Consider the following 54,802-nt stretch of genomic DNA (forward strand, 5'->3'; position numbering starts at 1 on the left):
CAAGTACAGCTACGATTTTCGCAACTACTCCGGCGCTTCGATCAAGCGCCGGATCCTGCATGCGCTGCGCCAGTTCGAATGCCAGACGGTGTCGGCGCTGCAGGAGCGCGTGCTGCACGACCCTGGCATGTTCATGCAGCTGCTGCAGTACCTGACGATCCCGGTCAGCGAGATGTTCCGCGACCCGGGGCACTTCCTGGCGCTGCGCAACGAAGTGGTGCCGTTATTGCGTACGTGGCCTTCGATCAAGGTCTGGATTGCCGGCTGCAGCACGGGTGAGGAGGTGTACTCGATGGCCATTCTGCTGCGCGAGGAGGGCCTGCTGGAGCGCACCATCATCTACGCCACCGACATCAATCCGCATTCTCTGGACAAGGCCAAGCAGGGTATCTATTCGATGCAGAGCATGCGTGAGTACGCCGAGAACTACCGCATCGCCGGCGGCCGGCGGGACTTTGCCGAGTACTACACGGCGGCCTATGGCAATGCCATCATGGACAGCACGCTGCGCGACAACGTGACCTTCGCCGACCACAGCCTGGCCACTGACAGCGTGTTTTCCGAAACCCAGTTGGTGTCGTGCCGCAACGTCCTGATCTACTTCAACAAGGCGCTGCAGGATCGCGCCTTGGGGCTGTTCCACGAGTCGCTGTGCCACCGCGGCTTCCTGGTGCTGGGCAGCAAGGAGTCAGTGGACTTTTCGGCTTACAGCCAGCACTTCGAGCCGCTGGTCAAGCCTGAACGGATCTACCGCAAATCATGAACGGGGTGCGCGCGGTGGTGATCGGCGCCTCGGCTGGCGGCGTCACGGCGCTGTTCACGGTGCTGGGCGCGTTGCCGCCCGGCTTCACCATCCCGGTGCTGTGCGTGTTGCACCTGCCGGATGACCGCCACAGCCAGCTGGCCGAGGTGCTGCAGCGCCGCCTGCACCGCCCCGTGTGCGAGGCGCGTGACAAGCAACCCTTGCATGCGGGGCAAATCTACGTGGCGGGGCCGGGCTATCACCTGTCGGTGGAGCGTGACTTCACCCTGTCGTTGAGCCAGGAGCCGCCGGTGCATTTTTCCCGGCCGGCCATCGACTACCTGTTCATCTCTGCGGCCGATGCCTATGGCGATGGCCTGCTTGGCGTGCTGCTCACGGGTGCCAACGAAGACGGTGCCCAAGGGCTTGCCTATATCAAGAACAGCGGCGGCCGGACCATTGTCCAGGACCCCCGCGACGCACAGGTGGCGCTGATGCCGGAGGCCGCGCTGGCCCTCCACCAGCCCGACCATATTCTTACTCTGAGTGGTATCGAGCAGTTGCTCGCCGCCTTGGGACCTAGCGCATGCTAAGCCACACCACCGCCAAGCTGCTGATCGTCGACGATCTGCCGGAAAACCTGCTGGCCCTCGCCGCCTTGATCCAGGGCGAAGACCGCGAGGTGCACCAGGCCCAGTCTGCCGAGGCTGCACTGTCGCTGTTGCTGGAACACGAGTTCGCCCTGGCCATTCTCGATGTGCAGATGCCTGGCATGAACGGTTTCGAGCTGGCCGAGCTGATGCGCGGCACGGAAAAGACCCGTAACATTCCCATCGTCTTCGTCACCGCTGCCGGGCGCGAGATGAACTACGCCTTCAAGGGCTATGAAAGTGGTGCCGTGGACTTTCTGCACAAACCGCTCGAGACCATGGCGGTGAAAAGCAAGGTGTCGGTTTTCGTCGACCTTTACCGCCAACGCAAGGTGCTTGACCGCCAGTTGCAGGCACTGGAGCGCAGCCGTCAGGAGCAGGAAGTGCTGTTGGCCCAGTTGCAGGTGGCGCGTGGTGAACTGGAGCACGCGGTGCGGATGCGCGATGATTTCATGTCGATCGTTTCCCACGAAGTGCGTACGCCGCTGAACGGCCTGATTCTGGAAACCCAGCTGCGCAAGCTGCACCTTGCGCGTGGCAACCTGGACGCGTTCAGTGGCGACAAGTTGCAGGCGATGGTCGAGCGCGACGAGCGGCAGATCAACAGCCTGATCCGCCTGATCGAAGACATGCTTGATGTTTCGCGCATTCGTACCGGCAAACTGTCGCTGCGGCCCAAGGCTTTTGACCTGAGCCAGCTGGTACGTGGCTTGGTGGAGAATTTTGCCGCCCAGGCCGCGGCACTGGACACCCATATCGAGTTGCACGGCTGCGCGCCGCTGCAAGGGGAATGGGACGAGTTCCGTATTGAGCAAGTACTGGCGAATTTGTTGTCCAATGCCTTGCGGTACGGTGAGCGCAAGCCCGTTAAGGTGCGTGTGTACGAGGAGGATGGCCTGGCCTGCGTGCAGGTGCAGGATCAAGGTATCGGCATTGGCATGGCCAACCAGCAGCGCATCTTCCAGCAGTTCGAGCGGGTCGCCAGCCAGCATGCCAGTGGTGGCCTGGGGTTGGGGCTGTATATCTCGGAACAGATCGTGCACGCCCATGGCGGGCTCATCCTGGTGGAAAGTGAAGAGGGCAAAGGCGCCACTTTCACCTTGCAACTGCCACTGGCAACATTCGAACAACAAAACGACCAGGCGCGGGCAACCTCTGCGTAAGCCTGGGGTCTGATGGCCAACTGTAAGAATTTCAAGGCGTTAACATGAGTGAAGATGCACAAGACGTGGTGCTGGTGGTCGAGGACGAACCGGCGATCCGCATGATTTTGCGAGATTACCTGGCCGGCGAGGGTTACCACGTGCTGGTGGCCGAGGATGGCGAGCAGGCGTTCGCCATATTGGCGAGCAAGCCGCACCTGGACCTGATGGTCACCGACTTCCGCTTGCCGGGTGGTATTTCAGGGGTGGAAATTGCCGAGCCTGCGGTGAAGCTGCGACCGGACCTGAAGGTAATCTTTATCAGCGGCTACCCGGCGGAGATTCTCGAGTCTGGCAGCCCGATCACCCGCAAGGCACCGATCTTGGCCAAGCCGTTCGACCTGGATACCCTGCACGAGCAGATCCAGTCGCTGCTGCGCTGAAATTTCCGGGTAGCTGGAAGCAACTGTCTTGCTCAAATTCTAGAACCTAGCGTGATCCCTTGTGGGAGCAGGCTTGTCCCGCGAACACCGGCGGAGCCGGTGCCATGCAACGTGTTGGATTCTTCGCGGGACAAGCCCGCTCCCACAGGCACCCCCGCAGGCTTGAGGCTGATGCAGTAGCTGGAGAAACAGCTCAATTTCTGGAATCTGGCGCGATCCCTGTGGTCTTGAGGCTGATGCGGTAGCTGGAGAAACACCTGGCTTGCTCAATTTCTGGAATCTGGCGCGATCCCTGTGGGCTTGAGGCTGATGCAGTCGCTGGAGAAACACCTGGCTTGCTCAATTTCTAGAAGCTGGCGCAATCACTGTGGGAGCGGGCTTGTCCCGCGAACACGGGCGAAGCCCGTGCCATCCATCCGGGTGTCCTCCGCGTCTAGCGCAGGGTCCGCTCCAGCCCGCCCATCAGCATGCTTTCCATCAGCCCCAGCCCCTGTTCTTCGGGTAAGGCCTTCAACAACCCCGGCAACTGGTTCAGCAGTGTCGCTACCACATGCGCCGTGGCCACCAGGGCCTCGCCCTGCAACTTCGCCTGAGGTGCGATCAACCTCAGCAACCCCGCCTCATAGCGCGTGCGCAACGCGGCCAGGCGCGCCTGCTGGTCGTCGTTCAGGCAACACAGATCCCGCTCTGCCAAACGAAACTGCATGGGCCGTTCGGCATGCAACTGCCAGTGCGCGGCAATCAGGCAGCTCAATGCCGAAGCTCCCCGGGCCATGGCCCGCCGCCCCTGGTCCAGGGTGGCCTGCAGCTCCTCGTACAACTCCTCGATCAAGTCGAACAACAGGTCTTGCTTGCTGGGGAAGTGATGGTACAGCGAGCCGGCAGTCAGCCCGACATGGGCTGCAAGCTCGCGCATGCTGACCTGGCCAAAGCCCTTCTCGGCAAACAGCGCCATGGCCCGGTCACGTCGCTCTTCAAAGTTGGCACAGCGCATCGCGGCATTGATCGGGGGCATGGCGCCAGCTCCTCAATAGGTGAAGAAACCGCGGCCGGTCTTGCGCCCCAGCCAGCCGGCCGCGACCATTTCCTTGAGCAGCGGGGCAGGGCGGTACTTGCTGTCGTTGAAGCCTTCATGGAAGGCCTCCATGATCGCCAGCAAGGTGTCCAGGCCAATCAGGTCGGCCAGCGCCAGCGGGCCGATCGGCTGGTTGCAGCCCAGGCGCATGCCGGTGTCGATGTCCTCGGCACTGGCCAGGCCTTCCTGGCGCACGAAGATCGCCTCGTTGATCATCGGCACCAGAATGCGGTTGACCACGAAGCCCGGGCGGTTACCGGCGGTGATCGGGGTCTTGCCCACCTTTTCCGTCACCAGAAGCGCCTGGGCGTAGGTGCTGTCGCTGGTCTGCAGGCCACGAATGATCTCGACCAGCGCCATCATGGGTACCGGGTTGAAGAAGTGCACGCCAATGAAGCGCTCGGGGTGCTCTATGCTGGCGGCCAGCTCGGTGACCGACAGCGACGACGTGTTGGTGGCGATCAGGCAGTCGGCCGTGACGTTGGCCGCTACCTGCTGCAGGATGCGCTGCTTGAGTTGCAGGTTCTCGGTGGCCGCTTCGATCACCAGCTGCGCAGTGTTGAGCTGGCCATAGTCGGTGCTGGTGCGGATACGTGTTTTCGCCGCTGCGGCCTTGTCGCCGTCGAGGGTGCCCTTGCTGACCTGGCGCTCCAGGTTTTTGCCGAGTGTCGCCACGCCGCGCTCCAGTGCCGCGTCGGAGACATCCACCAGCAGCACCTGGAAGCCAGCCACCGCGCACACCTGGGCGATGCCGTTACCCATGGTGCCGGCGCCGATCACGGCAATGTGTTCAATGTTCATGTGTTGCTCCCTCAAACGCGCTCGAAGACGATGGCGATACCCTGGCCGCCACCGATGCACATGGTGGCCAGGGCGTAGCGACCCTGGATGCGCTGTAGTTCATGGATGGCCTTGGTGGCGATGATCGCGCCGGTGGCACCCACTGGGTGACCCAGTGAAATACCGGAGCCGTTGGGGTTGACCTTTTCCGGGTCGAAGCCCAATTCGCGCGCCACGGCGCAGGCCTGGGCGGCGAAGGCCTCGTTGGACTCGATCACGTCCAGGTCCTGCACCTTGAGGCCGGTCTTCTCCAGTACTTTGTGGGTCGCGGGGATTGGCCCCAGGCCCATGAGTTCCGGTTCCACCCCGGCATGCGCGTAGCCGACCAGGCGTGCCAGCGGCTTCAGGCCCAGGCGCCGTACGGCATCCCCGGTTGCCAGCACCAGGCCGGCGGCACCGTCGTTGATGCCGCTGGCGTTGCCGGCGGTGACGGTGCCGTCCTTCTTGAACACCGGCTTCATGCCGGCCAGTTGCTCGGCGGTCACGTCACCGCGCACATGTTCATCGACGCTGAACTGCACGCTGCCTTTGCGGGTTTTCAGTTCCAGCGGCACGATCTGGCTGGCGAAGCGGCCTTCGGCAATGGCGCGGGCGGCGCGGCGCTGGCTGCTCAGGGCCAGTTCGTCCTGCATTTCGCGGGTAATGCCATGTTTGGCCGCCACGTTTTCAGCGGTAATGCCCATGTGGAAGTGCTCGAACGGGTCGTGCAGTACGCCGACGGTATAGTCGATGCCTTGCAGGTCACCCATGCGTGCGCCCCAACGTGCCTGCGGCAGCAGGTAAGGACCACGGCTCATGGATTCGGCACCGGCGGCAATGGCCACGTCGGTGTCGCCCAGCAACAGGCCCTGGGCCGCCGAGACGATGGCCTGCAGGCCAGAGCCGCACAGGCGGTTGACGTTGAAAGCAGGGGTTTCCTTGGGGATGCGGGCATTCATTGCGGCTACCCGCGCCAGGTAGGCGTCGCGGGGTTCGGTAGGGATGACGGTGCCCATTACCAGGTGGCCGACCTGTTCGGCGGCCAGGCCCGACCGCTCGATGGCGGCGCGGGTGATGGCGCTGGCCAGGTCGGCCAGTGGCAGATCCTTGAGGGAACCGCCAAAGCCACCAATGGCTGAACGGACGGCACTGACGACATAGATTTCTGCGCTGCTCATGGAAGCTCCGATTGCGAAGGCATGGCGGGACCGGGCCAGGCTCTGCGAGAATGGCCGGGGAGATCCCGGAGTGGGTCCGAGTCTAGGCAAAGGCTCTGTTGCAGCCTATGCCGGAACTGTTCAAACAACCTGGCACTTTTTGCCACTCAGCATAGACAGCGAAAACCGCCATGCGCGATAGCGATTCGGTCGCCGTGTACTTCCTCAATGCGATGCTCCACGCTTTGCGCGACAGCCCTGTCGAGCGTGATGCGCAGTTGCGCGCGGTGGGCATCGACCCGCAGCTGCTCGATCAGCCCCAGGCGCGGGTGCCGGCCAAGGCCTTCGCCGAGCTGTGGCTGGCGCTGATCCAGCGCCTGGACGATGAGTTCTTTCGCCTCGACAGCCATGGCATGCCGCTGGGCAGTTTCGCCCTGATCTGTCGCGGGCTGATCCTCGAGCCCAACCTGGAAAAGGCCTTGCGCCAGTGCGTGGGCGGCTTCGGCTTGTTTCTGCGCGACTTGCGCGGCAGCCTGACGGTGCGTGGTGGGCGCGCGCTGATCAGTGTGCAATCGACCATCGCCGACCCGTTGACCCGCGTGTATGCCGAAGAAACCTACCTGGTGCTGATGGTCGGCATCCTGTGCTGGCTGGGCGGGCGGCGGATCACCATCGACCGCACCGAGCTGGCGGTGTCGCGCCCGGCCCAGGAAGACGACCTGCTGTTGTGGGGGCCGGACCTGCGCCTGGGCAGTGGGCGTACCGAGGTGGAGTTCGACAGCGCCTGCCTGCGGTTGCCGGTGGTGCAGGATGTGGCAGCGCTGAAGACATTCTTGCGCAGTGCGCCACAGGGGTTGGTGATTCGCTTTCGTAACCAGAACGGCCTGGTGGCCGAGGTTTACCGGCACCTGCGGGCGCGGCGTTATGGGCAGTGGCCGACGTTGGCGGCACTGGCGCAGCAGCAGGGGGTCAGCGCCAGCACCTTCCGCCGACAGCTGGAGCGCGAGGGGCGGTCGTACCAGCAGATCAAGGATGAGGTGCGCCGGGCCATGGCCTTCGAGCGGTTGCGCGAAGGGGTGCTGAGCATTGCAGAAATTGCCGAACAGGCGGGCTTCCAGGAGCCCAGTGCGTTTCACCGGGCGTTCAAGAAATGGACCGGGCAGAGCCCCGGCAGCTACCGGGCTCGCTTGGCCGGGCGGTAGCTGCGACCTGCACTGGCGTCATCGCGGGCTTGTTTGCGAAGAGGCCGGTAAAGGCTGGCAGGCAATGCTCAGGCCGGCACCATGGCAAACCCGACCCCGAACCGGTTCCAGGCATTGATGGTAGCAATCGCCAAGGTCAGGTTGGCCACCTCGGCCGGCTCGAAGTGCTCCCGCAGGGCTTCATACTCCCCCTGCGGCGCGCCTTGTTCAGGCAAGCGGGTCAGGCTTTCGACCCAGGCCAGCGCTGCGTGTTCGCGCGGGGTGAAGTAGGCCGTTTCCTGCCATACGCACAAGGTCTGCAGGCGCGCTTCGGTCTCACCGGCCTTCCGCGCATCGTTGGCGTGCAGGTTGACGCAGTAGGCGCAGCCGTTGATCTGCGAGGCGCGCAAGCGCACCAGTTCCAGCAGCGAGTTTTCCAGGCCGCTGTTGGCCAGGGCCTGTTCGAGGCCGACCATGGCCTTGTAGGCTTCGGGGGCGTGTTTGGCCCATTCGATACGGTTATGCACGGCAGTCTCCAGAAAAGGTGTGGGGTGGCGATGGCGTCACTGTAGCGCCGCACAATGGCTACCCCGATAGCCAATTCCGCCCATAAGCGGGAGGCCAATCGTGCATTCAGCCGGCCACTGACAAGCATCCAATCTCTTCATTTCTGCCAGGCCAGCCAAGCCGGGATAATGGCCAGGTCTTGCCAGAAGAGAACCGATTGACAATGAGAGCTGCACTGAACCTGTTGCTGGTGATCCTGCTGGCGCTGAACCTGCGGCCGATCCTGACCAGTATCGGCCCGTTACTTGAGCCCATGCGCGCCAGCACCGGCCTGGGCTACCAGCAGGCCGCCCTGCTGACCGCGCTGCCGGTGCTGTGCATGGGCCTGGTGCCACTGCTACAGCCGTGGCTGCGGCGCTGGATCAGCGAGCATGGCGGCATGCTTGGCGGGCTGGCGGCGATCGCGTTGGCTTGCCTGTGGCGTCTGCAACTGGACAGTGCCTGGGCGCTGATCGCCAGTGCGGTGCTGGCCGGCCTGGGCGTGGCGTTGGTGCAGGGCATGATGCCGGGGCTGGTCAACCGCTGGTTCCCGGGGCGCCTGGCCGGGGCCATGGGCCTGTATTCGGCGGCGCTGATGACAGGCGGTGGCCTGGCAGCAGTGCTTGGGCCACACATCAGCGGCCACTTCGGCCACTGGCAGGCCGGCCTTGGGCTGTGGGCGATTCCGGCGCTGCTGGCCGTGCTGGCCTGGGTCGTGCTGCGGCCACGCCAGGGCGCGCCAGCGCTGCCAGGGGCTACGGGCGGGCACTGGTTCGGCACCCGCCGGGCCTGGGTGTTGGCCCTGTACTTCGGCCTGATCAATGGCGGTTACACCAGCATGGTGGCCTGGTTGCCGGCCTACCACATGGAACACGGCGGCAGCGCCCAGGGTGGCGCCGACCTGGTGGGGCTGATGACCATCTTCCAGGTGGCCGGCGCGCTGGGCCTGCCGCTGCTGCTGCGGCGCTTGGCAGACCGGCGCCCGGGACTATGGCTGGCGCTGGGGATTCAGCTGGCCGGCTTCCTCGGCCTGCTGCTGGCGCCAACAGTGGCGTCGGGGCTGTGGGTGGCGATGATCGGTTTTGGCCTGGGTGCCTGCTTCAGCCAATGCCTGACGTTGACCCTGGAGCACCTGAAAAACCCGGCCGAGGCTGGCAGCCTGGCGGCGTTCGTGCAGGGCATCGGCTTCATCATCACCGGCATCGTGCCGTACATCACTGGCTGGCTGCGCGATGTCAGTGGCGACTTCCAGGCGTCGTGGACGCTGCTGACCGTGACCGTGCTGGCCATGTTGCTGGTAACCGCGTGCTTCAACCCGCGCGGTTATGCGGCCGTCATCGCCCGCCGGGCAGTGGCGGGCAAGGCTGCACCGGTCAGCTGAGACGCTGCAAGGTATCGCGTACCCGGTCCAGTGCCGGGTCGATATCCAGCAGCTCGATGGCGCCAAAGCCCATCAGCAGCCCCGGGCGTACCGGCGCTTCGCTGAAGAAGGGTGCCAGTGAGTACAGGCCAACCTCCACCTTGCGCGCCAGGTTGGCCAGTAACTCCACATCGACCCCGGGCTTGGCCAAGGCGCTGAGATGGAAGCCGGCGCTGGCGGGGATGGCGCTGAACCACGGTGCCAGATCGCCGCCCAGGCGCGCCAGGATGCGCTCGCGGCGGGCGCTGTAGACCTCGTGACAGCGGCGGATGTGCTTGTTCAGGTGGCCCTCGCCAAGGAAGCGCGCCAGCGCCCATTGCAGCAGGGTCGGGCTGTGCCAGTCGCTGAGGTGCTTGGCCACGCAGGCGGCCTGCAGCACCGCAGGCGGCAACACGGCGTAACCCAGGCGCAGCTCAGGCAGCAAGGTCTTGGAAAATGTCCCGACGTAGGCCACCAGGCCATGCCGGTCGAGACGCTGCAGGGCGTCCGAGGCCGGGCCATGGTAGCGGAACTCGCAATCGTAATCGTCTTCGATGATCAGCGCCCCCAGTTCGGCAGCCCGCGCCAACAGGGCCTGGCGACGCGGCTCGCTCATCGGCATGCCCAGGGGGAACTGGTGCGACGGCGTGACGTAGATCAGTTGGGTGCCATCGGCGATCTGCTCCACGCACAGCCCTTCAGCGTCCACCGGTACCGATTGCAGGCGAGCGCCCAAAGCCAGGAACAGTTGGCGTGCCGGCGGGTAGCCAGGGTCTTCCATGGCCACCCGGCAGCCGGGTTCGACCAGCACCCGGGCGATCAGGTCCAGTGCCTGCTGGGCGCCGTTGCACACCAGCAGGTCGGCGGCGCTGCAATGTACGCCGCGGGCGTAGGCAATGTGGCGGGCGATGGCTTCGCGCAGCTCCGGCAGGCCTTGGGCCGCGAACTGCCGCTCGGGGTGGCGCTGGCTGCGGCGCAAAGCGTAGTTCAGGCAACTGCGCCACTGGTCGAACGGGAACTGTGCCTTGCTCGAGGCACCCCCGATGAAGTCGAAGCGTGACGGGGCCTGCAGCTGGCGTTGGCCAAGCACCGTGGCGCGCTGTTGCCAACGTTCGAGCGATGCGGCGCCAGCGAGGGCGATGGCGGCGGGTTCGCTGCTGCGCAGGGGGTGGCGCGGGGTGACGAAGGTGCCACGGCCGACCACCCCACTGAGTAGGTTGTCATAGGTCAGGCGCGAATAGGCTTCGGCCACGGTCTTGCGCGATACCCCCAGCTGCTCGGCCAGCAGGCGCGTGGGTGGCAGTTGAGTGCCGGCAGCCAGGTGGCCGTTGTCGATACGGGCGCGCAATTGCTGGTAAAGCTGGTCGGCCAGGCCTTTGCGGCCATCCAGCCGAATGTGCAGTTCCATGGGACGGTCCGGAGCGGGGGTGTGCACAGGATAGCGGATTGGCTGGGGAACAGCATGGGGCCGCACAGCGGCCCCATGAATGGCCATCAGAACCGGGCCGTGCTCACTGTGATATAGCCTTTGTCCGCCAGCGCGATGCGTATCACCGTCTCGTCTGCCGGTGCCTTGCGGTTGCGCTTGATGCACACGCCATCCACTGCAGCCGCTCGCATATGCTCGGTGATAACCCGCCCGTTCGGGGCGAAAAACACCTCGCTGGCCAGTAGCTCGATGCGCTCGATCAGCAAGCGGGTCTGTTCATCGGTCGCACAGAAGAACATCACCCCCGACAGGTGCGGGTCTTCATCAGGGTTGCTGATCTCATGGTCCAGCATTTCGCGCAGGCTGTTGCGGAGTTCGGCAATGGAGCGGGCGTACAGGTGCATGCGGCATTTCCCCTGGATGGTCATCCTGTGCAGATCTTGTTTTCTCCAGGCTGAGGCAGCAAGTAGGACGCGTCCGCGCGTGTTGTAGGGAATTTCTGAAGCCGCTCGAATGTGGCGACTCTGGGGTGCCTGCGGCACAATCGTGCTTTTGCGACCTGCCTTGCCGAGGATTGCCATGCACAGCCATTTCCAACCCGTCGACCTGAAAAAGGCCTATCGGCTGCTGAACCACGGCCCGACGGTGCTGGTATCGGCCAGCCACGATGGGGTGGACAACGTAATGGCGGCGGCCTGGGCCTGTGCGCTGGATTTCGACCCGCCAAAGGTGACCGTGGTACTCGACAAGATTGCCCGCACCCGGCAGTTGGTAGAGGGCAGTGGCTACTTCGTGATCCAGGTGCCGACCGCGGCTCAGGCGCAACTGACCCATCAGGTAGGGACGCGCAGCCTGTTCGACCAGCCCGACAAACTGGCCAGCATCGGGGTGCAGCTGGCGCGGGTCGAGGGATACACGGCGCCGTTGGTACAGGGCTGCTCGGCCTGGTTGATGTGCCGGGTGATCGATGAGCCGCACAACCAGCACACCTATGACCTGTTCATTGGCGAGGTTGTGGCGGCCTGGGCCGATAACCGGGTATTCCGCGATGGCCATTGGGCTTATGAGAATGCCGACCCGCAGTGGCGCAGCTTGCACTACGTGGCGGGTGGGCATTTTTATGCGATTGGCGAGGCCGTGGTGGTGGATTCACACGGTTGATGCAGCCTGTGCTGGCGCAATCGCCGGCACCGGGTTCAGAGGGCTGCAGCCCCGGCCTTGGCCACTTGGGCATCCTGTTCGGGCTTGACCCCGGACACGCCAATGGCGCCGACTACCTGGCCTTCCAGCTTCAGGGGCACGCCTCCTTCCAGGCAGGTTAGCAGCGGCGCGGTCACGAACGCGGTGCGCCCGCCGTTGACCATAGCTTCGTAATCCCGCGTTTCCTTGCGCCCCAGCGCCGAGGTACGGGCCTTCTCCAGGGCGATGTAGGCACTGGCTGGCGCACAACCGTCCAGCCGTTCCAGTGCCAGCGGGTGGCCACCGTCATCGACCACGGCGATGGTCACGCTCCAGTTCTGGGTCAGGGCTTCCTGACGGGCGGCGGTCAGTACTCGGTCTACATCGGCCTGGCCGATCACGAACTTGCTATGCATGGGAGGTCTCCGGGTTCAGGGCTGCTTCGACGATTTCGATCCAGTGCCGCACTGGCGTGCGCCCAGCCCCGTCCAGATGGCTCTGGCAGCCGATATTGGCAGTGGCGATGACTTGCGGTTTGCCGCTTTCCAGGGCATTCAGCCGATTGTCGCGCAGTTGCAAAGACAGCTCCGGCTGAGTCAGCGAATAAGTGCCCGCCGAACCACAGCACAGGTGGCCATCGGGCACTGCGGTCAGGCTAAAGCCCAGGCGCGTCAACAATGCTTCCACCGCGCTGCCCAGCTTCAGGGCATGTTGCAAGGTACACGGGCAATGGAACGCCAGGCGCTGTTCGGCGCACAGGCCCAGTTGCTCGACCGGCTCGTCGCGCAGTATTTCGACCAGATCGCGGGACAGGGCGCTGACCCGTGCGGCCTTGGCGGCGTACCGGGGGTCTTTTTCCAGCAGGTGGCCGTAGTCCCGCACGAATGCGCCGCATCCGCTGGCCGTTTGCACAATGGCCTCGGCACCGGCCTCGATGGCCGGCCACCAGGCGTCGATATTGCGCCGGGCCCTTTGCAGGCCTTGCTCCTGAGCGTTGAGATGGTAATCCACTGCGCCACAACAACCCGCCTGCCGGATCGGTTGCACGCTGATCCCCAGACGGTCGAGCAGCCGCGCGGCTGCGGCGTTGGTGTTGGGCGACAGCGCGGGTTGCACGCAGCCCTCGAGCATCAGCACCCGGCGGGCATGGCGCGGCACAGGGCGCTGGCCGGGCGGTGTGATGCGCGCCGGCAGCTTGTGTTTGAGCGTAGCCGGCAGCAGCGGGCGCAGGGCCTGGCCGCTGCGGGTCAGCGCCTTGAACAGCGCCGGCCGCGGGACCACCGCACGCAGGCACTGGCGCAACAGCCTCTGGCTGAGCGGGCGCGGCACCTGCTGCTCGACCACGGCGCGGCCGATGTCCAGCAGGTCGTGGTACTTCACCCCGGAAGGGCAGGTGGTTTCACAGTTGCGGCAGGTCAGGCAGCGGTCCAGGTGCAACTGGGTGCTGGCGGTAGTCGGCTCGCCTTCGAGCATTTGCTTGATCAGGTAGATGCGCCCGCGCGGGCCGTCCAGTTCGTCGCCCAGCAACTGGTAGGTAGGGCAGGTGGCGGTGCAGAAGCCACAGTGCACGCAGGCGCGCAGGATGCTCTCGGCTTCGTCGGCGCGGGGCAGGCGGCGGGAGGTTTCGCTGAGGTTGGTTTGCATGGTCTGGCCTCACAGGTCCGGGTACAGGCGGCCAGGGTTGAATATGCCCTGGGGGTCGAGCTGCTGCTTCAGGGCGCGGTGGTAGCGCATCAGACCGGCGGTCAGTGGCGCGCTGCTGGCCGCACTGGGGGCATAACCGGTGGCGTGACCGCCCACCTTGGCAACTTGGTCGCGAATGGCGTGTGCCGGTGCGCTGGACTTGAGCCAGCGCTGGGCGCCGCCCCAGTCGACCAGCTGCTGGCCGGGCAGCTCCAGCTCACCGCAGGCGGTGGGCACGGACAAGCGCCACAGCGGGTCAGGGCCGTTGAAAAAGGCCAGGCGCTGTTCGCGCAGGTCGCTCCAGAAGCTGCTATCGAGTGGTTCACCCCCCAGCCGCTGGCGTGCCGACTGCACCGAGCCCTCGCCGCCCTCCAGGCGCAGGTGCAGTGCTTCGCCGTCATGGCAGGCGGCGCTGATCGGCAGCGGCTGCTGCCCCCATTCGGCCAACTCGGCCAGCGCCTCGTGGCGGCCCATCGGCAGGCGCAGGCTGAGGCACTGTCGCGGGCGTGGCAGCACTTTCAGCGACACCTCGGTCAACAGCCCCAGGCACCCGAAGCTCCCCGCCATCAGGCGTGACACATCGTAGCCGGCGACGTTCTTCATGACCTCGCCACCAAAGCGCAACAGCTTGCCTTGGCCGGTGACGACGCGTGTACCCAGCACGTAGTCCCGCACCGACCCAGCCCACGGACGCCTGGGGCCTGACAAACCGGCTGCGACCATGCCGCCCAATGTCGCATCAGGCCCAAGGTGGGGTGGTTCGCACGGCAGCATCTGGCCGGCTCCGTGCAGGATCGCCTCGATTTCGCGCAGCGGTGTGCCGGCGCGAGCGGTCAGCACCAGTTCGGTCGGGTCATAGCTGACGATGCCACGGTGGCTGCGGGTGTCGAGCACCTCACCGGCCACCGCATTGCCGAGCATGGCCTTGCTGTTGCTGCCCAGTATGCGCAGTGGCGTGCCTTGGTTCAGGGCCTGGTTGACCTGCTCCAGCAGGGCCTGGCTGTTATCGCGGTCCATGCTCATCAGAAGCGCTCCAGCGCAGGGAAGGGCAGCTGCCCATGGTGCACATGCAGGGCGCCGAATTCAGCGCAGCGGTGCAGGGTCGGGATGTTCTTGCCGGGGTTGAGCAGGCCCTGTGGGTCGAATGCGGCCTTTACCGCATGGAACAGGGTGATTTCATCGCTGTTGAACTGCGCGCACATCTGGTTGATCTTCTCGCGGCCCACGCCGTGTTCGCCGGTGATGCTGCCGCCCACGGCCACGCACAGTTCAAGGATCTTGCCGCCGATGGCTTCGGCGCGCTCGAGCTCGCCCGGCAGGTTGGCATCGAACAGGATCAGCGGGTGCATGTTGCCGTCGCCTGCATGGAACACGTTGGCCACGCGCAGGCCGTATTCGCTGGAAAGGTCGCTGATGCCCTTGAGTACCCGCGGCAGTTCGCGCCGTGGAATGGTGCCGTCCATGCAGTAATAGTCCGGGGAAATGCGCCCCACCGCCGGGAAGGCGTTCTTGCGCCCGGCCCAGAAACGCACCCGTTCGGCCTCGTCGCAGGCCAGCCGCACCTCGCGAGCGCCGGCATCTGCCAGTACGGCGGCGACCCGTTCGCAGTCGTCGTGCACATCGGCCTCGACGCCATCCAGTTCACACAGCAAGATCGCCGCTGCGTCCACTGGGTAGCCGGCGTGGATGAAATCTTCCGCGGCGCGAATCGCCAGGTTGTCCATCATTTCCAGCCCGCCGGGGATAATGCCGGCGGCAATGATTTCAGCAACGGCCCGCCCGGCGTCTTCGACGCTGTCGAAACTGGCCAGCAGCACCCGCGCCACCTGTGGCTTGGGCAGCAGCTTCACGGTGACTTCGGTGACAATGCCGAGCATGCCTTCGGAACCGGTGAACAGGGCCAACAGGTCGAAGCCCGGGCTGTCCAGGGCATCGCTGCCCAGCGTCAGGCGTTCGCCCTCGACGGTGAGGATTTCCACCTTGAGCAGATTGTGCACGGTCAGGCCGTATTTCAGGCAATGAACGCCACCGGCGTTTTCGGCGACGTTACCGCCTATGGAGCAGGCGATTTGCGAGGACGGGTCTGGCGCGTAGTACATACCATGAGGGGCGGCAGCCTGGGAGATGGCCAGGTTACGCACGCCAGGCTGTACGCGGGCGAACCGGCCCTGGGGGTTCACCTCCAGGATGCGGTTGAAGCGTGCCATCACCAACAGGATGCCCTTGGCCAACGGCAAGGCGCCGCCCGACAGGCCGGTACCGGCCCCCCGTGCTACCACCGGCACGCCGCGCTGATGGCAAAGCTTGAGCAGGGTCTCTACCTGCTCCAGGCGCTCCGGCAGCACCACCAGCATCGGCACCGTGCGGTAGGCCGACAGGCCGTCGCATTCGTAGGGCTTGAGGTCTTCTTCGCGGTGCAGGATTTCGAGGTCGGGCAAGGCGGCGCGCAGCGCTTGTAACACGTCTGCTCGGGCCACGTTGGGCAGCGCGCCGTCGACGCGCTCGTCGTACAGGATATTCATCGGCTCACTCGGCAACGGTTTTTATTGTAGTTGGCAACGCGTTCACCGTAGCAGCCTGCGCGTGGCGGTGGTGGAGGTCGAGTGCAGGCGCAGCTGGTCCTACCAGTTTATGCTGTGGGTACTGGTGATTGACGGCTTTGGCCGGCTAGATTGGAGGGCGTGGTCGAAGTGGTCCTACCAGTAGGAGGGTGCGCAGTGGGTACGGAAGGCAAGGCCAAGGTTGCCGATCAGGTGGCCGAGCGGGTCGAACGGCTGATTGTCGAAGGTGTGCTCAAGGTCGGCCAGGCCCTCCCTTCGGAGCGGCGCCTGGTGGAGAAGCTTGGCTGTTCGCGTTCAGCGCTGCGCGAGGGCCTGCGCATTCTGCGTGGGCGCGGCATCATCGATACCGAACAGGGGCGCGGTTCGTTTGTCGCCGACCTGACAGGGCAGGTGGGTGCCACACCATTGATGCACCTGTTCAGCTCGCAGCCCCGTACGCTGTTCGACCTGCTGGAGGTGCGGGCGTTGCTGGAGGCTGAGTCGGCGCGGCTGGCGGCATTGCGCGCCACCGAGGTCGACCGCTTGTTGATCCGCCGTCGCTACGAAGAGATGCTGGCGGCGCACGAAGCTGCCGAGCCGCTCGATGCCCGCGAGCATGCCCGACGTGACCATGCTTTTCACCGGGCGATCAGCGAGGCGTCGCACAACCCGGTGCTGGTGCATACCCTGCAATCGCTCAGTGACCTGACCTTGAGCACGGTGTTCGCTTCGGTCAACAACTTGTATTGCCGGCCGGCGCAGAAGCGCCAGATCGATCGGCAGCATGCGCGCTTGTACCACGCGGTCATGGAGCAGCTTCCTGAACAAGCCCAGCGGGCGGCGCGCGAACACATCAATGGCATTCGTGACAATTTGCGGGAGATCGAGCAGGAGGAACAGCGCTTGATCAGGGCGACCATGCGCATGGATGGCTGGGGGTAATGTGCCTGCACCGGCCCCATTGCGGGTAAGCCCGCGACAGGGCCGGTGCAGGTCAGTCTCAGTGATCGGCTATGCGGTCATCCTGCGACAGGATGGCCCTGGCCAGCTCTTCATCATTGGCTTGCAGCCCTGGATGGTCTTTGCGCGCCTGCTCCAACGCCGCTTCAACATAGGCGCCGCGAATCTCACCGCCACTGGCGACGAAGGCAGAAAGCTCGTCACGGGCCGGGATGATCCGTTTGTCGTCCTTGAAGGTAGAGTAGAGCGAGGCGGAAACACCGGCCGAAGTGGCGACGTCGCCCGCATCGACGCGGGCCAGGGCGGCACCGGCAGGCAGCAGGAGCAGCAGCGCAGGGGCGAGGAGTAGGTGGCGCATGTCTTGTTCTCCAGTAGCGTGAAGCACAGGGAAATAAAACACTCAGTGTTTAAGAAAGCACGGGGTGGTGGTAGTTCCCTTGTTCGTCTGGAGATTGCAAAGCAGCCGCACGCCTGAACGTTTGGTCGTAATCACGCACCTCGAGCACACTCGGCTCTGGCACGACGATGGCGAAGCCGGAGTTGCGCCCTGGGGCGCCATGTGCAAATCGCCTGGGGCTGGATTGACGGCGCAGGGGCGGGCGTGATCTGCTCGGGCAGCATGATCATTCAAAGGAAAATGAAGGTCCGCCCATGCCCGACTACAAGCTGCATTGCTTCGCTGAATCCGGCAACGCCTACAAGGCCGCGCTGATGCTTGAGCTCACTGGCCAAGACTGGCAGCCAGTGTTCGTCGACTTTTTCAATGGCCAGACCCGCGAGCAAGCCTGGCGTGACGCGGTCAACGAGCAGGGCGAGGTGCCGGTGCTGGAACACGCCGGCAAGTCCTTGACCCAGTCCGCGCTGATCCTCGAATACCTTGCTGAGCAAACCGGGCAGTTCGGCCCCCGTGACGAGGACGAAAAGCGGGAGATCTGGCGCTGGATGCTGTTCGACAACCATAAATTCACCAGCTATTACGCCGCGTTGCGTTTTCTGTTTTGCCTGAAGAAAACGGGCGAAACCGATGTGACCCACTTCTTGCGAGAGCGGGCCACGGCGGCCTACCGCATCGTCGACGCACACCTGGCGAAAACGCCGTACATGGTGGGTGGGCGCCTGACCATCGCTGACCTGTCGTTGGCAGGGTATGTGTTCATGCCCGAGGACACCGGAATCGAGTTGTCAGCGTTCACCCACATCGAGGCATGGAAGGCGCGGATCCAGGCGTTGCCTGGCTGGAAGCACCCTTATGAGCTGATGCCGGGTGCCGCTACTCAGCACTGACAGGAAAAATCCCTGTGCGGGCCCTTCCGCAAAGCGGCCGGCACAGGTCAACCTGACAGAGCCAACCTATCGCCCTCCAATAGCCACTCTATTAGACCTCTGCCCAAGCTCGGCTAGTCTTTCCCCTGGCCCCGCGAATTCCGCGAACGGGCAGTGTGTGAGCACCTGCGTGCAAGACCGTGCCCGCCCGCCGTGACAGCTTCGCAAGCCCCGTGTACACCTGATGAGGGGTAGCTCGAGCGCACGCGCTCGGCTGAAAGAACACCTGGCATAGACCGGAAATCTGGATAACCGACCCAAAGGTACCCGCAGATGTCGAACGAATCGAAATGCCCGTTCCATCAAACCGCAGGTGGCGGCACCACCAACCGTGACTGGTGGCCTGACCAGCTCAACCTGAGAATTCTCCATCAGCACTCATCGAAGTCCGACCCGATGGACCCGGATTTCGACTACGCCAGGGCGTTCAAGAGCCTCGATTTCCAGGCGCTGAAAAAAGACCTGACCGCCCTGATGACCGACTCGCAGGACTGGTGGCCGGCCGACTTCGGTCACTACGGACCGTTGTTCATCCGCATGGCCTGGCACAGCGCCGGTACCTACCGCATTGGCGATGGGCGCGGTGGCGCGGGTTCAGGCCAGCAGCGTTTCGCTCCGCTCAACAGCTGGCCGGACAACGTCAGCCTGGACAAGGCCCGGCGCCTGCTGTGGCCAATCAAGCAAAAGTACGGCAACAAGATTTCCTGGGCAGACCTGATCGTGCTGACCGGTAACGTCGCCCTGGAATCGATGGGCTTCAAGACGTTCGGCTTCTCGGGCGGGCGCGCCGATGTGTGGGAGCCGGACGAAGATGTGTACTGGGGCTCTGAAAAGGTCTGGCTGGGCGGTGATACGCGCTATGGCAAAGACCAGGTCAAGGCCCAGCCGCCAGGGCAGGGTGATCTGGTGGCAGAGCCCGCCAAGCACCCGCAGGAAGAAAGCCGGGACCTCAGTGGCGAGCGCAACCTCGAGAACCCGCTGGCCGCGGTGCAGATGGGCCTGATCTACGTGAACCCGGAAGGGCCGGAAGGCAACCCCGACCCGGTCGCCTCGGGTAAGGACATCCGTGAAACGTTCGGCCGCATGGCCATGAACGATGAAGAAACCGTGGCGCTGATCGCGGGTGGCCACGCCTTTGGCAAGACCCATGGCGCCGGCCCGGCAGACAACGTCGGCCCTGAGCCCGAAGCAGCCGGCCTGGAACTGCAGGGCCTGGGCTGGGCCAACAAATTTGGCTCCGGCAAAGGTGGCGATGCCATCACCAGCGGCCTGGAAGTGATCTGGACTTCGACGCCGACCCAGTGGAGCAACGAGTACCTCAACAATCTGTTCAACTTTGAATGGGAACTGACCAAGAGCCCGGCGGGCGCCCACCAGTGGACGCCGAAAGAGGGCAAAGGGGCGGGCACCGTGCCGGATGCCCACGACCCGGCCAAGCGCCACGCGCCATCGATGCTGACGTCCGACCTGGCGCTGCGCTTCGACCCGATCTACGAGCCGATCGCCCGGCGTTTCAAGGAGAACCCTGAGCAACTGGCAGATGCCTTCGCCCGCGCCTGGTACAAGCTGATCCACCGCGACATGGGCCCGCTGGCGCGCTACCTCGGGCCGGAAATGCCTAATGAAGAACTGCTTTGGCAAGACCCGATCCCGCAAGTCGACCACCCGCTGATAGGCGAGCAGGACGTTGCCGCGCTCAAGGCCAAGGTGCTGGCAACGGGCCTGAGTGTTGGCGAGTTGGTGGCCACTGCCTGGGCGGCGGCCTCGACCTTCCGTGGCTCGGACAAGCGTGGCGGGGCCAATGGCGGCCGTCTGCGCCTGGCACCGCAAAAGGACTGGGCGGCCAACCAGGGCACGGGCAAGGTGCTGGCGGCGCTGGAGCAGATCCGGTCCGAGTTCAATGCCGGCGGCAAGAAGGTTTCCCTGGCTGACCTGATCGTCCTCGCCGGCGCCGCTGGGGTGGAGAAGGCGGCCAAGGACGCCGGGCACAACCTCAGCGTGGCGTTCCGCCCGGGCCGCGCCGATGCCTCGCAAGAGCAGACCGACGTCGAGTCGTTCGCCGTGCTGGAACCGCTGGCCGATGGCTTCCGCAATTTCAGCAAGGGCCGTTACAGCGTGAAGGCCGAGAAGCTGCTGCTGGATAAAGCCCAACTGCTGACCCTGACCGCGCCGGAACTGACCGTGCTGATCGGTGGCCTGCGGGTGCTGGGGGCCAACCATGGCGGCAACACCCAGGGTGTGTTCACCGACAAGGTTGGTGCCCTGACCAACGACTTCTTCCGCAACCTGCTGGACATGGGCGTGGAATGGAAGCCGACATCGGCGGACAACGAGGCCTTTGAAGGACGCGACCGCAAGACCGGGCAGGTGAAGTGGACTGCTAGCCGGGTGGATCTGGTGCTCGGGTCGCATGCGCAGTTGCGGGCGTTGAGCGAGGTGTATGGCAGTGGTGATGGTGGTGACAAGTTCGTGCGGGACTTTGTGGCTGCCTGGGAGAAGGTCATGGAGCTGGATCGCTTCGACCTGAAATAGCTGCATTGAACTTGGGGGCGCCCTGCGCCCCCAAACCCGCGGCGATCCCGCCAATTCCAGGTCGGATAGATACAAAAGTGCCCTCGTCGGTTCTGTTGCAATGCTTCTCAGGCGGCCGGCCTGAACAGCGTGCTCACAACGACAAGGAACCCCGACCATGCAAATGCCCAAGACCCTGAAAATCCGCAACGGCGACAAGGTGCAGCCAACCTTCACTGCCCAGGAATATGCCGCCCGCCACGCCCGTCTGCGGGCCTACATGGCCGAGCAGGACATCGAGGCGGCGATCTTCACCTCGTACCACAATGTCAATTATTACAGCGACTTCCTGTACTGCTCGTTTGGCCGCCCGTATGCCCTGGTAATCACCCAGGACAAAGTGGTTTCGATCAGTGCCAACATCGATGGCGGGCAACCTTGGCGGCGCACGGTCGGCACGGACAACATCGTCTACACCGACTGGCAGCGCGACAACTACTTCGTCGCCATCCAGCAGGCACTGCCACTGGCCTCGCGCATCGGCGTGGAGTACGACCACCTCAACCTGCAGAACCACGGCAAACTGGCTGCCTGCTACCCCAGGGCCGAACTGGTGGACATCGGTGCACCGTGCATGCGCATGCGCATGATCAAGTCGGCGCAGGAGCAGGCGCTGATCCGTCACGGTGCACAGGTGGCCGATATCGGCGGCGCGGCGGTGGTCGAGGCCTTGCGCGAGCATGTGCCCGAATACGAGGTGGCGTTGCACGCCACCCAGGCGATGGTGCGCGAAATTGCCAGGCGTTTCCCCGATGCAGAACTGATGGACACCTGGACGTGGTTCCAGTCCGGGCTCAACACCGATGGCGCGCACAACCCGGTGACCAGCCGTCGGGTCGGCAAGGGCGAAATCCTCAGCCTCAACTGTTTCCCGATGATTGCTGGCTATTACACCGCGCTGGAGCGCACGCTGTTCCTCGACCACTGCCCGGATGAGTACCTGCGCCTGTGGGAGGCCAACGTCGAAGTCCACGAGGCCGGCTTGAAACTGGTGCGTCCGGGTATGCGCTGCAGCGATATCGCCCGGGAACTGAACGAGATCTTCCTGCGCCATGACCTGCTGCAGTACCGCACCTTCGGGTACGGCCACTCGTTCGGCACATTGAGCCACTACTACGGTCGCGAGGCCGGGCTGGAGCTGCGCGAAGACATCGACACGGTGCTGGAACCGGGCATGGTGGTGTCGATCGAGCCTATGATCATGCTGCCCGAAGGGCGGCCGGGTGCGGGTGGCTATCGCGAGCATGACATCCTGATCGTCAACGACAGTGGTGCCGAGAACATCACCCGCTTCCCGTACGGGCCGGAGCACAACATCATCCGCAAATAAGCACCCATGCTGGCCTCATCGTTGGCAAGCCAGTGCCCACAGGTGCTGCGCACTATCCAGGACTTGCGCAGAACCCTGTGGGCGCTGGCTTGCAGCATGAGGCCAGCACAGACAACAAAAAAATAGCCCGTATGACCACCAGACCCTGCCTCCAATTAAAAGAACCAGAGGGTACCCGTCATGTCCAGCACCACCCTTGACCCATCCGCTGTCGCCGGCCCCGCGCACAACGCCGAACGCCAGGCCCTGCGCAAGGCCGCCCGGGCCAGTTTCATGGGCAACTTCGTCGAGTGGTTCGACTACGCCGCCTACGGCTATCTGGCCACCATCATCGCCGCCACCTTTTTCCCACAAACCGATAAGACCACTGGTCTGCTGGCAACCTTTGCGGTGTTCGCCTTGTCGTTCCTGGTGCGGCCGCTAGGCGGCATAGTCTGGGGCCATTTCGGCGACCGCCATGGCCGCCGCAACGCGCTATCGTGGTCAATCTTGATCATGTCGGTCTCTACATTCTGCATTGGCCTGCTTCCTGGCCATGCGCAAATCGGCCTGTGGGCGCCGTGCCTGCTGCTGTTGATTCGCCTGGTACAAGGGTTTTCCGCATCGGGCGAATACGCCGGGGCCGCAGCGTTCCTGGCCGAATACGCGCCGCCGGGCAGGCGGGGCTTGTACACCAGCATCGTGCCGGCCAGTACGGCGGCGGGTTTGCTGTTCGGTGCGGCGTTTGTTGCCCTGTTGCACGAACTGCTCAGCAGCGAAGCCTTGCATGAATGGGGCTGGCGCCTGCCGTTTTTGCTGGCGGCGCCGTTCGGCCTGGTGGGGCGGTATATCCGCATGAGCCTGCAGGACACACCCAAGTTCCTGGAGATGGAGCAACGCCTGGAATACAAAGCCGGCCTGGCCCCGACGCCGCTGCGTGAGTTGCTGGGGCAGCACCGGCGCAGCCTGGCCATCGGCATAGGCGTTACTTGCCTGAACGCGGTGGCGTTCTACCTGCTGCTGAGCTACATGCCGACCTACCTGTCCAGTGAAATGGGCATGAGCGAGCGCGATTCGTTCATTGCCTCGACCGTGTCGCTGGCCACCTACATTGGGTTGATCTTCCTGATGGGGCGGCTATCCGACCAGTTCGGGCGCAAGACCATGCTGGTGGTGGCCTCGCTGCTATTCCTGGGTTTGACCGTGCCGCTGTTCCGCCTGCTGGACGGTCAGCCGCTGCTGGTGATCCTGGCGATCCAGATAGTGTTCGGCGCGATGCTGGCGATGAACGATGGAACCTTGCCGTGCCTGCTGGCAGAAATCTTCCCCACCCGGGTGCGTTTCAGCGGCTTTGCCCTGAGTTTCAATGTGGCCAATGCGTTTTTTGGCGGGACGGCACCGTTCATTGCCACCTGGCTGATCCAGGTGACCGGCAGCAAACTGGCGCCGGCCGGGTATTTGCTGGCGGCGGCCTTGGTGGCGCTGGTAGCCATGTTGATGTGCCGGGAGACGGCGCACTCGGCCCTGGAAGATTGATTGAGCTGTACCGGCCTTTGCGCGGGCGTGCTCGCGAAAAGGCCAACACAGCCATTACCTGACCCGGTTCAGTGGAGCGACGCCTGCCGCCGCTCCCCCAAGGGCGACAAGCCGAAGAACCGGCTGTAGCTCTTGGAAAAATGCGCGGGCGAGCTGAAGCCGCAGGCCAGCGCCACCTCACGTACCTGCACATCGCTGCGCAGCAGCAGTTCCCGCGCCCGGGACAGGCGCAGTTCGAGGTAATACTGGCTGGGCGTGCGCTGTAGGTACTTGTGGAACAGTCGTTCAAGCTGGCGCACGGTCACTTCGTTGAGGCTGGCCAGTTCCTCCAGCGCCAGCGGCTCTTCCAGGTTGGCCTCCATGATTGCCACCACTTGGCTCAGCTTGGGCTGGCCGTTGCCAAGCAGGGTGCGCAGCGGCACCCGCTGGCGCTCCCGTTCGCCACGCACACGGTCACACAGCAGCAGTTCGGCGGCCTTGGCCGCGATGTCCTGGCCGCCGGGTTCGCGGGCCACCAGTTGCAGCATCATGTCCATCGCCGCTACCCCGCCCGAGCAGGTGTAACGGTCGCGGTCCAGTTCGAACAGCTGGCTGGAGATGACGATCCCGGGGAAGTGCGCCTGCAGCGCCGGCAGGTCTTCCCAGTGGATGGTGCAGCGGTAGCCCTTGAGCAGCTCGGCCTTGGCCAGTAAGTAGCTGCCGGTGCAGATGCCGCCCAAGGGCAAGCGCTGCCGAGCCAGTTGGCGTAGCCAATCGATCAGCGGGCGGTTGCCACGGCCGCGGTCGATCGGGTTGGCACCGACCACCAGCAGGGCATCCAGCGCCGGGGCGTCGGCGATGCTGTAGTCGGGCAGCACGCGCATGCCGTTGCTGGCCACCACCGGGGCGTCGTCCGCCGCGATCAGCACACTGCGAAACAGCGGCTTGCGTGCGGCCAGGTTGGCCATGCGCAGGGTTTCCACTGCTGATGCCAGGCCGATGGTGGTGAAATTGGGCAAAATCAGGAAGCCGAAGGTCTTTACTGAACAACTCTTTACACTAGAGGGCGATAGGTTTGCAGAAGCGGGGTGGACCATTGCGCTGTTCCTGTGCAAGCTGAGGCATGGTTTGTCAGGGGCAGTGAGAAAACAGGGCCTCGCGTGGTTCTTTTTGTTATGGGTCGTTGCCGGGTCGATCTTACACCCCGGGTACAGCGGCCAGGAATGGCTCCGCCGATTGGTAGAGCCGACAGTGATTGCACAGAGAAGGTGATCGTCAGTGAACCCCGAATCCTTGCTGGCAGGCCTGCCAGGCTACCCCATCGCGCCCGAGTCGATCCAGGTGCTGCCGGATGCCAAGGCCTATCGCGCCTGCCTGCTTGAACGTATCCGTACGGCAACCCGGCGCATCGTCATCGTCGCCCTTTACCTGCAAGAAGACGAGGCTGGCCAGGAGGTGCTGGATGCCCTGTACCAGGCCAAGGCCGCGCGGCCAGGCCTGCAGATCACCATCGTGGTCGATTGGTTTCGTGCCCGCCGTGGCCTGCTCGGCGCCGGGCGCCAGCCGGGCAACGCTGCCTGGTACCAGGCCCAGCGCCAACTGCGTGGGCTGGATATCGCCATTCATGGCGTCCCTGTGCAGACCCGCGAGCTGTTCGGGGTGCTGCACCTGAAGGGCAGCATCATCGACGACTGCGTGATCTATACCGGTGCCAGCCTGAATAACGTGTACCTGCACCGCTTCGACCGTTATCGCCTGGACCGCTATCACCTTTTCCAGTCACCGGCACTGGCTGATGCCATGGTCGCGTTGGTGCAGCGCTTGCTGCATCACACCGCCACACCGCGCCTTGACCTGCCCGCATCACCCTCCACCCGCAGCCTGCGTGGCGACATCCGGCGCTTGCGCGCGCGGTTGCGGCGCATGGCCTATGAGGCGCCGGCCAGCGTGGCAGGGCAGGGCCTGCGGGTGATCCCGTTGCTGGGGGTGGGCAGGGGTAACCCACTGAACCGGGCGCTCTGCGCCTTGCTGGCGGCGGCGCATGGGCAGATCATCATCAGCACGCCGTATTTCAACCCGCCACGGGTTGTCATGCGTGAACTCGACCATGCCTTGGCACGAGGTGTTCGGGTGGAGCTGATCGTCGGTGATCGTACGGCCAACGATTTCTACATCGCCCCGGGCGAACCGTTCAGCGCCAGTGGTGCGCTGCCCTACCTGTACGAGGACAACTTGCGCGCCTTCGTTCGGCGGCGGCATGCTGCGATTGCCAGTGGCCAGTTGCAGGTACGGATCTGGAACGATCCCGGGCATACCTTCCATGCCAAGGGCGTGTGGGTCGACCTGCGCTATTCACTGCTGACCGGCAACAACCTCAACCCGCGGGGCTTTAATCTGGACTTGGAAAACGGCCTGCTGATCGATGACCCGCAAGGGCAGTGGCTGGCGCCACGCGAGGCGGAACTGAATGAGTTGCGCCGCTTTGCGCCGCCAATCGCTTCGGCTGAGGCGCTTGGCGAGAAGGCAGAGCACCCGAAGGAGGTGCGCAAGTTCTTGCGGCGGTTGCGTTACAGCCGGCTAGAGCCGCTGATCAAACGGGTGTTGTGACGTCACCTGCTCTGGTCCTGTCGCCGGCAAGCCAAGGCCAGTGCAGCCACCCGAGGCATCAGGCCGTGGCACCTTTGGTGGGTGCCACCTCGGCTTGTCGCTTGCCCTTGAGCCCCCGACACGGCAAACAGCACCACCGCCAGCCCAATGATCTGGTACAGCGATATCTCTTCACTCAGGGCGAGGCGCAGAAATTGCAGGAAACCTTTTGTCGAGGAACTGGCGATGAGCCTGGCCATGCCGCTGAACATGAAGGGTGACTGATCGTCAGGTTGGCTACCCAGCAAGAAGTGATAGCAATATGATATCTATGCTGGCAGGGCAACCTTGAAGCTCAGCTATCATTTGCAGGCAGCCGACCACGGCCTCTCCGAAAAGTCATCACGAGCGCATACAATCGCGCCCTTTCCTCGTTAACCAGATAGGCCAAAGCGTATATGGCGCTAGATCCACCCACGATGCTGACCATTTCGGTCGCCCTGGCGGCAGCAGCTGCCCTGTACCTGGCGATTGAATGGCGCAGTGTCCGCGAACCCTCGCTGCTGTTCTGGAGCGCGGGCTTCGCCACAATTACTGTCGGTTGCATCCTGGCTTTGTTGCGCGGGATCGGTTTGCTGTTCATCGGGATCTGGTTTGCCAATGGCTTGTTGGTGGTGGCACACGGGTTTTTCCTGATGGGTGTGCTGCGCTTTACCCAGGAGCGCTTGTCGCGTTCCTGGCTGATGATCGTGGTGGTCTGGTTCGCCTTGCTGCTGTTGCCCGTAGGGCCGCAGTGGTCGAAGGTGATGCTGATGGTCAACTCATTGCTGGTCGCGGCGTTGACGCTAAAGGCCAGTTTGCTGCTGCGGCCGCATGGCAAGTCGCTGAGCGTTGGCGCGGTGCAGTTGCGCTATGTGTTGTTGATTCATGGTCTGTTCTATGTGGTGAAGGCAATCATTGCGATCACCCCGGGCACCTTGATTGACCTGGCGACCTTTGGTGGGCTGATCATTCAGGTTTCGCTCGTGGAAGGGGCGATGGCAATCATGCTGATTGCCCTGTCGATGACCGGTACCGTGCGTTACCGACGTGAAGAACGGATTGCCCGGCTGGCGGCGCGCGACCCGCTGACCGCGCTTTACAACCGGCGAGCGCTGGAGGTGCGGGCGACGCATTTCTTCAAGGACGTCAGCCCGGTGCAGCCTGGGGCATTGCTGCTGATCGATATCGACAACTTCAAGCTGGTCAACGACCTGCATGGGCATATTGCCGGGGACCGTTTGCTCATTGCACTGAGCGAGATGATTCGCACGGTGCTGCCGGAGCGGTCGCTGGCGGCGCGCTTGGGCGGGGACGAGTTCGTCATCCTGCTGAGTGGGGCCAGCAGTGAGCGGGTGATGGAACTGGGTGGGGTGCTGCGCGAGCAGTTTCATCAGTATGCTGGCAAGACCGTGCCTACACCCCAGGCGGTTACCTTGAGTATCGGCGCGAACCTGTTCGATCAGCCACCGGCGAGCCTGGCTGCCTTGATCGAGCAGGGCGATGTGGCGTTGTATCAGTCCAAGCGGGGCGGGCGTGACAGTATCCGCTTTGTCGAGCGCCCGATGGCCGACCTGGGTCAGTAACCTGCACTTTTGCTTTTGCTGCTGAGTGCGCGGTAGTCCAAGCCATACAGACTGCGACTTCAGTAGACCCAGCGAAGGCCTACTGAAATCGCGACGATCAAGATCAACCGCAGAGGGTTGGCTGTGCTGATCTTCGTCATTCCCATGGGCCGTGGCGGTTACCCCGAGAAAGTGGCCGAGGCCATTCTCTGGCTGCTCTCGGACAAAGCCTCCTGCACCACCGGCAGCTTCATCGACCTGAGCGGCGGGCGCTGAACGCCCCCGTCAACCCATCAGCAACTCGCGTATGCGCTCGGCCAGCACTTCCAGTTCGAACGGTTTGGTCAGCACCTGTGTACCTTGCAGCAACTGACCATCACTGAGCGCCGCGCTTTCGTCGTAGCCAGTGATGAACAGCACCTTCAGGTCGGGGTAGCGTTCGCGACAGCGTTCGGCCACCTGGCGGCCATTCAGGCCACCGGGCAGGCCGATGTCGCTCAGCAGCAAGTCTGGGCGTTCAGCGTTTTGCAGGTAAGCCAAGGCCGTTGGACCGTTTTCGAACGCATCTACCTGGTAACCCAGCTCTTCCAGTACTTCGCAGACCACCAGGCGTAAGGCTGCCTGGTCTTCGATCAGCAAGATGCGCTGCGTACCCGTGCTGCTCTTTCTCAACGGCCCGCGAGGTCTGGCGGTTGGGGCCAACGGCTGTTCGTGGTGGCGGGGTAGCAACAGTTCGATGCGGGTGCCTTCGCCAAGTACCGACAACACGCGCAGTTGCCCGCCCGACTGGCGCACGAAGCCGTAGGTCATCGACAGGCCCAGCCCCGTGCCCTGGCCCATCGGCTTGGTGGTGAAGAACGGTTCGACTGCTCGCTCGGCGATCTCCGCCGACATGCCCGTGCCGTTGTCGACAATGCTCAGGCGCAGGTATTCGCCGGCTGGCACCTCCAGTTCCAGCGCCTGTTGTTCGTCAACGTGCAGGTTGTCGCCGATGATCTCGATCACGCCACCGCCTGGCATGGCATCGCGGGCGTTGATGCACACGTTGAGCAGGGCGCTTTCCAGCTGTGGCGGGTCGATAAAGGTCGGCCACAGCTCAGTGGTGAACCGGCTGCCGAGGGTAATGGCCGGGCCAATGGTGCGGCGCAGCAGCTCCTCCATGCCGGCCACCAGCGTTGCCACTTGCGTGGAACGGGGCTGAAGGGTTTGCTGGCGCGAGAACGCCAGTAACCGGTGCACCAGCGAAGAGGCCCTTTGTGCCGAACCGCTGGAAAGCTCCAACAACGGCTCCAGGGCATCGTAACGCGACTGGTGCAGGCGTTGTCGCATCAGCTCCTGGGCGCCGAGGATGCCACCCAGCAGATTGTTGAAGTCGTGGGCGATGCCGCCGCTGAGCTGGCCCACGGCTTCCATCTTCTGCGCCTGGCGCAGGGCTTCTTCGGCTTTGGCCAGGCGCTCCTGTTCCAGCACCCGCTCACTGATGTCATAGGCGAACAGGAATGCCCCCTGTATGTCACCCTCATGGTCACGCAGGGCGTTGAAGCGAAGTTCGTAATGACGCTGAACCGGAGCCTTGCCAAAAACGCCGGTTTCCATGAACGCCTCACCGGCCAAGGCACGTTGCCACATTGGCAGCATCGGCGTCTGGTCAGCGTCGCCTTCGTTGACCAGCCCAGGCAGGTACTCGCCGATTTCCGGTACCGACCCGTAGAGCAACTTGAAGTCATGCCTGGCCTGGCGATTGACGGCCAGCCAGCGCATGTTCTTGTCGACCACGTGCACGTTGACCACGCTGTGATCGACCAGCTCGGCAAACAGACGGCGCTCTGCCAGTGCTGTATTCACCCGTTGCTCAAGCTCATCGTTCAGCTGCTGCAGGGCCTGCTCCGCCCGTCGGCGCTCGGTGACGTCCTGGAACAGTACCGCTACCTGGCGTTTTTCGGCAGGCTCCACGCGAAAAGTGGTCACCGACAGCACGCGGCCGGTTGCGACCAGTTCCTGCTCGAAGTGCAGGGGTTCCCCGGTGCGCAGTACCGCCCCATAGCGTGCCACCCAGTCATCCGCCTCGTCAGGCACCATTTCGCGCAGCTTCTGCCCAACCACGTTGGGGATGCCTGCGTGCTTGGCGTAGGCCGCGTTGGCCAGTACATGCACATAGTCACTCAGCGGGCCGTGCGGGCCGTCGAAGAACTCGATGATGCAGAAGCCTTCGTCCATGGTGTCGAACAGTGAGCGGTAAAAATCCGGGTCCTGTGCCTGATGGCTTGCAAGGCGTGCTTCGAGCAGCGCGTTCTGCCGCTGGAGTTCGATGACTTGCTGGCGAAGTGAGTGCATATCGCGGGAAGGCATGCAGGCGTCCGACAAAATGTGAGGCCAAGACTTTAGCGTGTTCACCCGCAGGCGGATAGCCGCTCAGCGTGCATGGGCGGTGCTTGCCAGCAGCCGTCCGATGGCTTGGGCAAGCGCTTGCAGATCGAACGGCTTGGCCAGCAGTTCGGTGTGCATGTCGGCTTGCGCCCTGGCCGTGCTGGCCGCAGTGTCATAGCCGGTAATCAGCAATATCGCGGCCTGCGGGGCGATGCTCCGACAGGTGTCGGCGAGCTGGTAGCCATCGATACCCCCCGGCAGGCCGACATCGGTGATCAGCAAGTCGGGTGGCCGGCCTTCATGCAATGCCTCGTATGCCTGGCGGCCGTCTTCGAATGCCTGCACGTCATGGCCCAGCTCATGCAACACCTCCAGCAGCACCAGCCGCTGTGCAGGCTGGTCTTCCACCAGCATCACCTTGACTGCCCGCTGCTGCGCCGGGGCCACAGGGGCAGGGGCTTGAGCGGCAGTGCTGGGCAAGTCGGCAGCGACGCTTTCATCCTGGGGGAGATACAGGCTGATGGCCGTGCCTTGCCCTGGTGTGCTGTCGATCCGCACCTGCCCCCCGGATTGCCGCACGAAGCCATAGACCATCGACAGCCCAAGGCCAGTGCCCTGGCCGAACGCCTTCGTGGTAAAGAACGGCTCAAGGGCCCGTTGCCGCACTGCATTGGACATGCCGATGCCAGTGTCTTCCACGCAGATGCGCAGGAACCGGCCAGCGGCCAGGTGCAGCTGATTGGCCTCGGTGTCTTCTAGCTCGACGTTGGCGCATGCAATGCTCAAGGTGCCGCCAAGGGGCATGGCGTCACGGGCGTTGATGCACAGGTTGAGCAGGGCATTTTCCAGCTGTTGGGGGTCGATGCGTGTTGGCCACTGCCCGGGCAGGGTGCGGTCGTGCAAGTCGATATGCGGCCCGATAGAGCTGCGGATCAAGTCATGCATGCCGGCGACCAACTGTTGCACATCGACCGGCTGTGGCACGAGGGTTTGCTGACGCGAAAAGGCCAGCAGGCGTTGCACCAGGGCGGCTGCCCGCAGGACGTTGTGCCGGCCACGTTCGATCAGCTCGTCGGTGTCGGCGAAGCGCTGCTGGCCAAGGCGTTCGCCGGCCAGGTCCAGCGCCCCGAGGATGCTGCCCAGCAGGTTGTTGAAGTCGTGGGCGATGCCGCCCGTCAATTGGCCAACCGCTTCCATTTTCTGTGATTGGCGAAGGGCCTCTTCGGCCTGGCGCAGGCGCTCCTGCTCTGCAAGCCGCTCGGTGATGTCATACGCGAACATGTATCCGCCCTGGATCCGTTGCTGCCCGTCGCGCCACGGATGGTAGCGGATTTCGTAGTGGCGGGACGCCTCGGGGGGGCCCAGGGTCAGTGTATCGACGAAGGCTTCGCCAGCCAGCATGCGGGGCCACACCGGTGCCAGCATGCCGGTAATGTCGGGCTGTTTGGTCAGGAACTGTGGCACGTAATCGCCGACCTTTGGCACGAAACCGCGGTAGCGCTCGAAGGTTTCCCGGGCCGTACGGTTGATGGCCACAAGGCGCAGGTTGCGGTCGGCGGCAAACACGTTGGCCAGGCTGTTGTCGAGTAGCTCACCCAACAGCCTGTTGTGTGCCTCGGCGCTGTCTTCGCGCTCGGCCAGGCGTGCCTCCAGTTCTGCGACGCGTGCTTGCAACTGGGCAATGGACGGGGGCGAATCTGGCGGCATGGCTCGGGCCCAAGGAGTGGATCGGGCAACTATAGTTGCCGCGCGAGGCAAGGGCCATCAGAACGAGCGAATGATCCGGCCAAGGGTTTCCATGGCCCGTTCGGCGCCTTCATGCCAAGGGCTGCCATAGTTCAGGCGGATGCAGTTACCAAAGCGGCGGGTAGGCGAGAAGATTGGCCCGGGGGCGATGCTGATGCCTTGGGCCAAGGCCATGTGGAACAGCTTGAGGGCGTCCATTTGCTCGGGTAACTCCAGCCACAGGAAGTAACCGCCGGAGGGTTGGCTGACCCGAGTCTGTGCGGGGAAGTGCCGGGCAATCGCCGCCAGCATGTTGGCCTGCTGCCCTTCCAGCGCGTAGCGCAATTTGCGCAGGTGGCGGTCGTAGCCACCGTGCTGCAGGTAGTCGGCGATGGCCGCCTGGGCAGGCATCGAGGCACACAGCGAAGTCATCAGTTTCAGCCGTTCGATCTTCTGCGCAAAGCGCCCGGCCGCTACCCAGCCGATGCGGTAACCCGGTGCCAGGCTCTTGGCAAACGAGCCGCAGTGCATCACCAGGCCTTGGGTGTCGAAGGCCTTGGCCGGTTTGGGCGCCTGTTGGGCGTAGTACAACTCGGCATACACATCGTCTTCGATCAACGGCACCTGATGGTGAGTCAGCAGTTCCACCAACGCCTGTTTCTTCGCCTCGGGCATGCTCGCGCCGACCGGGTTCTGGAAGTTGGTCATGCACCACACCGCTTTTACCGGGTGCTTTTCCAGTGTTTGCGCCAGCACACTCAGGTCCATGCCCTCGCGCGGGTGCACGGGGATCTCCACTGCCTTGAGCTTGAGCCGCTCCAGCACCTGCAGGCAGGCATAGAAGGCCGGAGCCTCGATGGCCACCAGATCGCCGGGCTGGGTTACTGCCTGCAGGCACAGGTTCAGCGCCTCCAGCGCACCGTTGGTAATCAGCAGTTCTTCCATGGGCAGCATCAGCCCGCCGACCATGTAGCGCAGGGCAATTTGCCGGCGCAGTTGCGGGTTGCCGGGGGACAGGTCGGTGACCACCATGCGCGGGTCCATGCTGCGGCTGGCACTGGCCAGCGAGCGTGACAGGCGTTGCAGCGGAAACAGCTCGGGGCTGGGGAAGGCCGAGCCGAACGGGATGGTGTTGGGGTCCTTGATCGAGTCGAGGATCGAGAACACCAGGGCGCTGACGTCAACGTCTGTCGACTCGCTGACCGGCTGCAGCGCCTGCGGTTCGCTGAACGGGCGCGGGGTGTGGGCGTTGACGAAATACCCCGAGCGCGGCCGGGCGCGAATCAGGCCACGCCGCTCCAGCAGGTAGTAGGCCTGGAACACCGTGGACGGGCTGACCCCGTGGGTCTGGCTGGCGTAGCGCACCGAGGGCACGCGCTGGCCGGGGCCTAGCACACCGGAGCGGATCAGTTCGGCAATATCGTCGGCGAAGCGTTCGTAGCGTTTCATTCTGGCCTTCTGTCGAAGCCTGGCAGGCAAGGTGGTTTCAGTGTAAGGGATCAGCGGTTCATGGGGGCGACGAAGCGGCTGTGGGCCACACTGTGGATGGCCGGATCGTCACGTTCGCTGATTTCGAAGCTCAGTGTCTGCGAACTGCTACGCGGTCGCTCGGCCACCATCGCCACCGACACTGGCAATTCACTCATTTCGCCTGCGGGGATGACCAGCGCAGTGCTGCCCTGCAAGGTGAAGCCGTCGGCGTCCAGCAGGCGCAATTCATAATGCCGGGTGCGTTCGGTCTTGTTGATGACCTTCAGCAGGTAGATGTTTTCGATCTGACCAAGGGCGTTCTCCCGGAACAGGCCACGGTCCTTGATCACATCCAGCGACACCATCGGGCGCATCTGCAAGGCCAGCACCAGCGCCGTGATCATTATCACCAGGGCAGCGGCATAACCCAGCAGGCGCGGGCGCAGCCAGTGAGAGGTACCCCCTTGCAGACTGTGCTCCGACTTGTAGCCGATCAGGCCACGGGCATAGCCCATCTTGTCCATGACCCCGTCACAGGCGTCGATGCACGCGGCGCAGCCAATACAGGCCATCTGCAAACCGTCGCGAATGTCGATGCCGGTGGGGCATACCTGCACACACAGGGTGCAGTCGATGCAGTCGCCCAGGCCCTGGGCGCCAGGGTCGCTGCCTTTCTTGCGCGAGCCGCGGGTTTCACCACGCCCAGGGTCATAAGCGACTGCCAGGGTGTGCTGGTCGAACATTACGCTCTGGAAGCGTGCATAGGGGCACATGTGCAGGCAAACCGCTTCGCGCAACAGGCCAGCATTGATGTAGGTGGCGGCGGTGAAGAACAGCACCCAGAACAGTGCTACGCCGTCCAGCTGCAACGTGAACAGTTCAGTTGCGAGCGGCCGGATCGGGGTGAAGTAGCCGACGAAGGTCAGCCCGGTAAACACGCCGATGGCCAGCCACAAGCTGTGCTTGAGTGTGCGCCGGGCCAGCTTGTTCAGGCTCCATGGCGCGGCGGCGAGCTTGATGCGCTGGTTGCGGTCACCCTCGGTAACCTTCTCGCACCACATGAACAACCAGGTCCAGATACTCTGTGGGCAACTGTAACCACACCACACGCGACCGGCGTACACGGTGATCGCGAACAGGCCGAAGGCGCAGATGATCAGCAGCGCCGACAACAGGATGAAGTCCTGCGGCCAGAAGGTGGCACCGAAGATGTGGAACTTGCTGTTGCCCAGGTCCCACAGCACGGCCTGGCGGCCGCTCCAGTTCAGCCAGGCGGTGCCGAAGAACAGCGCGAACAGGGCGCCGGCGAAGCCGATGCGCAGGTTGCGGTAAAGCCCGCTGAAGCTGCGGGTGTGAATGCCGTTATCGATGCGTCGGCTGGCTGGGGCGGTGGCGATCTCTGTAAAAGGGATTCTATCGGTCATGGCTCGGTGCTCATCAGGCCTCGATCAGGCATGAGCACTATGGCCCTGAAGCTGTTACCGGCACAGGTTCAGGTTTTGCGATAAAAACCGTATCAGATTGACCGTTCCGTCTCGCCAGACCTTAGATCACCGAGCCTGGCGCGCTGGCCTTGAGATGCCTGCGGCTATCGACCGCACCTACCACGGTCAGTGCATCAGCCTCGGCTTCGGTAATCGGCACGCGCTGGCCAGCGAGCAGGGCCACCGACATATGCAGCTGCTCGTCGGTGATGATTTCGATATCCGGGCCATCGCCCTCGATGCGCAGGTCCTCGCCGATGAGCGTGCAGCGGCCGGTGGCTTCGTCGACTTCAATGGGCATGGGGTGGTCCTCCTGAGGGTGGTTACAGGGTGGACCGCGGCGAGTGGCGGGTTGCTGCAATTAGCACGCTGAACGGCACTTTGCGCGGTGGATGGTGGTCAGTTTTTATAGATGGCAGGCCGGGCCTCTGCATAGGGCCTGGTGACCCGATGTACAGCATGGGAACAAGGCAATGGAGCTCATCTGGCAGACGATCCAGGCTGAATTCGCCGATATCACAGACGAGCGCGAGGTGATAAGGGTCGTGGTGCGCCTGCTGATGGCGGCTGTCCTTGGTGCCGTGCTGGGCTTCGAACGCGAACACAAAGGCAAGTCGGCTGGGGTACGTACACACATGCTGGTGTCGCTCGGCGCAGCGTTGTTCGTGCTGGCACCCAGCATGGCCGGTGCCGACGAGCAGGCGCTAAGCCGGGTCATCCAGGGCATCGTCGCGGGTATCGGCTTTCTCGGTGCGGGCACTATCCTGAAAGGTAACGGCAAGGACACCAGTCACGTGAAAGGCCTGACCACCGCCGCCGGGCTGTGGATGACCGCTGCCATCGGCACGGCAGCTGGCATGGGCCGCGAAGCCACGGCGCTGATCAGCACGGTACTGGCCCTGCTGGTGCTGGGCACGATGCCGTTTCTGGTAGAGAAGGTCGAGGGGCAAGACGAGGAAAAGCAGGAGGAGGAAGAGGGCAGGAAGCACTGAGGGGAGCCGAAGCTCCCCTCAAAGCGTTGTTGCCTGCTCTTTTTTTATTATTGGGACTGGCCTGTTGTTGTTTTTGTAAGCCGGTCCTGGTGTTGCGGGCGACCCCCATGCGGGGTCAAGAGCAAACGTATTTTTTTGAGCGCTGACCTGCCTTCATCATTGCTGATCCGAACCTGGCTGCCGCTACCTTGAGGTAGTTTTATTGTTCTGTGCCAGACCGCGGGGCGTACCCCTGAAAAGCGTGTCGACTCCAAAAAAATCTGCTTGCTACGCCTCTGCCGTGTTGTTCTTGTTATGTCAGAGCCGTTACCTGTTGTTTTTATTGGGTGTCACATTCTTTTTGTTCTTGTACGAAAGATATAGCAGGGCGCGTGCCAACTTTTGAAAACCCTTTAAAATCAATGATTTATAGGTTTTGGCCCAAATCGGCCGGCCTGAAATTCTGTCGATTTGTTTCCCTGTTACCCGATTTTTTGCTGCGAAATGTGGTGTAGGTAACACTTCACCCACACCTGTGTGACATCCGTATGACTTATCGCGCGGTGCGCGCCCGTGCCACCCGCGACCCATTGTCGCGACCCAGCACACTGCTGATGCGTTGGCCAGCGGCGATCAGCCGATCCAGATCGATGCCGGTTTCGATGCCCAGCCCCTGCAGCAGGTAGACCACGTCTTCACTGGCGATGTTGCCGGTAGCGCCCTTGGCATACGGGCAGCCGCCCAGCCCGGCCACCGAGCTGTCGAACACGCTGATGCCTTCGAGCAGGCTGGCATAGACATTGGCCAGGGCCTGGCCATAAGTGTCGTGGAAGTGCCCGGCCAGTTGCTCGCGCGGTACCCGCGCCGACACCACCTCGAACAGGCGCCGGGTGTCGCCGGCGGTCCCCGTGCCGATGGTATCGCCCAGTGAGACCTCGTAGCAGCCCATCTCGTGCAGGGCAAGGGCCACCGGGGCCACTTGCTCGGCGTTGACCTTGCCTTCATAAGGGCAACCGAGCACGCACGACACATAGCCGCGCACCCGCACCCCATGGTTGCGCGCGGCTTCCATGATCGGTTCGAAGCGCTTGAGGCTGTCGCTGATCGAGCAGTTGATATTGCGCTGCGAGAATGCTTCGGACGCGGCGGCGAACACCGCCACTTCCTTCACGCCTGCGGCCAGCGCGTCTTCGAACCCGCGCAGGTTGGGTGCCAGCGCTGCATAGGTAACACCGGGGCGCTGCTGGATACCGGCGAATACTTCGGCCGAGCCAGCCATCTGCGGCACCCATTTGGGCGAGACAAAACTGCCCACTTCGATGTAGGCCAGGCCCGCGTCGGTGAGGTCGTCTACCAGGCGCACCTTGTCGGCGACACTGATGGGCTGGGCTTCGTTCTGCAGGCCGTCGCGGGGGCCAACTTCGACCAGGCGGACGTGTTTGGGCAAGGACATGGTGGGTTTCCTGTGGCGTTCAGCGGTTGTCTTTGTTGTTCAGGGTGGCGGCCAGGGCTTGTTCGCAGCGCTCCTGGGCGGTGTCCAGTTCCAGTTGCATCTGGTGGATATCGAGCATCTGTTGCTCCAACTGGGCACGGCGTTCGGCGATTTTTGCCAGCATGCTGTTGAGCTGCTTGAGGTTGCCGCTGGTGGGGTCGTACAGCTCGATCAGCTCACGGCACTCGGCCAGGGAGAAACCGATGCGCTTGCCCCGCAGGATGAGCTTCAGGCTGACCTTGTCGCGCGCCGAGTAGATGCGCTCCAGGCCGCGGCGTTCAGGGCTCAACAGGCCTTGTTCCTCATAGAAGCGGATGGCGCGGGTGGTGATGTCCAGCTCGCGGGACAAGTCGGAGATGCTGTAGGTCTGGGTGCTCATGCTCGGGCTCGGCGTGGGGTATGCCGGTATCCTGAGGGCAGGTTGACGTTTACGTCAAGCAGCGCGGCTTATGCAGGCTGCACCGCCTTCCGATAGCCATTCGGTGTCTGCCCACTCAACCGCTTGAACCACCGCGCAAAATAAGTAGGGTCGCTGAAACCCAGGCTGTCCGACAGCTGCCCGATGCTCATGCGCGTATAAACCAGGCTGCGCCGTGCCTCCAGCAACAAGCGCTGGTGTACCACCTGCAACGCCGTCTGCCCACTTAACGCCCTGCACAGCTGGTTCAGCTGCAAACTCGGCACATTCAGCCGCGCAGCAAAATCCTCCACCGACAGGTGCTCGCGATAATGCGCCTCCACCAGGCGCAGGTACTGCCCCAGCAACTGGCGGTCCCGCTCATCACGGTTGCGCGGTGTCTGGCCCAACTGCTGGCGACGGCTGATCCACACCATCAGCGCCGTCACCAGCGCTTCGAGCATTGGCGCGCGCGCCGGGGCATTGCCCTGGTATTCCTGCTGCAGGGTATCGATCAGGCTGCGCAGGTGTGTGCGGTCCTGGCCCAACGGGTAACACGCAGGCTTTGTCAGCACGGTTAGCGGCGTACCCAGGCGTTGCTCCAGGTTCGCCACCAGTGCCGTGCCGAAGGTCAGCACATAACCCTGGATATCGGCGCTGAAACGAAAGCCATGCACGGTCATCGGCGGCACCACCTGGATCGCCGCTTCGCCGATGGCACTGCGCACCCCCTCGACTTCCACCTGGGCCTGGCCACGCTGCACATACAGCAGCTGGACCAGCTCGGCATGCTGGTGAGGCTTGATCTCCCAGTGGTGCAGGCGGCTGCGCGCCGGGATGGACTCGCAGTGCAGCAGGTCGGTACCCGGCCAGGCCTGGTTTTCGCCATACAGCTTGAACAACGGGACGCCGGGGAGGGTGGACTTCATCTGCGTTGACCTGTTCGCTAATCGAACGTTTTTTTTAAAAGTGCAGGTTTTGCATGGAATAGCACAGTTCAGTGGCTTTTTTTGCCAGTAAAAATGCAAGGGCAAACCCTAACAGCAGATGCCGCCCACTGCCAGTCCGCGGCCGGCATCGTCCGAATAGAGACAACAACAATGAAAACTCAGGTTGCAATTATTGGTGCAGGTCCGTCTGGCCTGCTGCTGGGCCAACTGCTGCACAAGGCCGGCATCGATAACGTTATCGTGGAGCGCCAGACCGCCGAGTACGTCCTGGGCCGCATCCGCGCCGGAGTGCTGGAGCAAGGCACGGTCGACCTGCTGCGTGAGGCTGGCGTTGCCGAGCGCATGGACCGTGAAGGCCTGGTGCACGAGGGGGTCGAACTGCTGGTTGGCGGGCGCCGCCAACGCCTGGACCTCAAGGCCTTGACCGGTGGCAAGACGGTGATGGTGTACGGCCAGACCGAGGTCACCCGTGACCTGATGCACGCCCGTGAAACCAGCGGGGCGCCGATCATCTATTCAGCCGCCAACGTTCAGCCGCACGAATTGAAAGGCGAACAACCCTACATCACCTTCGAGAAAGACGGCCAGGTGCACCGGCTGGATTGCGACTATATCGCCGGTTGTGACGGCTTCCATGGCGTATCGCGGCAGAGCATTCCCGAAGGCGTGCTGAAACAGTACGAACGGGTTTACCCGTTTGGTTGGCTGGGCCTGCTGTCGGATACGCCGCCGGTCAACCACGAATTGATCTACGCCCACCACGAGCGTGGTTTCGCGCTGTGCAGCCAGCGCTCGCAGACCCGCAGCCGTTACTACCTGCAGGTGCCTTTGCAGGACCGCGTAGAGGAGTGGTCTGACGAGCGCTTCTGGGGCGAACTGAAAGCACGTTTGCCCGCCGAGGTCGCGGCCGACCTGGTCACTGGCCCGGCCCTGGAAAAAAGCATTGCGCCGCTGCGCAGCCTGGTGGTCGAGCCGATGCAGTATGGCCAGATGTTCCTGGTCGGTGACGCCGCGCACATCGTCCCGCCCACCGGTGCCAAGGGGTTGAACCTGGCAGCTTCGGACGTCAATTACCTGTACCGTATCCTGGTCAAGGTGTACCGCGACGGGCGTACCGACCTGTTGCAGCAATACTCGCCGCTGGCTTTGCGCCGGGTGTGGAAGGGCGAACGCTTCAGCTGGTTCATGACCCAGCTGCTGCATGATTTCGGCAGCCACAAAGATGCCTGGGACCAGAAAATGCAGGAGGCCGACCGCGAGTACTTCCTGACCTCGCCGGCGGGGCTGATGAACATTGCCGAGAATTATGTGGGCCTGCCGTACGAGGAAGTTGTCTGAGGCCAGCTTGACCGGCCTCGGCACAGCGTCACATAAGCTCGCCCAAAGGCTTGAAGTCGGGTTCGCACTTGGCCCACAGTGCCCTGCTGGACAGGTAGCAGCAGGAAGCAAGCGATGAAGTTCTCGACGCCATTGATGAGCGCACTGTGCCTGCTGGCGAGCAGTGGCTGGGCCTGTGCCGACCAGGTGCTGCCCGCACCACCGGAACTGGCCTCCGGCTACCGCAGCGGCTTGCAGCCGGTGCACGCCAGCCGGCACATGGTCGCCGCCGCCAACCCGCTGGCCAGCGAAGCGGGGCGCGCGATGTTGCGTGCAGGTGGCAGCGCCATCGACGCTGCCATCGCCATGCAAATGGTACTGACCCTGGTCGAGCCGCAGTCCAGCGGCATTGGTGGCGGTGGGTTCATCCTGTATTGGGATGGCAAGCGGGTGCAGGCGTTCGACGGCCGCGAGGCAGCACCCGCAGGCGTCTCGGAAAGGCTGTTCCTGCAAGCCGATGGCTCACCCATGCCATTCCGGGCTGCGCAGATTGGCGGGCGATCAGTGGGCGTGCCCGGTGTGCTGCGCGCCTTGAAGCTGGCCCACGAACAGCACGGCAAGCTACCCTGGCGCGACCTGTTCGCCCCGGCCATTGCCTTGGCGCGCAACGGTTTCGCGGTTTCCCAGCGCCTTCACACCTTGGTGGAAGGTGATCCTTTCATTGCCCGCTCACCGGCCATGGCCCGCTACTTCCTCGACGACCAGGGCAAGCCACTGGCAGTGGGGAGCATCCTGCGCAACCCAGCGCTTGCACACACCCTGGAGCAGATTGCCGCGCAAGGCCCTGATTCGTTCTATCGCGGCGAGATTGCCGAAGCGATCGTGGCGGAGGTGCGCAGCCATGCCAACGCCGGTTACCTGTCGTTGCGGGACTTGCAGCAGTACCAGGCCAGGCAGCGCGAACCGGTGTGCGGCCCTTACAAAGCCTGGCAGGTCTGCGGCATGCCGCCGCCGTCGTCGGGTGGGGTCACCGTGCTGCAGACCTTGGGCATGCTCGAAGCCGTACAGCGCGCCGCGCCGCAACGGGACCTGGCCGCGTTACGGCCCCTGGCCAGTGCGTCTGTCGCCCGGCTGGAGGCCCCCCCTATGGCCGTGCACCTGATTGCCGAGGCCGAGCGCCTGGCCTATGCCGATCGTGCTCAGTACCTGGCAGACAGCGATTATGTGCCGGTACCGGTCAACGCCATGATCGATCCCGCCTACCTGGCCAGCCGCGCCACGCGGATCGGCGATTACAGCATGCAGCGTGCCGACCCAGGCCGGCCACACGGCGCCAACCTGGCGCTGGCACCGGACCGCTCGCCACTGCGCATCTCCACCTCCCACCTCAGCGCGGTGGATGACACCGGGCAAGCATTGGCCATGACAACCTCAGTAGAGGCAGCGTTCGGTTCACACCTGATGGTCAAAGGCTTTGTGCTCAACAATCAGCTGACCGACTTCTCGTTCATCCCTGAGGAGCACGGCATGCCCGTGGCCAACCGGGTGCAACCAGGCAAGCGGCCGCTGTCCGCCATGGCGCCGACCCTGGTGTTTTCGCGTGCTTCCGGCGAACTGCTGGCCAGCCTGGGTTCACCCGGCGGCTCACAGATCATCGGTTACGTGAACAAGGCGCTGGTCGGCCTGCTGGATTGGCAACTCGACCCACAACAGGCCGCAGGGCTGCCCAACTTCGGCAGCCGCAATGCAGGTACCGAAGTGGAAGCAGGGCTGACCAGCTCGGCGCTGATTCGCCAGTTGACGGCCTGGGGCCACGAAGTGACTCCCATGACCATGACCAGCGGCATGCAGATCATTCAACGCAGTGGCAAGGGCTGGGACGGTGGGGCCGACCCTCGACGCGAAGGTGTCGCCCTGGGTGACTAGCGCAGCGCGTTGCGCAGCCTGAGGTGGCGTGATAGAAGTCAGTCTTGTCATTCAGTAGTTGAATACCCGGATGTCTATCAGCGTTAAATCGAATAGGGCCCTTTTCGACCTCGACCTGTTGCGCGCCATTGTCGTGGTGGCCGACTGCGGCAGTTTCACCACCGCTGCCGCGCGGCTGCATTCCACCCAGTCGACCATCAGCCAGAAGGTCCGTCGCCTCGAGGACATGGTCGGCCACCGCTTGTTGGTGCGCGGCAACCGCGATGTCCTGCCGACCGACGCCGGGCAGACCCTGCTCGGCTATGCCAGGCACATGCTGGCGCTGAACGACCAGATGCTCGAAGCCCTGGCCGGGGCGATGGTCGGCACCACCGTACGCCTTGGTGTGCCCGAGGATTTTGTAGGCGGGCGCACCACCAATGCGTTGTCGGCATTCAGCCGGCTGCACCCGCAGGTGAAGCTGGAGGTGACCAGCGGCCTGTGCCGTGACCTTAGCCAGGCGTACGACAACGGTGAACTCGACCTGGTGCTGCTCAAGCAGCGACGCAACAGCCGCGAGGGCGTGGCCTGCTGGCCAGAACGTTTGCAGTGGATCGACAGCGCGCGCACGCCGGCCTTCGAACTGGACCCGATCCCGCTGGTGACGTTCCCGCCACGCGGCCTGTACCGTGAAGACATGATCAACGCCATCGAAGGCATGGGCAGGCGCTGGCGGATCAGCTTCACCAGTTCCAGCCTCAGCGGCATCCAGGCTGCCGTCGCCGATGGCATGGGCATCAGCCTGCTGCCGCCCAGGGCGGCCACTGGCGAGCACCGGGTGCTGGGGGATGGGCAAGGGCTGCCGGAGGTCGACAGCTACGAAATCGTCATCGTGCACCGGCCCACGGCGGATGTGATGGTCAAGGCGTTGGCCGAGGTGATGACGCAATTGCTGGCCGGTGGCGGCATCTGACAGGGCCGGCGTTCCGATGTGCTCAAGGCTGACGCTCAGCCACCGCCCGCAATGTCCGCAAGGTCACCACCGGTGCATCCACCACGAAGCGGTTGGCCAGCCAGCCGGGCACATCCCCGGCCGGGTCGGCCTGTAACTGGTAGGTCACTTCGGTCTCGCGCTCGCCCAACGGCTTCATCCGCCACTCGCCGCTCAGGTGCTGCACGCGAATCAGCCCGGCTACTTTGGGAATCCTGTCCGGCTCGGCACTCAGGTGCCGCAGCAGGGTGCCGTCATCCAGCCGCTCGCTGGTCACCTTCAGCACGATGTCGCGCGGCATGGTTGGCCAAGGCAGGTTGGTGGTCAGGTACACCCAGGTGTTGGCGCCATCCACGTCCAGCAGGCGCATCTGGTCGCAGGCATACAGCCACTTGCAAGCCACACGCAGGTTTTCCTGCAGGTCGGTCAATGTGCGCACGCTGGCTTTCATGGTGCTCACGCCGCGAAACTGCTGGTAGGGCGACTCTGCCACGCCACGCAGGTACACCCGAATGCCTTCGCGGTCGTAGGCCAGGTTCCAGTCATCGGCAGCCAGGGCAGGCGTACACAGTAACAGGGCGGCGAGCAGGCAGCGGTTCATGGCTGGTACCGCGCGGGGAGGGTGTTTCAGTATGTGCTGCAAACAGCAAGCCCGCCAGGTTGGCGGGCTTGCGGGCTTCAGCCTGTGCTTAGCGCTGAGGGTTCAGCGTCAGGTGCACGTGACGGTTCACGTCCTTGTACAGCAGGTAGCTGAAGTTGCCTGGGCCGCCGGCGTAGCAGGCCTGTGGGCAGAAGGCGCGCAGCCACATGAAGTCGCCGGCTTCTACCTCGACCCAGTCCTGGTTCAGGCGATACACCGCCTTGCCTTCCAGCACGTACAGCCCATGCTCCATGACGTGGGTTTCCGCGAACGGGATTACACCGCCCGGCTGGAACGTGACGATGTTCACGTGCATGTCGTGGCGCATGTCAGCCATGTCGACGAAGCGGGTGGTTTTCCAGCGGCCTTCGGTGCCCGGCATTTCGATGACGGTGGCGTTGTCACGGTGGGTAACGAAGGATTCCGGTACGTCCAGGCCTTCAACTTTCTGGTAGTGCTTGCGCAGCCAGTGGAAGGTGACGTTGGATTTGCTGTTGTTGCGCAGGCTCCACTCGGCGCCCGGGGCCAGGAAGGCATAGCCGCCCGGTACCAGGGTGTGGTGCTTGCCTTCGACGGTGATGTCCAGCTCGCCTTCGACGATGAACACCACGGCTTCGGCGTTAGGGTCCAGTTCAGGGCGCTCGCTGCCGCCTTCCGGTGCCAGTTCGACGATGTATTGGGAGAAGGTTTCGGCAAAGCCGGTCAGCGGGCGGGCGATGACCCACATGCGCATCTTGTCCCAGAACGGCAGATGGCTGGTGACGATGTCGCGCATCACGCCTTTTGGGATGACGGCGTAGGCTTCGGTGAACATGGCACGGTCAGTCAGCAGCTCGGTTTGAGCCGGGTGCCCACCGTGGGGGGCGAAGTACGAATGGTTCGACATGGACAATCTCGACTTGTTGTTCTCTCCCCATGCCGTGAACCGCACCGGCCGGTGCGGCGCAGGGGATGTGGTGACAGAATAGGGTCGAGCGCGTGCCATCCACAAATTAAATGTTGGAATACCCGGTATTTGATCACTGAATGTCGACCTGGCGCCCCGCGTGCTGCTCCGGCAGGCGGTCACCCTGGCCGAACAGCTTGTGGCGCAAGGTGCCCTCGGCGTAGTGCAGCGGGTAGCGACCACGGCGTTGCAGCTCGGGCACCAGCAGTTCGACCACATTGGCCAGGTCGTCCGGTTGCACGGCGTAGGTCAGGTTGAAACCGTCGATGCCAGTCTGGTCCAGCCAGCTTTCCAGCTGGTCGGCGATGCTGCCGGGATCACCCACCAGCACCGGGCCACGGCCACCCAAACCCACGAACTCGGCGGCCTCGCGTACCGTCCAGCGGCGGTTCGGGTCAGCGGCAGTGAAAGCGGCCAGGGCGGCACGGCCTGCGTCGTTTTCCATGTACTCGATCGGCGCGTCTGGGTCCAGGCCGGCAAAGTCGATGCCGGTCCAGCCTGACAACAGCGCCAGGGCGGCGTCCAGGTCGACATAACGGCGGTATTCGGCAAAGCGCGCCTCCGCTTGCTCGCGAACAGGCGCAACGATCAGTAGCGCCTGGGCGTAGATCAGGACTTCGTCACGGCCACGCCCGGCGGCTGCGCTGGCCTGGCGGATGCCGTCGGCGTAGCGGCGCAGCACTGTCGGTGTCGGCCCGCTGATGAACACGCATTCGGCGTGTCGCGCGGCAAACTGCTGGCCACGTGCCGAAGCGCCGGCCTGGAACAGCACCGGGGTGCGTTGCGCAGACGGCTGGCACAGGTGCATGCCGGGCACCTGAAAATGCTCGCCTGCATGGTTGATCGGGTGCACGCGCGAGGGCTCGATATAGCGCCCGCTGTCGCGGTCCAGCACTACCGCGTCGTCGTCCCAGCTCTTTTCCCACAGCTTGTACAGCACCTGCAGGTACTCCTCGGCCAGGTCGTAGCGCTGGTCGTGGCCCAGCTGGCGCGCCTGGCCCAGGTTGCGCGCAGCGCTGTCGAGGTAGCCGGTGACAATGTTCCAGCCAACCCGGCCATTGCTCAGGTGGTCGAGCGTGGACATGCGTCGGGCGAAGGGGTAGGGGTGTTCGTAGGTCAGCGAGAATGTAACGCCAAAACCCAAATGCCGGGTAACCCCGGCCATGGCCGGCACCAGTAACAGCGGGTCGTTCACCGGTACCTGTACGCCACCGCGCAGGGCGGCCTGGGGGCCGCCCTGGTAAACATCGTAGATACCCAGCACATCGGCGATGAACAGGGCGTCAAACAGGCCGCGTTCGAGCAGCCGGGCCAGGTCGGTCCAGTAGTCCAGGCGGTTGAACGCCACACTGGTGTTACGCGGGTGGCGCCATAACCCGGGGGACTGGTGGCTGGCGGCATTCATGCTGAACGCGTTGAAGCGGATCGGGCGAGGCATGCTGGCGGCTCCGTTCAAGGCAACACGGAAGCCGGGTAGACCGCGTCGGCCACCTGCAGCTTGCGTGGAATCAGGCCCAGGCCCTGGAAAGTGTCAGCCAGCTTCTGTTGCTCGGCAACGATCTGCGGGGTGATGCCCACGGCGTTATAGTTGCGCCGCTCGCTGGCCACTTCCAGCACGTTGGCATTGATCCCCAGCTGCGGGGCCAGCAATGCGGCCACTTCGGCCGGCTTGGCGTTGGCCCACTGGCTGACCTTGCCCAGTTCGACGAAGAAGGTTTTCAGCAGTGCGCGATGCTGGTCGGCGTAGCTGGCGGTGGACAGGTAGAAGGTGCGGTTGTTGGACAGGCCGCTGCCGTCGCGCAGGTTCTTCAGGCCGGGCTGGCTTTCTGCGGCGGCAAGGAACGGATCCCACAGGGTCACGGCCTGGACGCTGCCCGATTGCAAGGCGGCCACGGCATCAGCGGCATTGTTGACGTAGGCAGGGGTGATGTCCTGGTAGCTCAGGCCAGCCTGTTGCAGTGCCACGGCCAGCAGGTACTGGGCATTCCAGCCGCGGCCGGTGGCCACGCGCTTGCCTTTGAGGTCCTGCACGCTGGCCAGGTGGTCCTGTTCGCGAACCACCAGGCCGATGCCGCGTGGGTAGGGCTGCTCTGCCGCCAGGTACACCACCGGCTTGCCGGCGGCCTGGGCAAACACTGACGGCGCGTCAGCGGCATGGCCCAGGTCGATGGCGCCCGTGCTCAGTGCCTCAAGCAGTTGCGGGCCGGCGGCAAACTCGTGCCAGCTGACTTTCACACCTTGTGCCGCCAGTGCCTTTTCCAGGGCGCCGCTGCCTTTGAGGATGTTAATGCTGTTGAACTTCTGATAACCGATGCGCAGGGTCTCAGGGTTATCGGCGAGGGCTTGGGACCACGGCAAAAGGGCGCTGGCAATACTGGCCAGCAGGCCGCCGACCAATAGTCGGCGCAACGGAGAGAGGGGGCGGGCAGACATGGCTATCGTTCCTTTGATCGGTGTTGGGCGATGCACTCAGCCTAAGGACCAGGCAATGGCCTTTCAATTTCTTTATGCATTTCTGTTAGATTGTTTTGTTATTTTTATATCCTTTTGTTTTTTTGCCCGTTGGGTAAGTTTCGACATATTTTTCACATTCCCTTGCTAGGATCCCCGGCAATCCCGAGGAGCCCCTACATGCCGCACATCCTGCGCAAACGCAGCACCCGCATCGTCTTCATAGCCACCACCGGTCTGCTTGCGGCCACCTTGGGTTTCTTCGCATGGCAGAGTTTCTACCCGGTCCAGGCCGCCGCTGGCTGGGACGTCGAGGTGCTGCACACGGATGTCACCAAGGCCGCTTCGCTGCTGCCGCAAGCCGATGGCAGCCTGCTGGTCAGCCGCGAGCTTGACGATGGCCAGGGCAGCATCCTCAAGATTACCGCCCAGGGTGACCGGGTCGTGGTCATCGACAACCTCTCCAAGCCAGACGGCATGGTGGCGGCGCAAGGTGGCTGGGTGTTCAGCCAGGAAGGTGGTGCGGCACCTGTCAGCCTGGCGCGTGATGGCCAGGTAACCCGGCTGTTCGACGGCGAGAGCGTGCAAGGCCTGTGGAACGATGGCGACCACCTGTATGCCATCGAAGACCGCAAGGGCAACGGCCGGCTGATGCGTTATGGCTGGACCAGTGGCCAGCTTGAAGTGCTGCGTTCCGGCTTGACCGAAACCGAAGGCCTCACCGGTTGCGGGGGCCGCCTGTTGTACACCGAAAAAGCCAAAGGCAGGGTCCGCGCCTTGGCCGACGATGGCCGTGACCCGGTGGTGGTCGATGGCCTGCGCAACCCGACATTCCTTTACTGTGATCAGCGTGGCCTGTGGATCAGCGAGGACAACACGCACCGTGCCCGCCTGCTGCGCATCGATGCCGATGGCAGCCAGCACACTGTGCTGACCTTCCTCAAGGCGCCTCAGGCGATCATTGGCGATGGCAAGGGCGGTTATCTGCTGGCTGAGGGCGGGCGCAACCGCGTGCTGCACCTGACGCCGCCGCCGGAGCCTGTCACCGCCCGGCGCGACTGATCCGGCGCCTGGCAGAAGCCGCCCGGCAGCACGTTGACATGGCTACCCGACCAACAGCGTGCTTCCCTGCATGGCCGTGCTAACGGATAATCCCCGCATTCCAATAAACAGCCTGTGAGTGGGTATGAGTGATTCCGTAGTCGGCCTTGGCCAGCCTGAAACCGAAGGGGGGCGCAGAACGCGCAAGAACAACCCCGAGAAAACCCGCGAGGACATCCTCCAGGCCGCCATCAACGAGTTCGTCCAGCAAGGGCTGGCCGGCGCCCGCGTCGACGCCATCGCCGAACGTACTGCCACCTCCAAGCGCATGATCTACTACTACTTCGGCAGCAAGGAGCAGCTGTACTGCGAGTGCCTGATCAAGCTGTACGGCGACATTCGCAAGACCGAGCAGAGCCTGGACCTGGAGTCGCTGCCAGCCGATCAGGCGATCCGCCGCCTGGTGGAGTTCACCTTCGACCACCACGACCGCAATGTCGATTTCGTGCGGATCATCTGCACCGAAAACATTCACTATGGCGAGTACGTCAAGCAGTCGCCGGCCATTCGCGAAATGAGCAGCCTGGTGCTCGAGGCCCTGGGCAACACCCTGCGCCGCGGGGTGGAGGAGGGTGTGTTTCGTGCCGGTATCGAGGTTATCGACCTGCACATGCTGATGAGTTCGTTCTGCTTCTATCGGGTGTCCAACCGCCATACCTTCGGCGAGATCTTCCAGATCGACTTGTCGGACGACGAGGTCAAGCTGCGGCACAAGGCGATGATCTGCGATGCGGTGCTACGGTACATTCAGGTCTAGCACCGTCCCTGAGCGTGGCCAAATGGCCGGGTTGAGCCTCGCGCGAAAGGTTCAGCCTCGGCCATGGCGCGGGTCACTCGCCCAGCCGTTGCTCTCGCGACGGCGGGTAGCCGAAGTACGCCGCATAGCACTTGCTGAAGTGCGACACCGAAACAAACCCGCAGGCCACCGCCACCTCCATCACTGACAGGTCGGAATACTGCAGCAGCCTGCGGCTCTTGGTAATGCGCAATTCCATGTAGTAGCGCCGTGGCGAGGTGCCCAGCTGTGCCTGGAACAGCCGGTCGATCTGCCGCCGCGAGCGCCCGCTGTAGGCGGCGAGCTGGTCGAGGCTGAGGGTTTCCTCAAGGTTGTTTTCCATCAGTTCGACAATGGTGCGCAGGTGCAGGCTCATGGACTTTTTCGCCCCTGGGCCCACCTGGCGGTAACGTGCGCCGGAGAACGAGAGGATTTCCTCCACGCCTTCGGCCAGGCCATCGCCATACAGGCGGCGCACCAGGCCCAGCATCAACTCCATGGCGCCATTGGGGCTGGCGGCGCTGAGGCGGTCGCGGTCGAGGGTGAAGCTGGCCGGGGTAATGCGGGTTTGCGGGCTGCGCTCGGACAGACTGGCGCGCTGCTCGGGGTGGATGCTGCAACCATAGTCGTCCAGTACCCCGGCGCGGCCAAGGAACCACGCGCCGTTCCACAGGCCACCCAGGGCCATGCCGTGGGCAGCGCAATCGCCCAGCAGGCGGTCGAGCTCCGGGTACTTCAGGGGTGTGCGCAACCCCCCGCAAATCACCAGCAGGTCCAGCTCTTTCAATGCCTCCGCCGACAGCTCTGTGGCCACCAGTTCCAGCCCCAGGTCGCTGACCACACGGTCGCCGTCCAGCGACAGCGGGGTGAACCGGAAACTGTCGGCACGCAACAGGTTGGCCGTGACCAGCACGTCCATGGCCACGGTGAAACTGGCCATGGAGAAGTGTTCGAGCAGGACGAAATCGACCCGATAGGGGGCCTGGGCATTGGCGCTGCTGGTCTTGAGCCGCAGCATGTTGCTGGTGCTGGTCTTCTTGCTGAACTGGCGTGGCGTGGGCACTCTGGACTCCGCTTCCTGGCTGGCCTGGAGAGTGTGGCGGGTGGCAGGGGGAAAGACAATGTTCCGGGTGGCTGTGTCGTATTACAGGTCGTGTTCAGGCAACCTGTAAGGCTTGGCACTTTGACGCTATGCTGGCGCCTTGGTCATTGAGGATGCCACTGATGAAATATGCCGCTGCCTTGTTGTTCAGCCTGCTGCCGTTGCTGGCCAATGCCGTGGAGCCCGGCGACAAGCTTGCACCGTTCACGCTGCTTGACCAGTACGACCAGGCCTACAGCCTTGGGGACGACACCAAGGTTTTGCTGGTGGCACGTGACATGGACGGCGCCAAGCTGGTCAACGCGGTGCTGGCCGGGCAGCCCAAAGGTTACCTGGAGGCGCGCGATGCGGTGTTCGTGGCCGACATCCAGCGTATGCCTGCGCTGATCAGCAAACTGTTCGCCATCCCGGCCATGCGCGATTACAGCTACCGGGTGCTGCTTGACCGTGAAGGGCGGGTGGCCAGCCGTTACACCGGGGAGAAGGGCCAGGTGCAGTGGTTGCAGCTTGAGCAGCGCGCGTTGGTCAGCCAGCGGGCATTTGCCGATGCAGCCGCGTTGAAGGCAGCGCTGGAGACCGCAGCGCAGCATTGAGGGCATGCCGCAGGCCTCTTGAGAAACAGTACGGCGCAAATCAATCTGAACCCTCAGCGCCCGCTGCGACCCAACCCATTACATGCCAATGGGAGAGCGCACATGGAAATCGGAACGATCTGGATCATCATCGCAGCCTTGGTCATCCTCCTGGAAATCTGGGCCATCTGGCACATCATCGGCAGTGAGCGGCGCGCCGAGCGCAAGATGCTGTGGGTCGTCTTCGTGGTCTACGCACCCTTCCCAGGTTTGCTGTTCTGGGCCTGGCGCGGCCCGCGGGCGGTGAAAGGCAGGGCGGTACTGCAGGAAAAATGACCAGTCGCGGCCTCGGGCGCGGGGGCGCCTGAGGCCGTCGGGGTTCATTTGGGCAGGATGTCGAAACGCATCGCTGGGCCGAGCCCGTCTACCATCAGGCAGCCGTAGAACTTCACGGTAGACAGCACGCGCAATTCCTTCAGCGCGTCATGAAGGTAATCGTGCACCAGCTTTTCAGCTTCCCGTTTGCGCTCAGTGGGTGTGGTGCTTTTGAGCGTGATCATGCCCAGCAGGGTGGTTTCAATGTGCTCGACGGTGTCCAGCCCGAGCTTTTCGCGCAGGTGCAGACGCGCCAGCGCCGCATCGGTTTCATCGCGGGCAGGGTTATTTGGCTTGATGGTGTAGGCCAGCTGGAAATCAAATTTGCTCATGGGGGGTTCCCTGTTGGGTAAAGGCTTCCGTGCCGGGTCTTGCAATTTACCGGCTGGTGCGCGCTGCGCAAACAGACGCGTGGTTCAAGCAACGGGCTGCTGTGTGGGAAAAGTCTTACGCTGCGCTTGACCTCGACTTAACTTCAGGTCCGAAACTGCGCCGCTCTTCCCATCGAGCGAGGGCTTGTCATGACCCAACCACGCGCATTCCAGCTAACCAACCCCGCAGGCCTTTACGACCCCCGTGGCAACGCCTATTCCCACGTCGCGGAGGTGCGCGCCGGCAGCCGTCTGCTGTACATCGCCGGCCAGGGAGGGGAGGACAGCAACGGCCAGTTGTCGCCGTTGTTCAGCGAACAGGCCCGCCAGGCATTGGCAAACCTTGAGCTGGCGCTGGCGTCGAGAGGCGCCGGCTTGGCTCAGGTGGTCAAGCTGACCCTGCTGATTGTCGATCACGCCGAACCGCGCCTGCGCGAATGGGTGGCCGAAGCCGACAGGGCCTGGGGTCCGCACCTGAAGCCGACCTGTACACTGATCCCGGTACCCCGGTTGGCGCTGGACGGCATGCTGGTGGAAATCGAGGCCGTAGCCGCAACGTAATGAAGCGGGCGCACCCTGTGCCAGCCGCCATAGTGGATGGTTCCTTGTGTATCGGTGCCTGTCCTGACTACATTGCCGCTACAAGAACAAATTCCACTCAAAGGTGACGCCACCATGAGCACCGGCACCACCACGCTTACCGACCGCAGGGCCTGGTTCTGGCCTGCAATGTTCAGCCTGGTGGCGTTTGCCGCCAACTCGGTGTTCTGCCGGCTGGCCCTGAAAGACGGGGCAATCGACCCTGCATCCTTCACCATGGTGCGTCTGGCCAGCGGTGCCTTGTGCCTGTTGCTGCTGATACGCGTGCGCAGGCCGGCGCAGCGCATGGGTGGAAGTTGGCGAGGTGGCCTGGCACTGTTCCTCTATGCCTTCCTGTTTGCTGCGGCCTACTTGCACCTCGGGGCCGGGGCGGGCGCCCTGCTGCTGTTCGGCGCTGTGCAGATCACCATGTTCGGTTTTGCCTGGTACAAAGGCGAACGCATCACTGTGCGTATGCTGGTGGGCATGCTGATCGCTTTCGTTGGCCTGCTGGTATTGCTGTTGCCCGGTACATCGGCGCCACCTGTTGCCAGCGCCTTGCTGATGGCGCTGTCTGGTGTGGCCTGGGGCGTGTATTCGCTGCTGGGCAAAGGCTCGCCCAGGCCGTTGGCCGACACGGCCGGCAATTTTGCCCGCAGCCTGCCTTGTCTCGTGCTGTTGGCGCCGGTGCTGTTGCTGGGTGCTGGTGGTCCCCACCTCACACCGATCGGCGTGTTGTATGGCTTGGGCTCAGGGGTACTGGCGTCGGGTGCCGGTTACGCCGTGTGGTATGGGGTGGTCAGGCAGGTCAGTGCGCAACAGGCGGCGACGCTGCAGCTGAGTGTGCCGGTGATTGCGGCACTGGGCGGGGTTGCCCTGATCGGTGAGACGCTTTCGTTACGCTTGTTGATCGCCTGTGCAGTGGTGTTGGGCGGCATCGCCCTGGCGCTGGTGCCGCGCCGTTAAAAAAAGGCGCGCTGGGCCTTGAGCGTGACGACGCTGTCGCAATAGGTATTGATGCCCGAATAGGCATCACAGCTGGCGCCACTCAGGCTGGAGTTGCTGTAGATCAGGTTCAGGTCGATCCCCAGCCAAGGCCGCGACAGCTCCAGCGACCAGTCTGAAAAGGCATCCACCTGGCCGCCATCACCAATGGTAAACGGTGTGCCCAGGCGGTGGTGTGCCAGCTTGACGGTGAGATCGACGTCGAACAGCGGCAGTTGGCCAAAGTCGGCGAACAGCGTGCCAGTGCGGTTGTCGGGGTTGTTGCGCAGCGCGCCACCGAAACGACTGCCCAGTACCGAGACGCCGCCGTAAAGGGCGTAGCTGTCGGGGCCGGCGATGTTTGGCTGGCTGTAATGGATCAACCCGACCTCATAGCCCAAGGTGCTGTCGAAGTGATGCTTGTAGCCCACGTAACTGTCCAGGCGCAGGGTGGAGTTCGGGGTTACGCCCATGCTCGGGGCGTACTGGCCCAGGTACCAGCCACTGGCGTGGCCGAGGTCGAGGCCACCGTGGAAGGCGCCGACGGCACTGGGTGAGATCAGCCCCTGGGCCATGCTGCGCGAGGGGGTGGTGCCAAGGGTGAAGTCGAAATCCCCCAATTCGCGTGTCATCTGCTGGGCCGGCAGCATGGGGCTGAACAGCAAGGCAGCGCTCAGCAACAGAAGGGGCCTGAACATGGTCTCCATCCTGGAAGGCTTGCGGTTGAGCGGTAAGGATACCTGCGCAGACGGCAGGAGGGAACCTGGATCAGCCCGTTCAGCCTTTGGTCGAACGGTCGGCATCGGCGGCTTCGGTCACCACCGGCAGGTTGCCGGCACGCTGGATCACCCGCCGTTGCTGTTCATAGTCCTCCAGCGACAAGCCACGGCGCTGCAAGGCTTCCAGTTGCAGTTGACGGGTTTCGTCGGCGCTGTACGGGCGCAGTTCGGGGTGGCTGGCACAACCGGCCAGTACAGCAATGCTGGCAGCGGCCAGGGCAGTGCGGAGGAAGTGGGCCTTGGTGTTCATCGAGCAGCTCCGGAATGCAGGGGATTCGCCAGGTTCGAATCGATGGAGCTAGGTTATTGAGCCTGCGCGATGAGTAGAAATTGCCTTGTTCGATAGTCACTATTGACGCGAGCATCAGTGCTAAAAGTTGGCGTCCTTGCATCTGGCCAAAAGCATCGCCATTGCTACCCTTAACCCACGCGATCTGACCTCCTGGGGATAAGCGATGCGCATGCCATTGTTTGCTTTGCTGTCGGCACTGATGTGCCTGAACGCGGCGCCCGGCCTGGTGCTGGCGCAAGACGTACCAGCCCCCGACCCCGCTCCGCAGACCGAGACGGTCGTGGCCAAGACCCCGGTGTTCACGCAAGAGCAGCTGGACCAGATGCTGGCGCCGGTTGCGTTGTACCCCGATCCGCTGCTGGCCCAGGTATTGATGGCGGCCACTTACCCGGGGCAGGTGAGCGAAGCTGTGACCTGGTCCAAGGCCAACCCCAAGGCGTCGGGCGATGATGCGGTGAAACAGGTGGCGAAGCAGCCGTGGGACCCGAGCGTGCAAGCGCTGGTAGCCTTCCCGCAGCTGCTGGCGACCCTGGGCCAGGACCCGGTGTGGGTGCAGCGCCTGGGTGATGCGTTTCTCGCGCAGCCCGACGATGTCATGGGCGCGGTGCAGCGTTTGCGTCACCAGGCACAGGCGGCCGGCAACCTGCAAAGCAACCAGTACCAGAACGTGACCGTGCAAGCCGTACCGGCGCCACAGGCTGCCAGCAGCCCCCCATCCACCATCATCATTCAGCCGGCCGACCCGCAAGTGGTGTACGTGCCCAGCTACAACCCGACCACCACCTATGGTACCTGGGCCTACCCGGCTTCACCGCCTGTGTACTACCCGCCGCCGCCGATGTACTACCCTGGTTCCGCGCTGGTGGCCGGCCTGGCCTTCGGTACCGGCGTCGCGATCGTCGCCTCGTTGTGG

At 63.7% G+C, this 54,802-nt stretch carries 54 protein-coding genes (2 of these 54 only partly in view); 26 read left to right on the forward strand and 28 right to left on the reverse strand.

The window, feature by feature from the left end; translation table 11 throughout:
* The 4 genes in view from OO258_RS08315 to OO258_RS08330 are tightly spaced (at most 44 nt apart) and all read left to right on the forward strand, a layout consistent with a single transcriptional unit that may run on beyond the window.
* Positions 1 to 763: the 3' portion of a CheR family methyltransferase gene (locus OO258_RS08315; RefSeq protein WP_110743228.1), read on the forward strand. It extends 59 nt beyond the left edge of the window; the window shows 763 of its 822 coding nt (coding positions 60-822); its start codon lies beyond the left edge, outside the window; its stop codon occupies positions 761 to 763.
* Complete coding sequence (locus OO258_RS08320; RefSeq protein ID WP_266029704.1) at positions 760 to 1,335, forward strand: chemotaxis protein CheB; 576 nt, start codon at positions 760 to 762, stop codon at positions 1,333 to 1,335. Before OO258_RS08315 ends, OO258_RS08320 begins: the two co-directional genes overlap by 4 nt.
* Positions 1,329 to 2,555, forward strand: coding sequence for a hybrid sensor histidine kinase/response regulator (locus OO258_RS08325; protein ID WP_266029705.1), 1,227 nt, complete (start codon positions 1,329 to 1,331; stop codon positions 2,553 to 2,555). Before OO258_RS08320 ends, OO258_RS08325 begins: the two co-directional genes overlap by 7 nt.
* Before the next feature lie 44 nt (positions 2,556 to 2,599).
* Entirely contained in the window at positions 2,600 to 2,977 is a 378-nt protein-coding gene (locus OO258_RS08330; protein WP_110743225.1) for a response regulator, read from the forward strand.
* Between the two features lie 433 nt (positions 2,978 to 3,410).
* Here OO258_RS08330 and OO258_RS08335 read toward each other — a convergent pair whose 3' ends face one another.
* From OO258_RS08335 to OO258_RS08345, 3 genes are read right to left on the reverse strand one after another with little or no spacing between them, the layout of a single operon-like run.
* Entirely contained in the window at positions 3,411 to 3,992 is a 582-nt protein-coding gene (locus OO258_RS08335) for a TetR/AcrR family transcriptional regulator (protein WP_266029706.1), read from the reverse strand.
* A 12-nt stretch (positions 3,993 to 4,004) separates the two neighbouring features.
* Positions 4,005 to 4,853 (reverse strand): 3-hydroxybutyryl-CoA dehydrogenase, encoded by an 849-nt coding sequence (locus OO258_RS08340; protein ID WP_266029707.1) that lies wholly within the window; start codon positions 4,851 to 4,853, stop codon positions 4,005 to 4,007.
* Positions 4,854 to 4,864: 11 nt separating this feature from the next.
* Complete coding sequence (locus OO258_RS08345; protein WP_266029708.1) at positions 4,865 to 6,049, reverse strand: acetyl-CoA C-acyltransferase family protein; 1,185 nt, start codon at positions 6,047 to 6,049, stop codon at positions 4,865 to 4,867.
* A gap of 170 nt (positions 6,050 to 6,219) precedes the next feature.
* Here OO258_RS08345 and OO258_RS08350 point away from each other — a divergent pair, with 170 nt between their 5' ends.
* Complete coding sequence (locus tag OO258_RS08350; protein WP_266029709.1) at positions 6,220 to 7,230, forward strand: AraC family transcriptional regulator; 1,011 nt, start codon at positions 6,220 to 6,222, stop codon at positions 7,228 to 7,230.
* 68 nt (positions 7,231 to 7,298) lie between these two features.
* On the opposite strand, the gene OO258_RS08355 is transcribed toward OO258_RS08350, so the two are convergent.
* Entirely contained in the window at positions 7,299 to 7,736 is a 438-nt protein-coding gene (locus OO258_RS08355; protein ID WP_266029710.1) for a carboxymuconolactone decarboxylase family protein, read from the reverse strand.
* A gap of 203 nt (positions 7,737 to 7,939) precedes the next feature.
* Between OO258_RS08355 and OO258_RS08360 the strand changes: the two genes are divergently transcribed.
* Positions 7,940 to 9,136: a cyanate transporter gene (locus OO258_RS08360; protein WP_266029711.1), complete on the forward strand. Its 1,197-nt coding sequence runs from the start codon at positions 7,940 to 7,942 to the stop codon at positions 9,134 to 9,136.
* On the opposite strand, the gene OO258_RS08365 is transcribed toward OO258_RS08360, so the two are convergent.
* A complete protein-coding gene (locus OO258_RS08365; protein WP_266029712.1) occupies positions 9,129 to 10,562 on the reverse strand; it encodes a PLP-dependent aminotransferase family protein in 1,434 nt (477 codons plus the stop codon). The two genes, OO258_RS08360 and OO258_RS08365, sit on opposite strands and share 8 nt — an antisense overlap.
* 86 nt (positions 10,563 to 10,648) lie before the next feature.
* Positions 10,649 to 10,987, reverse strand: coding sequence for a hypothetical protein (locus OO258_RS08370; RefSeq protein WP_266029713.1), 339 nt, complete (start codon positions 10,985 to 10,987; stop codon positions 10,649 to 10,651).
* 175 nt (positions 10,988 to 11,162) lie between these two features.
* Between OO258_RS08370 and OO258_RS08375 the strand changes: the two genes are divergently transcribed.
* Entirely contained in the window at positions 11,163 to 11,744 is a 582-nt protein-coding gene (locus tag OO258_RS08375) for a flavin reductase family protein (RefSeq protein WP_266029714.1), read from the forward strand.
* Between the two features lie 35 nt (positions 11,745 to 11,779).
* Here the strand turns inward: OO258_RS08375 and OO258_RS08380 are convergent, their stop codons facing one another.
* From OO258_RS08380 to glcD, 4 genes are read right to left on the reverse strand one after another with little or no spacing between them, the layout of a single operon-like run.
* Complete coding sequence (locus OO258_RS08380; protein ID WP_266029715.1) at positions 11,780 to 12,178, reverse strand: heme-binding protein; 399 nt, start codon at positions 12,176 to 12,178, stop codon at positions 11,780 to 11,782.
* Positions 12,171 to 13,406 carry a glycolate oxidase subunit GlcF gene (glcF, locus tag OO258_RS08385; RefSeq protein ID WP_266029716.1) on the reverse strand — a complete coding sequence of 412 codons (1,236 nt, stop codon included), beginning with the start codon at positions 13,404 to 13,406 and terminating at the stop codon, positions 12,171 to 12,173. The genes OO258_RS08380 and glcF overlap by 8 nt, the downstream gene beginning before the upstream one ends.
* A 9-nt stretch (positions 13,407 to 13,415) precedes the next feature.
* Positions 13,416 to 14,468: a glycolate oxidase subunit GlcE gene (glcE, locus tag OO258_RS08390; protein WP_266029717.1), complete on the reverse strand. Its 1,053-nt coding sequence runs from the start codon at positions 14,466 to 14,468 to the stop codon at positions 13,416 to 13,418.
* Positions 14,468 to 15,967 (reverse strand): glycolate oxidase subunit GlcD, encoded by a 1,500-nt coding sequence (gene glcD, locus OO258_RS08395; RefSeq protein ID WP_266029718.1) that lies wholly within the window; start codon positions 15,965 to 15,967, stop codon positions 14,468 to 14,470. Before glcD ends, glcE begins: the two co-directional genes overlap by 1 nt.
* Before the next feature lie 195 nt (positions 15,968 to 16,162).
* Between glcD and glcC the strand changes: the two genes are divergently transcribed.
* Positions 16,163 to 16,927, forward strand: a complete 765-nt coding sequence (gene glcC, locus OO258_RS08400) for a transcriptional regulator GlcC (protein WP_266029719.1) — start codon at positions 16,163 to 16,165, stop codon at positions 16,925 to 16,927.
* Between the two features lie 58 nt (positions 16,928 to 16,985).
* Here glcC and OO258_RS08405 read toward each other — a convergent pair whose 3' ends face one another.
* Positions 16,986 to 17,303, reverse strand: coding sequence for a DUF2388 domain-containing protein (locus OO258_RS08405; protein WP_110743211.1), 318 nt, complete (start codon positions 17,301 to 17,303; stop codon positions 16,986 to 16,988).
* Between the two features lie 293 nt (positions 17,304 to 17,596).
* On the opposite strand from OO258_RS08405, the gene OO258_RS08410 reads away from it, so the two are divergent.
* The 4 genes from OO258_RS08410 to OO258_RS08425 all read left to right on the forward strand — a co-directional run bounded on the left by OO258_RS08410 (position 17,597) and on the right by OO258_RS08425 (position 23,684).
* Positions 17,597 to 18,229 (forward strand): glutathione S-transferase family protein, encoded by a 633-nt coding sequence (locus OO258_RS08410; RefSeq protein WP_266029720.1) that lies wholly within the window; start codon positions 17,597 to 17,599, stop codon positions 18,227 to 18,229.
* A gap of 312 nt (positions 18,230 to 18,541) precedes the next feature.
* On the forward strand, positions 18,542 to 20,800 hold the full coding sequence (gene katG / locus OO258_RS08415; protein ID WP_266029721.1) for a catalase/peroxidase HPI: 2,259 nt from the start codon (positions 18,542 to 18,544) through the stop codon (positions 20,798 to 20,800).
* A gap of 157 nt (positions 20,801 to 20,957) precedes the next feature.
* On the forward strand, positions 20,958 to 22,169 hold the full coding sequence (locus OO258_RS08420) for a M24 family metallopeptidase (RefSeq protein ID WP_266029722.1): 1,212 nt from the start codon (positions 20,958 to 20,960) through the stop codon (positions 22,167 to 22,169).
* 180 nt (positions 22,170 to 22,349) lie between these two features.
* Positions 22,350 to 23,684: an MFS transporter gene (locus tag OO258_RS08425; protein WP_266029723.1), complete on the forward strand. Its 1,335-nt coding sequence runs from the start codon at positions 22,350 to 22,352 to the stop codon at positions 23,682 to 23,684.
* A gap of 68 nt (positions 23,685 to 23,752) precedes the next feature.
* Here the strand turns inward: OO258_RS08425 and OO258_RS08430 are convergent, their stop codons facing one another.
* The gene (locus OO258_RS08430) at positions 23,753 to 24,760 is read right to left on the reverse strand and encodes a GlxA family transcriptional regulator (protein ID WP_266029724.1); all 1,008 of its coding nucleotides are present in this window, start codon (positions 24,758 to 24,760) and stop codon (positions 23,753 to 23,755) included.
* A gap of 181 nt (positions 24,761 to 24,941) precedes the next feature.
* Here OO258_RS08430 and pssA point away from each other — a divergent pair, with 181 nt between their 5' ends.
* From pssA to OO258_RS08445, 3 genes are all read left to right on the forward strand, one after another.
* Positions 24,942 to 26,270 carry a CDP-diacylglycerol--serine O-phosphatidyltransferase gene (gene pssA / locus OO258_RS08435; RefSeq protein ID WP_266029725.1) on the forward strand — a complete coding sequence of 443 codons (1,329 nt, stop codon included), beginning with the start codon at positions 24,942 to 24,944 and terminating at the stop codon, positions 26,268 to 26,270.
* 458 nt (positions 26,271 to 26,728) lie between these two features.
* Complete coding sequence (locus OO258_RS08440; protein WP_266029726.1) at positions 26,729 to 27,874, forward strand: GGDEF domain-containing protein; 1,146 nt, start codon at positions 26,729 to 26,731, stop codon at positions 27,872 to 27,874.
* Between the two features lie 87 nt (positions 27,875 to 27,961).
* Positions 27,962 to 28,129, forward strand: coding sequence for an SDR family oxidoreductase (locus tag OO258_RS08445; protein WP_323054376.1), 168 nt, complete (start codon positions 27,962 to 27,964; stop codon positions 28,127 to 28,129).
* Positions 28,130 to 28,138: 9 nt separating this feature from the next.
* On the opposite strand, the gene OO258_RS08450 is transcribed toward OO258_RS08445, so the two are convergent.
* From OO258_RS08450 to OO258_RS08470, 5 genes are all read right to left on the reverse strand, one after another.
* Positions 28,139 to 30,202 carry a PAS domain-containing protein gene (locus tag OO258_RS08450; protein ID WP_266029727.1) on the reverse strand — a complete coding sequence of 688 codons (2,064 nt, stop codon included), beginning with the start codon at positions 30,200 to 30,202 and terminating at the stop codon, positions 28,139 to 28,141.
* Positions 30,203 to 30,265: 63 nt separating this feature from the next.
* A complete protein-coding gene (locus OO258_RS08455; RefSeq protein ID WP_266029728.1) occupies positions 30,266 to 31,927 on the reverse strand; it encodes a PAS domain-containing sensor histidine kinase in 1,662 nt (553 codons plus the stop codon).
* Between the two features lie 57 nt (positions 31,928 to 31,984).
* A complete protein-coding gene (mapR, locus tag OO258_RS08460) occupies positions 31,985 to 33,394 on the reverse strand; it encodes a GntR family transcriptional regulator MpaR (protein WP_266029729.1) in 1,410 nt (469 codons plus the stop codon).
* 50 nt (positions 33,395 to 33,444) lie between these two features.
* Positions 33,445 to 34,839, reverse strand: coding sequence for a cytochrome c oxidase accessory protein CcoG (gene ccoG, locus OO258_RS08465; protein WP_266029730.1), 1,395 nt, complete (start codon positions 34,837 to 34,839; stop codon positions 33,445 to 33,447).
* Positions 34,840 to 34,960: 121 nt separating this feature from the next.
* The gene (locus OO258_RS08470) at positions 34,961 to 35,200 is read right to left on the reverse strand and encodes a DUF3203 family protein (RefSeq protein ID WP_266029731.1); all 240 of its coding nucleotides are present in this window, start codon (positions 35,198 to 35,200) and stop codon (positions 34,961 to 34,963) included.
* A gap of 172 nt (positions 35,201 to 35,372) precedes the next feature.
* Here OO258_RS08470 and OO258_RS08475 point away from each other — a divergent pair, with 172 nt between their 5' ends.
* A complete protein-coding gene (locus tag OO258_RS08475) occupies positions 35,373 to 35,891 on the forward strand; it encodes an MgtC/SapB family protein (RefSeq protein WP_266029732.1) in 519 nt (172 codons plus the stop codon).
* A 532-nt stretch (positions 35,892 to 36,423) separates the two neighbouring features.
* Here OO258_RS08475 and OO258_RS08480 read toward each other — a convergent pair.
* The 3 genes from OO258_RS08480 to OO258_RS08490 form a co-directional block, all read right to left on the reverse strand.
* Complete coding sequence (locus OO258_RS08480) at positions 36,424 to 37,323, reverse strand: hydroxymethylglutaryl-CoA lyase (RefSeq protein WP_266029733.1); 900 nt, start codon at positions 37,321 to 37,323, stop codon at positions 36,424 to 36,426.
* Positions 37,324 to 37,342: 19 nt separating this feature from the next.
* Positions 37,343 to 37,741 carry a MerR family transcriptional regulator gene (locus tag OO258_RS08485; protein ID WP_019099730.1) on the reverse strand — a complete coding sequence of 133 codons (399 nt, stop codon included), beginning with the start codon at positions 37,739 to 37,741 and terminating at the stop codon, positions 37,343 to 37,345.
* 68 nt (positions 37,742 to 37,809) lie between these two features.
* A complete protein-coding gene (locus tag OO258_RS08490; protein ID WP_266029734.1) occupies positions 37,810 to 38,688 on the reverse strand; it encodes a helix-turn-helix domain-containing protein in 879 nt (292 codons plus the stop codon).
* 171 nt (positions 38,689 to 38,859) lie between these two features.
* Here OO258_RS08490 and pobA point away from each other — a divergent pair, with 171 nt between their 5' ends.
* The 3 genes from pobA (at position 38,860) to OO258_RS08505 (ending at position 42,904) form a co-directional block, all read left to right on the forward strand.
* Positions 38,860 to 40,047 carry a 4-hydroxybenzoate 3-monooxygenase gene (gene pobA / locus OO258_RS08495; protein WP_266029735.1) on the forward strand — a complete coding sequence of 396 codons (1,188 nt, stop codon included), beginning with the start codon at positions 38,860 to 38,862 and terminating at the stop codon, positions 40,045 to 40,047.
* A 114-nt stretch (positions 40,048 to 40,161) separates the two neighbouring features.
* Entirely contained in the window at positions 40,162 to 41,952 is a 1,791-nt protein-coding gene (gene ggt / locus OO258_RS08500; RefSeq protein WP_266029736.1) for a gamma-glutamyltransferase, read from the forward strand.
* 70 nt (positions 41,953 to 42,022) lie between these two features.
* Positions 42,023 to 42,904: a LysR substrate-binding domain-containing protein gene (locus OO258_RS08505; RefSeq protein ID WP_110747639.1), complete on the forward strand. Its 882-nt coding sequence runs from the start codon at positions 42,023 to 42,025 to the stop codon at positions 42,902 to 42,904.
* 22 nt (positions 42,905 to 42,926) lie between these two features.
* Here OO258_RS08505 and OO258_RS08510 read toward each other — a convergent pair whose 3' ends face one another.
* From OO258_RS08510 to OO258_RS08525, 4 genes are all read right to left on the reverse strand, one after another.
* Positions 42,927 to 43,523 carry an START domain-containing protein gene (locus OO258_RS08510; protein ID WP_266029737.1) on the reverse strand — a complete coding sequence of 199 codons (597 nt, stop codon included), beginning with the start codon at positions 43,521 to 43,523 and terminating at the stop codon, positions 42,927 to 42,929.
* An 88-nt stretch (positions 43,524 to 43,611) separates the two neighbouring features.
* Positions 43,612 to 44,448 (reverse strand): bifunctional allantoicase/(S)-ureidoglycine aminohydrolase, encoded by an 837-nt coding sequence (locus tag OO258_RS08515; RefSeq protein ID WP_110747635.1) that lies wholly within the window; start codon positions 44,446 to 44,448, stop codon positions 43,612 to 43,614.
* Between the two features lie 133 nt (positions 44,449 to 44,581).
* Entirely contained in the window at positions 44,582 to 45,946 is a 1,365-nt protein-coding gene (locus tag OO258_RS08520) for an LLM class flavin-dependent oxidoreductase (RefSeq protein WP_266029738.1), read from the reverse strand.
* A gap of 14 nt (positions 45,947 to 45,960) precedes the next feature.
* A complete protein-coding gene (locus OO258_RS08525; protein ID WP_266029740.1) occupies positions 45,961 to 46,941 on the reverse strand; it encodes an aliphatic sulfonate ABC transporter substrate-binding protein in 981 nt (326 codons plus the stop codon).
* A gap of 198 nt (positions 46,942 to 47,139) precedes the next feature.
* Between OO258_RS08525 and OO258_RS08530 the strand changes: the two genes are divergently transcribed.
* Together OO258_RS08530 and OO258_RS08535 are read left to right on the forward strand one after the other, a co-directional pair.
* Entirely contained in the window at positions 47,140 to 48,021 is an 882-nt protein-coding gene (locus OO258_RS08530; RefSeq protein WP_266029741.1) for a hypothetical protein, read from the forward strand.
* A 124-nt stretch (positions 48,022 to 48,145) separates the two neighbouring features.
* Positions 48,146 to 48,817 (forward strand): TetR/AcrR family transcriptional regulator, encoded by a 672-nt coding sequence (locus OO258_RS08535; protein ID WP_266029742.1) that lies wholly within the window; start codon positions 48,146 to 48,148, stop codon positions 48,815 to 48,817.
* 73 nt (positions 48,818 to 48,890) lie between these two features.
* On the opposite strand, the gene OO258_RS08540 is transcribed toward OO258_RS08535, so the two are convergent.
* Positions 48,891 to 49,898 carry a GlxA family transcriptional regulator gene (locus OO258_RS08540; RefSeq protein ID WP_266029744.1) on the reverse strand — a complete coding sequence of 336 codons (1,008 nt, stop codon included), beginning with the start codon at positions 49,896 to 49,898 and terminating at the stop codon, positions 48,891 to 48,893.
* 161 nt (positions 49,899 to 50,059) lie between these two features.
* Between OO258_RS08540 and OO258_RS08545 the strand changes: the two genes are divergently transcribed.
* Positions 50,060 to 50,530 carry an FAD/FMN-containing dehydrogenase gene (locus tag OO258_RS08545; protein ID WP_266029745.1) on the forward strand — a complete coding sequence of 157 codons (471 nt, stop codon included), beginning with the start codon at positions 50,060 to 50,062 and terminating at the stop codon, positions 50,528 to 50,530.
* A gap of 102 nt (positions 50,531 to 50,632) precedes the next feature.
* The gene (locus OO258_RS08550; RefSeq protein WP_110747614.1) at positions 50,633 to 50,845 is read left to right on the forward strand and encodes a PLDc N-terminal domain-containing protein; all 213 of its coding nucleotides are present in this window, start codon (positions 50,633 to 50,635) and stop codon (positions 50,843 to 50,845) included.
* A 44-nt stretch (positions 50,846 to 50,889) separates the two neighbouring features.
* Here the strand turns inward: OO258_RS08550 and OO258_RS08555 are convergent, their stop codons facing one another.
* Entirely contained in the window at positions 50,890 to 51,216 is a 327-nt protein-coding gene (locus OO258_RS08555) for a hypothetical protein (protein ID WP_266029746.1), read from the reverse strand.
* 189 nt (positions 51,217 to 51,405) lie between these two features.
* Between OO258_RS08555 and OO258_RS08560 the strand changes: the two genes are divergently transcribed.
* Both OO258_RS08560 and OO258_RS08565 read left to right on the forward strand, forming a co-directional pair.
* Positions 51,406 to 51,816 carry a RidA family protein gene (locus OO258_RS08560; RefSeq protein ID WP_266029747.1) on the forward strand — a complete coding sequence of 137 codons (411 nt, stop codon included), beginning with the start codon at positions 51,406 to 51,408 and terminating at the stop codon, positions 51,814 to 51,816.
* Positions 51,817 to 51,930: 114 nt separating this feature from the next.
* Positions 51,931 to 52,800: a DMT family transporter gene (locus tag OO258_RS08565; protein ID WP_266029748.1), complete on the forward strand. Its 870-nt coding sequence runs from the start codon at positions 51,931 to 51,933 to the stop codon at positions 52,798 to 52,800.
* On the opposite strand, the gene OO258_RS08570 is transcribed toward OO258_RS08565, so the two are convergent.
* Positions 52,797 to 53,516, reverse strand: coding sequence for a TorF family putative porin (locus OO258_RS08570; protein ID WP_266029749.1), 720 nt, complete (start codon positions 53,514 to 53,516; stop codon positions 52,797 to 52,799). The two genes, OO258_RS08565 and OO258_RS08570, sit on opposite strands and share 4 nt — an antisense overlap.
* Positions 53,517 to 53,595: 79 nt before the next feature.
* Positions 53,596 to 53,847 carry a hypothetical protein gene (locus OO258_RS08575; RefSeq protein ID WP_266029750.1) on the reverse strand — a complete coding sequence of 84 codons (252 nt, stop codon included), beginning with the start codon at positions 53,845 to 53,847 and terminating at the stop codon, positions 53,596 to 53,598.
* A 205-nt stretch (positions 53,848 to 54,052) separates the two neighbouring features.
* On the opposite strand from OO258_RS08575, the gene OO258_RS08580 reads away from it, so the two are divergent.
* On the forward strand, positions 54,053 to 54,802 hold the 5' portion of the coding sequence (locus OO258_RS08580) for a DUF3300 domain-containing protein (RefSeq protein WP_266029751.1). Its footprint extends 630 nt past the window's final position; the window shows 750 of its 1,380 coding nt (coding positions 1-750); it begins with the start codon at positions 54,053 to 54,055; the stop codon falls past the right edge of the window.

Origin of the sequence: Pseudomonas sp. DCB_BI, from assembly GCF_026240995.1 — a bacterium.
GTDB lineage: Bacteria > Pseudomonadota > Gammaproteobacteria > Pseudomonadales > Pseudomonadaceae > Aquipseudomonas.

What these genes read in the sequence shown, in the direction of transcription:
- OO258_RS08320 (WP_266029704.1), top strand. Translation starts at nt 760, where the DNA reads ATGAACGGGGTGCGCGCGGTGGTGATCGGCGCCTCGGCTGGCGGCGTC.
- OO258_RS08325 (WP_266029705.1), top strand. Translation starts at nt 1,329, where the DNA reads ATGCTAAGCCACACCACCGCCAAGCTGCTGATCGTCGACGATCTGCCG.
- OO258_RS08330 (WP_110743225.1), top strand. Translation starts at nt 2,600, where the DNA reads ATGAGTGAAGATGCACAAGACGTGGTGCTGGTGGTCGAGGACGAACCG.
- OO258_RS08335 (WP_266029706.1), bottom strand. Translation starts at nt 3,992, where the DNA reads ATGCCCCCGATCAATGCCGCGATGCGCTGTGCCAACTTTGAAGAGCGA.
- OO258_RS08340 (WP_266029707.1), bottom strand. Translation starts at nt 4,853, where the DNA reads ATGAACATTGAACACATTGCCGTGATCGGCGCCGGCACCATGGGTAAC.
- OO258_RS08345 (WP_266029708.1), bottom strand. Translation starts at nt 6,049, where the DNA reads ATGAGCAGCGCAGAAATCTATGTCGTCAGTGCCGTCCGTTCAGCCATT.
- OO258_RS08350 (WP_266029709.1), top strand. Translation starts at nt 6,220, where the DNA reads ATGCGCGATAGCGATTCGGTCGCCGTGTACTTCCTCAATGCGATGCTC.
- OO258_RS08360 (WP_266029711.1), top strand. Translation starts at nt 7,940, where the DNA reads ATGAGAGCTGCACTGAACCTGTTGCTGGTGATCCTGCTGGCGCTGAAC.
- OO258_RS08365 (WP_266029712.1), bottom strand. Translation starts at nt 10,562, where the DNA reads ATGGAACTGCACATTCGGCTGGATGGCCGCAAAGGCCTGGCCGACCAG.
- OO258_RS08370 (WP_266029713.1), bottom strand. Translation starts at nt 10,987, where the DNA reads ATGCACCTGTACGCCCGCTCCATTGCCGAACTCCGCAACAGCCTGCGC.
- OO258_RS08375 (WP_266029714.1), top strand. Translation starts at nt 11,163, where the DNA reads ATGCACAGCCATTTCCAACCCGTCGACCTGAAAAAGGCCTATCGGCTG.
- OO258_RS08380 (WP_266029715.1), bottom strand. Translation starts at nt 12,178, where the DNA reads ATGCATAGCAAGTTCGTGATCGGCCAGGCCGATGTAGACCGAGTACTG.
- glcF (WP_266029716.1), bottom strand. Translation starts at nt 13,406, where the DNA reads ATGCAAACCAACCTCAGCGAAACCTCCCGCCGCCTGCCCCGCGCCGAC.
- glcE (WP_266029717.1), bottom strand. Translation starts at nt 14,468, where the DNA reads ATGAGCATGGACCGCGATAACAGCCAGGCCCTGCTGGAGCAGGTCAAC.
- glcD (WP_266029718.1), bottom strand. Translation starts at nt 15,967, where the DNA reads ATGAATATCCTGTACGACGAGCGCGTCGACGGCGCGCTGCCCAACGTG.
- OO258_RS08405 (WP_110743211.1), bottom strand. Translation starts at nt 17,303, where the DNA reads ATGCGCCACCTACTCCTCGCCCCTGCGCTGCTGCTCCTGCTGCCTGCC.
- OO258_RS08410 (WP_266029720.1), top strand. Translation starts at nt 17,597, where the DNA reads ATGCCCGACTACAAGCTGCATTGCTTCGCTGAATCCGGCAACGCCTAC.
- katG (WP_266029721.1), top strand. Translation starts at nt 18,542, where the DNA reads ATGTCGAACGAATCGAAATGCCCGTTCCATCAAACCGCAGGTGGCGGC.
- OO258_RS08420 (WP_266029722.1), top strand. Translation starts at nt 20,958, where the DNA reads ATGCAAATGCCCAAGACCCTGAAAATCCGCAACGGCGACAAGGTGCAG.
- OO258_RS08425 (WP_266029723.1), top strand. Translation starts at nt 22,350, where the DNA reads ATGTCCAGCACCACCCTTGACCCATCCGCTGTCGCCGGCCCCGCGCAC.
- OO258_RS08430 (WP_266029724.1), bottom strand. Translation starts at nt 24,760, where the DNA reads ATGGTCCACCCCGCTTCTGCAAACCTATCGCCCTCTAGTGTAAAGAGT.
- OO258_RS08440 (WP_266029726.1), top strand. Translation starts at nt 26,729, where the DNA reads ATGCTGACCATTTCGGTCGCCCTGGCGGCAGCAGCTGCCCTGTACCTG.
- OO258_RS08450 (WP_266029727.1), bottom strand. Translation starts at nt 30,202, where the DNA reads ATGCCTTCCCGCGATATGCACTCACTTCGCCAGCAAGTCATCGAACTC.
- OO258_RS08455 (WP_266029728.1), bottom strand. Translation starts at nt 31,927, where the DNA reads ATGCCGCCAGATTCGCCCCCGTCCATTGCCCAGTTGCAAGCACGCGTC.
- mapR (WP_266029729.1), bottom strand. Translation starts at nt 33,394, where the DNA reads ATGAAACGCTACGAACGCTTCGCCGACGATATTGCCGAACTGATCCGC.
- ccoG (WP_266029730.1), bottom strand. Translation starts at nt 34,839, where the DNA reads ATGACCGATAGAATCCCTTTTACAGAGATCGCCACCGCCCCAGCCAGC.
- OO258_RS08470 (WP_266029731.1), bottom strand. Translation starts at nt 35,200, where the DNA reads ATGCCCATTGAAGTCGACGAAGCCACCGGCCGCTGCACGCTCATCGGC.
- OO258_RS08475 (WP_266029732.1), top strand. Translation starts at nt 35,373, where the DNA reads ATGGAGCTCATCTGGCAGACGATCCAGGCTGAATTCGCCGATATCACA.
- OO258_RS08480 (WP_266029733.1), bottom strand. Translation starts at nt 37,323, where the DNA reads ATGTCCTTGCCCAAACACGTCCGCCTGGTCGAAGTTGGCCCCCGCGAC.
- OO258_RS08485 (WP_019099730.1), bottom strand. Translation starts at nt 37,741, where the DNA reads ATGAGCACCCAGACCTACAGCATCTCCGACTTGTCCCGCGAGCTGGAC.
- OO258_RS08490 (WP_266029734.1), bottom strand. Translation starts at nt 38,688, where the DNA reads ATGAAGTCCACCCTCCCCGGCGTCCCGTTGTTCAAGCTGTATGGCGAA.
- pobA (WP_266029735.1), top strand. Translation starts at nt 38,860, where the DNA reads ATGAAAACTCAGGTTGCAATTATTGGTGCAGGTCCGTCTGGCCTGCTG.
- ggt (WP_266029736.1), top strand. Translation starts at nt 40,162, where the DNA reads ATGAAGTTCTCGACGCCATTGATGAGCGCACTGTGCCTGCTGGCGAGC.
- OO258_RS08505 (WP_110747639.1), top strand. Translation starts at nt 42,023, where the DNA reads ATGTCTATCAGCGTTAAATCGAATAGGGCCCTTTTCGACCTCGACCTG.
- OO258_RS08510 (WP_266029737.1), bottom strand. Translation starts at nt 43,523, where the DNA reads ATGAACCGCTGCCTGCTCGCCGCCCTGTTACTGTGTACGCCTGCCCTG.
- OO258_RS08515 (WP_110747635.1), bottom strand. Translation starts at nt 44,448, where the DNA reads ATGTCGAACCATTCGTACTTCGCCCCCCACGGTGGGCACCCGGCTCAA.
- OO258_RS08520 (WP_266029738.1), bottom strand. Translation starts at nt 45,946, where the DNA reads ATGCCTCGCCCGATCCGCTTCAACGCGTTCAGCATGAATGCCGCCAGC.
- OO258_RS08525 (WP_266029740.1), bottom strand. Translation starts at nt 46,941, where the DNA reads ATGTCTGCCCGCCCCCTCTCTCCGTTGCGCCGACTATTGGTCGGCGGC.
- OO258_RS08530 (WP_266029741.1), top strand. Translation starts at nt 47,140, where the DNA reads ATGCCGCACATCCTGCGCAAACGCAGCACCCGCATCGTCTTCATAGCC.
- OO258_RS08535 (WP_266029742.1), top strand. Translation starts at nt 48,146, where the DNA reads ATGAGTGATTCCGTAGTCGGCCTTGGCCAGCCTGAAACCGAAGGGGGG.
- OO258_RS08545 (WP_266029745.1), top strand. Translation starts at nt 50,060, where the DNA reads ATGAAATATGCCGCTGCCTTGTTGTTCAGCCTGCTGCCGTTGCTGGCC.
- OO258_RS08550 (WP_110747614.1), top strand. Translation starts at nt 50,633, where the DNA reads ATGGAAATCGGAACGATCTGGATCATCATCGCAGCCTTGGTCATCCTC.
- OO258_RS08555 (WP_266029746.1), bottom strand. Translation starts at nt 51,216, where the DNA reads ATGAGCAAATTTGATTTCCAGCTGGCCTACACCATCAAGCCAAATAAC.
- OO258_RS08560 (WP_266029747.1), top strand. Translation starts at nt 51,406, where the DNA reads ATGACCCAACCACGCGCATTCCAGCTAACCAACCCCGCAGGCCTTTAC.
- OO258_RS08565 (WP_266029748.1), top strand. Translation starts at nt 51,931, where the DNA reads ATGAGCACCGGCACCACCACGCTTACCGACCGCAGGGCCTGGTTCTGG.
- OO258_RS08570 (WP_266029749.1), bottom strand. Translation starts at nt 53,516, where the DNA reads ATGTTCAGGCCCCTTCTGTTGCTGAGCGCTGCCTTGCTGTTCAGCCCC.
- OO258_RS08575 (WP_266029750.1), bottom strand. Translation starts at nt 53,847, where the DNA reads ATGAACACCAAGGCCCACTTCCTCCGCACTGCCCTGGCCGCTGCCAGC.